Raw genomic sequence first — 54,364 nt, forward strand, 5'->3', positions numbered from 1 at the left:
CTCGTTGCGGACGCTGAAAAGCGTGCCCAGCTGGTCGCAGAAGAAATCAAAGCAAACGCACAAGCCGAAGCTGCCCGTATCGTGGCACAAGCTAAAGCTGAAGCCGAGCAGCAAGTAACCCAGGCCCGCGAAGCTCTGCGTGGCCAAGTGGCAGACCTGGCTGTGAAGGGCGCCGAGCAAATCCTGAAGCGCGAAGTCAACGCGTCGGCTCACGCTGACCTGCTGTCTCGCCTGGCTACCGAGCTCTGATTATGGCAGAGCTCGCAACCGTCGCCCGTCCTTACGCGGAAGCCCTCTTCCGCGTAGCCCAGGCTGGCAACCTCGCGCAGTGGTCCGATCTGGTGTCCGAACTGGCCCAGATCGGTTCGCATGAAGAGGTGCTGGCATATGCCCGCAATCCAAAAGTTCTGGATAGCGATGTCATCGCAGCCATCAAGGCCTTGCTGAAATCGCCGCTCAACGCGGAAGCGAACAACTTCCTCTCGATGCTGATCGAAAACGGTCGTATCGCACTGCTGCCGGAAATCGGTGCCCAATTCGCGCTGCTGAAGAATGCAGCCGAAGGTGCGGCAGACGCCGAAATCACGAGCGCATTCGACATGAGCGAAGCCCAAGTGGCCGAGCTGATCAAGACGCTGGAAAAGAAATTCAGCCGCAAGCTCAAACCAGTCGTGACCGTCGATCCTTCGCTGATCGGTGGCGTTCGCGTCGTGGTTGGCGACGAAGTGCTGGACACTTCGGTCAACGCCAAGCTGCAGCAGCTGCGTTCCGCGCTGGTCGCCTAATCAGGCCGCCTTTCGCGACAGCTAGAGAGAAAACATTTAGGAGTTAGTATGCAACTCAACCCATCCGAAATCAGCGAGCTGATCAAGAGCCGGATCCAAGGCATTGACGGCGGCGCTGAAGTGCGCAATCAAGGCACCGTAATTTCCGTAGCAGACGGTATCTGCCGCATCCACGGCCTGTCGGACGTGATGCAAGGTGAGATGCTGGAATTCCCAGGCAACACCTTCGGCCTGGCAATGAACCTGGAGCGTGACTCCGTTGGTGCCGTTATTCTGGGCGCCTACGAGCACATCTCCGAAGGCGACACCGTGAAGTGCACCGGCCGCATCCTGGAAGTTCCAGTCGGTCCTGAACTGCGCGGCCGCGTTGTCAACGCGCTGGGCCAGCCGATCGACGGCAAAGGTCCTGTCAACGCCAAGATGACCTCCCCAATCGAGAAGATCGCTCCAGGCGTTATCGCCCGTGAGTCCGTCGGCCAGCCTATGCAGACCGGCCTGAAGTCGATCGACGCGATGGTACCAATCGGCCGTGGCCAGCGTGAGCTGATCATTGGCGACCGTCAAACCGGTAAGTCCGCCGTTGCGGTTGATGCGATCATCAACCAAAAAGGCCAGGGCATGACCTGTATCTACGTTGCTATCGGCCAGAAAGCATCGACCATCAAGAACATCGTGCGTTCCCTGGAACAGCACGGCGCGATGGAGTACACCATTGTTGTGGCAGCTTCCGCTTCGGAATCGGCAGCAATGCAGTACATCTCGGCTTACTCCGGTTGCACCATGGGCGAATACTTCCGCGACCGCGGTGAAGACGCCCTGATCGTGTACGACGACCTGTCCAAGCAAGCAGTTGCTTACCGTCAGATCTCCCTGCTGCTGCGCCGCCCACCTGGCCGCGAAGCATACCCAGGCGACGTGTTCTACCTGCACTCCCGTCTGCTGGAACGCGCTGCTCGCGTGAACGCCGACTACGTCGAAGCCTTCACCAAGGGTGAAGTCAAGGGCAAGACCGGTTCCCTGACCGCGCTGCCGATCATCGAAACCCAGGCTGGCGACGTTTCCGCGTTCGTTCCAACCAACGTGATTTCGATTACCGACGGCCAGATCTTCCTGGAAACCTCGCTGTTCAACTCCGGTATCCGTCCTGCGATTAACGCAGGTATCTCGGTGTCCCGCGTTGGTGGCGCTGCGCAGACCAAGGTCATCAAGAACCTGTCCGGCGGTATCCGTACCGACCTGGCACAGTACCGTGAACTGGCTGCGTTCGCGCAGTTCGCTTCCGACCTGGACGAATCGACCCGTAAGCAGCTGGACCGCGGCGCACGCGTGACCGAACTGCTGAAGCAGCAACAGTACTCGCCGCTGTCGATTTCCCTGATGGGCGCTTCGCTGTTCGCAGTGAACAAGGGCTTCCTGGACGACGTCGCTGTCAAGCGCGTGCTGGCTTTCGAAGCCGAACTGCACTCGTTCCTGAAGACCAAGCACTCCGCACTGCTGGCCAAGATCGAAGAAACCAAGCAACTGGACAAAGACGGCGAAGCTGCGCTGTCGGCCGCCATTGCTGATTTCAAGAAATCCTTCGCAAACTAATACCTGGTGGCCCGGTAACGGGCCACCCCGCAAAGGAGAAGGATCATGGCAGTAGGAAAAGAGATACGTGGCAAGATCAAGAGCGTAGAGAATACGAAGAAGATCACCAAGGCGATGGAAATGGTCGCCGCATCGAAAATGCGTAAAGCGCAGGATCGTATGCGCGCCGCCCGTCCCTACAGTGACAAGATTCGTAATATCGCTGCGAACCTGGCGAATGCCAACCCCGAGTACACGCACCCGTTCCTGGCTGAAGCCGGTACGGAAGCCAAGGCTGTGGGCTTTATCATCGTGACGACCGACAAGGGTCTGTGCGGTGGTATGAACACCAACGTTCTGCGTATGGTGACCAACAAGACCAAAGAGCTGGAAGCTGCGGGCAACAAGATTGAAGCAGTCGCAATTGGTAACAAAGGTTTGGGCTTCCTGAACCGCATCGGTGTACCGGTGGTCGCACAAGCTACCCAGATCGGCGATACGCCGCACCTGGAAAAGCTGATCGGCCCAGTGCAAGTGATGCTGGAGAAATTCCAGGAAGGCAAACTGGACGCCGTTTACCTGTGCTACACCAAGTTCATCAACACGATGAAGCAAGAGCCGATGGTCGAGCAGCTGCTGCCGCTGACCGCGGACAAGATGAAGGCCGATGAGCATTCCCACAACTGGGACTACATCTACGAGCCGGACGCTGCTTCCGTCATCGACGAACTGCTGGAGCGCTACATTGAAGCGCTGGTGTACCAGGCCGTTGCAGAAAACCTGGCGTCCGAGCAATCGGCCCGTATGGTGGCGATGAAAGCCGCATCGGATAACGCCGGTAATGTGATCGGCGAGCTGAAGCTGGTCTACAACAAGACCCGCCAGGCTGCAATTACCAAAGAACTGTCTGAAATCGTCGCCGGTGCGGCAGCGGTTTAAACGAATTTAACTATATTTGAAGGAACGAACATGGCTGATGGCAAAATCGTTCAGTGTATCGGCGCTGTGGTGGACGTTGAGTTCCCACGCAACGCGATGCCTAAGGTTTTTGACGCGCTGAAAATGGAAGGCTCCGAGCTGACCCTGGAAGTGCAACAGCAGTTGGGTGACGGCGTGGTCCGTACCATTGCACTGGGCTCTTCCGACGGTCTGCGTCGCGGCATGACCATCCAGAACACCGGCAAACCAATCATGGTACCAGTGGGTAAAGCTACCCTGGGCCGTATTATGGACGTGCTGGGCAACCCGATCGACGAATGCGGCCCTGTCTCCCACGAGCAAACCGCTTCGATCCACCGCGTGGCTCCTGCTTACGACGAACTGTCCCCATCCCAAGACCTGCTGGAAACCGGCATCAAGGTGATTGACCTGGTCTGCCCATTCGCTAAGGGTGGTAAGGTTGGTCTGTTCGGCGGTGCAGGTGTGGGCAAGACCGTGAACATGATGGAACTGATCAACAACATCGCTAAAGCGCACTCGGGTCTGTCCGTGTTCGCCGGTGTTGGTGAGCGTACCCGTGAAGGTAACGACTTCTACCACGAAATGGCTGACGCCAAAGTGGTTGACCTGGAAAACCCAGCCAATTCCAAAGTGGCGATGGTTTACGGCCAGATGAACGAACCTCCTGGCAACCGTCTGCGCGTGGCGCTGACCGGCCTGACCATCGCTGAGTCCTTCCGTGACGAAGGCCGTGACGTTCTGTTCTTCGTGGACAACATCTACCGCTTCACCCTGGCCGGTACCGAAGTTTCCGCACTGCTGGGCCGTATGCCTTCCGCAGTGGGTTACCAGCCTACCCTGGCTGAAGAGATGGGCCGTCTGCAGGAGCGTATTACCTCCACCAAGACCGGTTCGATCACCTCGATCCAGGCCGTCTACGTTCCAGCGGACGACTTGACCGACCCATCCCCAGCAACCACCTTCGGCCACCTGGACTCGACCGTCGTTCTGTCCCGTGACATCGCTGCCCTGGGTATCTACCCTGCAGTTGACCCACTGGATTCGACCTCCCGCCAGCTGGACCCGCTGGTTGTGGGCGAAGAGCACTACAACACCGCACGTGCCGTACAGGGCACCCTGCAGCGCTACAAAGAACTGCGTGACATCATCGCGATTCTGGGTATGGACGAACTGGCTCCGGAAGACAAGCTGGTCGTTGCTCGCGCACGTAAGATGCAGCGTTTCCTGTCCCAGCCGTTCCACGTTGCTGAAGTGTTTACCGGTTCCCCAGGTAAGTACGTTTCGCTGAAAGACACGATCAAGGGCTTCAAGATGATCGCTTCCGGCGAACTGGACCACCTGCCAGAACAGGCCTTCTACATGGTTGGTACCATCGAAGAAGCCATCGAAAAAGCCAAGAAACTGGGCTAATTCGATTGTCGTAGCGGCCTCGTAACGGGGCCGCTATAGCTACAGAGGATAAACATGGCAAACACTATTCACGTTGATGTGGTTTCGGCCGAAGAGCAGATCTTCTCGGGCGAAGCGACTTTCGTGGCGTTGCCGGGCGAGCAGGGCGAGCTGGGTATCTACCCTAAGCACACCCCGCTGATCACCCGTATCCGTCCGGGCGCGGTGCGCATCCAGGTTCCAGGCCAGGCAGAAGAAGAGTTCGTCTTCGTCGCCGGCGGCCTGCTGGAAGTGCAGCCAAACGCTGTGACGGTCCTGGCTGACACCGCGATCCGTGGTCATGACCTGGATGAAGCCAAGGCAGAAGCCGCCAAGAAACTGGCGGAAGAATCCATGGCCAACAACAAGACCGGCATCGACTACGCGAAAGCACAAGCGGAACTGGCAGCGGCTATCGGCCAGCTGGCAGCAATCGCAAAACTGCGCAAGGTTAAGGGCTAATCCCTTTTTCCCGCAGCAATGGAAAGGCAGCTTCGGCTGCCTTTTTTTATTGCATGTGCGGCAGCCACATTCCCATCGCCGCACCAAAGATTCCGACGCCCATCGCTACTGTCGCCACCAACAGCGTCGCCGCCATGGCGGGTCTGGCCAGGCTGATGCGGCTGGCTTGTGTGCGGAAGTAGAGCTCGAGCACCGCCAGCGGCAGCAGGTATTGCGCAAACGCCAGCACGTCGAGGAAAGAGCCGCGGAAAGCAACCGGATCAAATCCAACCGGCCCGCCGTTGATGACCAGCCATCCCATCAGGCCGATACGAAAGAACCACACCGCGCTGACGGCCATGAACAGCCGCAGTGCCCAGCGGCGATGGCTGTCGAAGCGCCTCGCACGCGCCTCGCGCACCGTCATGAACGCAAACGCCAGCACCAGCAGCGCGTCGATAGTCATTCCGGCATGCATGGCGGCGCCGCCGACCGTTCCGCGCGTGACCATCATCAGCATCCCAGCAAGGCTCGAAACAACAGCAAGCGTCACGTAAACGCGCCCGTTCCAGCGGTGCAGACGAGGCGCTGCGCTGCGCAGTTGCGGCACCAGTTGCAGCAATCCGCCGCCGATAATCACTACCGCAAACGCAAGGTGCATGAACAGCGCAGCGTTCCCCAGCGAATCGCCCGGCACGAAGCCCTTTGGCAGTACCTTGTTCACGGCTTCCGGGTGGCCTTGCACTATCGCGCGGCCATGAAAGCCCAGGATGTACAGCACGAACAGCAATTGGCCAATCGTGGTCACGGCGAACCAGAAGGCAGTCGCAAGCTTCAATGCCTGTTCGGGACTGGCTCGGCGCAGGGACGGGACGGTTGTGGATGCAGCAGTTGTCATGGTGGGTCCTTTTCGGGTTAAGTTGACTGCTCCACCTTAGACGCGCGCGTGCGGCTGTGAAACCGCGAAGGGGGAATCCTGCGACGAATGACGGTTTGCAGGGGTTGAATCACGAACGCGAAGCGATTATCTTGCTTGCATGCCCAATAGCCCCGCCATCTCGGCAAGTATCCTGCCGCGCCGACTCCCGACACTTCGGCAGGCAGCCGTTGCCCTGTTTATCGCGCTGCAATTGTCCTGGGGATTAAAGGCACTGTTTTCCACAGCCTTCCTGCCGGTGTTCGCACGCATCGGCTTTATTGGCGCTGTATTCCTGTTCGTGTTTTATGGCACTGTGCGGCGCCACGCGGCAGTGCGCCTGCTGGCCATTGCGCTGCTGGCGCCAGTAGCTTCGATGATCACTTTCATCGTCGCGGAATGGCCGAACGTCGGGAGATACCTGGAAAAGGTGGAGGGCGCGGGTGCCTTCGTCGTCCTGACGCTCGTCTCCTGGATCTGTGGCCTCACTTCTGCGTCGATTGCACTGCGCTTCGAGCGCGTGGCTCGCGAACGGGCCGAACGCGCGCGGGCTGCGAGCGAGAAAGACGCCTTGGAACGCAGCCTGCTCGATGCGCGCCTGCGCCTCTTGCAGGCGCAGATCGAGCCGCACTTCCTGTTCAATACGCTGGCAAATATCCAGGCCCTGGTCGAAACAGGTTCACCCAATGCAGCACCAGTGCTGCGCCACTTGATCAATTACTTGCGCGCGGCAGGCCAGCATCTGGCCGACGCAGACGCTACCCTGGGCCGAGAGCTGCAGCTGGTCGAGGCCTACCTGGCGCTGATGCGAATGCGCATGCCCGACAGGCTCGAATACGCGCTATCGGTCGCACCAGGACTGGCCGAACTGCGCTTCCCCGCGATGGCCTTGCTGACGCTGGTTGAGAACGCCGTGCGCCACGGAATCGACCCCACCACCGACGGCGGACGGATCGACATCGGCGCCGCGCGCGACAGCGCCACTGGCACCGTTAAAGTCTGGGTGGCAGACACCGGCGCCGGCATGCCGGAATCGGCCGCGCCGGGGGCTGGCCTCGCCAATGTACGCACGCGCCTGAGGGCCACCTTTGGCGACACGGCGCGGCTTGACCTGCATGAGGTCGCGCCGCACGGCCTGCGCGCCGAATGCCATTTCACCGCAAGGGAAACCGAATGCATGCCATCACCGCCCTGATCGCCGACGATGAACCATTGCTGCGCCAACACCTGCGCGCGCAACTGCAGCGCATCTGGCCCGAGTTGAACATCCTCGACGAGGCACGCAACGGACACGAGGTGCTCGAGCTGTTCGAAGTCCACCAACCGGATGTGGTGTTCCTCGACATCCAGATGCCTGGCTTGAACGGAATCGAGGCAGCGCGGGGTCTGGCGCGCCGCGCCCACCTGGTTTTTGTCACGGCATTCGAGCAGTACGCAGTCCAGGCGTTCGAACAGGGCGCCATTGACTACCTGGTCAAGCCGCTCGACCCGGAACGCCTGGCCGACACTGTCGGACGTTTGAAGCAGAGGGTGGCGCATAGCCAGATCGACCACGCCGCATTGGAATTGGCGCTCGGCCGCGTTGCGCAAGCAATGGGCAAACAGCCAGCACGTGCGTGGCTGCAATGGATCAAGGCTTCCGTCGGCTCCAGCGTTCGCCTTATCCCTGTCGACCAGGTAGCCTACATTCGCGCAGAAGAAAAATATACCCTCGTCGCCTGGGACGAAGGTGAAGCGCTGATAAGGAAAAGCATCCGGGAACTGACCGAGGAATTGGACCCTGCGCGGTTTGTGCAAACCCACCGCTCGGTGATCGTCAACCTGAAGTACGTTCGTGAGATGGTGCGCGGCATGAACGAAACGGCCGAACTCCACCTGCATGGCCGTAGCGAATCGCTACCAGTAAGCCGCAGCTACCTGCACCATTTCAGGCAAATGTAGAATCAAGAAACTGTCGAAAGAGGGAAACGCAATGACCACCATCTTCATCACCGGCGCTGCGGGCGCCCTTGGCAGCGCTGTTGCGCGAGCCTTCGACGCCGCAGGCGCCAACACCGTCCTGATAGGCCGGGATACAGCGCGGCTGGAAGCGGCTTGCGGGCCGGCCAGCGAGCGCCGTATGCTGGCCGTTGCCGACCTGCGCGATGCATCATCAGTCGCCGCAGCCGCACGCGCTGGCGCCGAGCGCTTCGGCCGCATCGATGCCCTCTGCAATATCGCCGGCGGCTTCGCAATGGGAACACCGGTGCATGCGACCACCGATGCCCAATGGGATGAACTGTTTGACCTGAATGTGCGCAGCCTGCGCAATGCGATCGCCGCTGTGGTGCCTGGCATGCTGGACGGGCAGGGCGGCAAGATCGTCAACATCGCCTCCGGCTCCGCGCGGCAGGGCCTCGCGAATATGGGTGCCTACTGCGCCAGCAAGGACGTGGTGATACGCCTGACCGAATCGATGTCTGCCGAGCTTCGCGGACAGGGCGTCAACGTGAACTGCGTCCTTCCCGGCACCATCGATACCCCGGATAACCGTGCCTCAATGCCCAATGCCGACCGCAGCAAATGGGTCACGCCAGAAGCATTGGCCGATGTGATCCTGTACCTGTGCAGCCCATCAGCCCGAGCCATTCACGGTGCGGCGATTCCCTGCACTTGAATCACTCGTCCTGTACCCGCGCCTCAGTTCTGCTGAGGCGCGCAAAGTCGACCAGGTCTGCCGGGTAGAACTCTGAGGTTCGATAACTGCTGTCGTCGATGTCCAATAGGAAGGTGATAGCGGCAGCTTCCCACGACCAGTACCCTCTGAATGATGTGTATCGATTATGTGAGTCGTAGTACGGTTCACGACGACTGGCAACGTACCAGTCTTTGAGATACTCGGCCATTAAATCAGGTCGGGCATCTGGCTGCGCGTTGAAGATCTTGAGCGCCTTCGAGTAGGGTTGATTTCGAGTGCACTTGGCAAGTGAAGTGTCGCGATTGGGAACGTAGTAAGAGAGCAAGTGCTCGATCAAGGCATCCATGCGTGGGTTTTTGTACTCGATTATGCGAGCCACGTGAAACAGGTGTTCGCCCCAACCCAGCAAGAGGCCAAAACAGACCATCCGATTCACGGAGTGAAAGGCGTCTCCGAGTAGTGCGTAGGTGGCGGCCGTTGAACTGGCGCCTTGATCGCTAAGCCCATAGTCCAGGTGATACTTTTCGTGTATGAGCCATGCGTCTACAACAGCGGGATAGCACACTTGAAGTTCGGCCAAGCTTGACCCGGCGGAATAACTCAACGTCAAAAGATCAAGTGAAAATCTTGCGAGCCCAGAGCCCGCAAGCAACTTCATCCCATCGTCTTTACTCGCAAGCCACTTCGGGTCTGAAAGATTGCGCCGGCTGTCCGGAATTAGCGAAGCAAGATCTGACGCTTCTTCCTCATAAATCTCATACTCCAACAACTTCTCGCGTTTGCGGAGTTGGAAATCCTCCGCTGTCAATACTCGAATCATCAATCTCAGCCTGTGTAGCGCCAAACGGTTAGGCCATAGCGGGAGCCCAGGTCTGGAGCGATCTCGCCTTCACTAAACACTTTGGTCGTAGAAGGAACATCGATCGACTGCCACGTGCCGGCTTTTGGACAGGCGACGCCTGCCTTCATACGGAGCTCGTTTGCTTGAGCACTTAGCTTGTCGCCGGATGCGTTGTCGAGTTTCGCGCGACGTGCAAAATCGACCAAATCGGCAGGATAGAACTCGGCAGTTCGATAACTGCTGTCATCGATGTCCAGTAGGAAAGTGATAGCTGCAGCTTCCCATGACCAATAGCCCTTGAAGGATGTGTCACGGGTATGCGAGTCGAAATAGGGTTCGCGTCGGCTGGCGACGTACCAATCTTCGAGGTACTCAGCCATTAATTGGGAACGTTCCGCTTCGGATCCATTGAATATCTTTAGAGTTTTAAAGTAAGGCAGATGGCGCGTACATTCAGAAATAGATGTATCTCGGTCAGAAACGTAATAAGACAGCAACCGTTCAAGCATGCCGTCCATTCTCGGATTGTTGAAATCAATGATGCGTGCCAAATCTGGCAAAAGATGTCCCCATCCAAGCAAGATTGTGAAGCAAACCATGCGGTTTACAATCTCAAAGTCGTCGCCAATAAGTGCATATGTCGCGGTTGTCGACGACGCACCCGCTGCGCTTTCGCGATAGGCCAAATGAAACTTTTCATTCACCAGCCAAGTATCGAAGACGAATGGATAAAATGCGCGAAGGTCCGCAAGATTTGCTCCCGCTGAATAGCTTAGCGTAAGCAAATCTACGGAAAGGTCAGCGCATCCGGATGCCGCTAGCATGACTCGCCCTTCAGTCTTCGCCGCAATCCATTCGGGATCAGCAAGGTTCTGTTGGGCGCGGGGGATCATCGAGGCAAGATCGCTAGCTCGTTCGCAATAGAAGTCATATCCTATAAGCTTCTCTCGCCGCTGGTCTTGAAATTCATTTGGTGTCAGTACTCTTATCATTTTATGCATCAAGGATATTGTCAGGTAAGTGCAGTACTAACTGCACCTCATGGTTGGCACCTTTAGACTGCTGGTGTTTGTGCAGCTGTCTGCCCGTGACTAGTGAGATCCAGCGTTGATATGGACAGTCCTCAAAGCCAAGCTGAAATTGCTCAACAAGTGGCTTAATTCGTCGCCCGGATCCTGTTAATTGTTCACTTTGAAGCGACCGTGCTATCCACTTGTGACTCATTTGGGTGGCTAATCCAGTTGGCTTACCGTCTTTATCGACGCCGGGTTTATTTACGCCTCTCTTAACTGCATCTTCATCTTCCTTTGTTTCGCCAATTGCGACGCTTTGATTCGCGTGCGCATCTCGACCTTCGTTGTGGAAGATGTTGGGCTTGTCGTTGTCGGTACGGACCTTCGCCTCGGAAGCACGTAGTGTATTGAACTTTTCTTTAAGGTCGGCAGGGAGCGCTGCAATCAGCGTCAACGAATCAAAAATGCTTGATTTAGTCTCGCCGACAACGAATGGCTTAAGTAAATTGGGCCGGTTCGACCACAGATGGTCCAGGCCATTGTGCGGCAAGGTGTATTCTTCGGTTAGCTTGCCGTTATTGTTCACCTTTTCGAACGTGACGTGCTTGTGTTTCACGAAGTAATCGGTGATGTGCTCAGCAGGTACACCAGTGCTCCATTTCTGCTTCTTAGGTTTAGCAGCCTTTTTCTTGTCCACTTTGGTGGTGTTCGGCGGCGTGGAGTTGTTTTTGACGTCCTGGCTTTTCTTCGCGACGACCTTCGCCTCTTTCTTCTGTCCCTGGGCGGCGGTTTTTTTGGCTGCCGTTGACGCTGCTGCAGCCGGAACTTCATGCTTGACGGCGCGGCTGGTGGTTGCGCTCACGGCTGCGGTACTGCCCGCCAGCTGATGCCCCATCATTTTGGAATGCATTTCCCGCAGTTCCTTGAAGGCGGCGTCGATCATCTTGTCGCCGTTCTTCTTCAGAGCGTTCAGCTCGTCGATCACCATTTGTACTTCTTTGCGGCCGCCGATGGTTTTGACTACCCAGCTATCCAGACCGTCGATAAATGCCGCAATGGTTTTGCCGAACAGGCCTTTGCTATCCTTCGCGAGGTCGGCCCAGTCGATCTTGCGCATGTATTTTTCGACGTTGCCGCGCAGCGTAGGGGATACCCTCTCCAGCACGCGGCCGAAGTTGTGCCCTTTGGTCATCAGCTTGAAGCCGACCTTGAGCGAGTCGCCCACTGCCGGTACACAGCCAACCAGCGTGATCACCAGCTCGACCCAGCCGCCAACGGCAGCCGGCGTCTTGGCGATCTGGATAATGGCGAGGATCATGTCGCGCGCGTCCATCGCCTGTCCAACGCCAGGCACCACGCCCAGTATGCCGGTGACGATGATGTGCGATGGCGATGAGCCGGTGCCGGTAACCAGGTCCTTCAGCCATGTACCCATGTCGTCGTCGACCTTGCGGACGACGCGGGCGACATTCGCATGGGAGACTTGGGTTGCCGCGCTCATGCTTCTTCTCCTTCTTCGTTGCCTTGTTCGTTATCGTGCAGATCCCGATAACTCAGTTCGAGAGGCGCATCTTCCGCATCCTCGTTCTCGTAGCGGTAATCGTCGTAGTGGAATTCAGCGTCCATCTCGCCGTCACCTTCGGCCGCGGCGATCATCGCTTCGATCTCGTCGGGGAAGTAGTTATCCTTTAGATAGGCTTCTTCTTGCTCGATGTACTTGGCGAGGATGGCTTCGGCTTCCTCTTGCGTGGTTGCCTTCATACCGTACACTGCGTTCGGCTTGCGTTGCTTACGCGGCTTCGCATCGCGTTCGTCTTCACCATAGACCACGGTGGCCATGCTGTTCGGGATGCCCTCGAGGCGCGCAAAACCTTTCGAATCGAGTTTGCCTTCGCGGCTGGTGCCGTCGGCGAATGTCACCTTGTACGGGGCGCCAACCATCGGTTGCATATCGTCCCAGCGGTAATTCAGCTCCAGGAAATTGTTGGCCTGGTCTGCCTTGGGCAGCGCTGGCAGTGAAGCCTCGCTGTTGCCAGGGCCGCTCAGCTCCTTCGTGCTGGCCTTGAATTCCACCTTGCCGGGAGCATTCAGCGTGATATTTCCGCCTTCAATGCGGATCGCTGCGCCTTGCGTGGTGAGCAGGACGTGCTGCTTGGCGGCGATGTTTACTTCGGCGCTGGTGCTGGCAACGGTTACCGCTTTATCGGCGGTCAGCAAGGTTGTGCCGTCCTGGCTTTGGCTGCTGTACTTGCCGCTGGCTGCATGCAGGTGCAGTCCGGTTTCCTGGTTTGGCTTTTCCTTGGCGTTTGCTTTGCCATAGGTGAACAGGCTGATGCCGGCACCCGCTGCGTGCATCAAGTTGGCTTGCGCGGCTTGGTTGATATCCTGGCCGGCGGAGATGCTGCTGGTCGCGCTGGCGGCCAGTATGCTGTTGGCAGGCGTCGCCGTGACGATGCCGGATGGGCTGTCCACCTGCAGCAGCGGCCTGGCGAAGGCGGTCACGCCATCACCGCTGCGCGCTTGAAGCACTTCCGATGTCTGGTTCATGCCGGCGATTGCAGGCATTTGCTCGGCCGCGAGTTCTTTCGGTAAGTCGGCCTTGTGGGTCTTTGCCTGTTCGGCGAGTGCCTGCTGCTGTTGGTGTGCGGCGTCGACCTGGGAATTCGCCTGGCGGGAGTCCAGCGTCTGGCCACTTGCGCCCCGGGCAGCATGGCTGGTTAGCAGCAGGCCGCGGCCGGCGCGTAGCGCCAACGCATGCTCGGTCTTCAGCTCCGCGCCAAAGCCGGCGGTATGCAGGCGCTGGTTGTCGCTCTGGTGGCGCAGGTGGCCCAGGTTCAGCTCGGCTGTGCCCTGGTGCGGTTTGGCGTGGCGCTGCAGGCCAATGCGGGATTGGCCTGGCGAGTCGTCGAATACCAGTTGGCTGTAGGCGCCGGTACCGGACTGGCTGCTTTGCATGGCCTGGCTTTTCAGGCCGGACAGGGCGGCGGGATGGGCGTGGCCGCCCGCTTCGCCGGGGAACCAGGCGGGTGCGTTGCCGGTGGCGGCGCCTGTTCCGCTAGCCACTTTGTTGTGCTGGGCGTCGGCCTGGCCGTCGCCGTTATACAAGGCGCCGATGATGACTGGGCGGTCGATGTCGCCTTCCAGGAAATCCACCAGCACTTCCTGGCCTACGCGCGGCAGGGTGTTGCTGCCCCAGTTGGCGCCAGCAATCGGGGCCAGCGGGGTGGCGACGCGCACCCAGGTACCGGCGCTGTCGTCGGCCGGGGCGCCGGTGTCGCCGGCTTGCAGGGCGGGGGACAGGCGGCTATGGCTGTTTTGGCCGCGCTGCCAGTGGAACTGCACTTTTACCCGGTGGTCGCGGTCCGTATGGACTGGTGTGCCGGCCGCGCCGACCACGATGGCGGTCTGCTGGCCTTGCACGAGGGGGCGCTTCCATTCGGCGTTGCTGCGGTAGGGCAGCGCGGCGTCGATGGCGTCGATGCGGTTGCGGTAGAGCGGGCGCTCGGCGATGGCTTTGCCGACGGCATGCAGGCTGTCGGCCATTTCGGTGTCGTTCAGCAGCTGCAGTGGTGCGATGCCAATCCTCTGCTGGATCGACGAGCGGGTCTCCGCCGCCAGGTTGTTGTGCATCAGGTGCAGCACACGGGTGACGATGTATTCGCCGCTGCCGCCGCTGGCCGGTTCGCCTTGCAGCGTGAAGGTGGTGGCTGGCGACATCGTGCGCACGGTGCCGGCGCCAGTCATGGATCTGCGTGCGACATCGAGTGCTTCCAGCCGGCGGTCGGCCAGGCGCTGTCCATGTTCACGGTTGGCGTAGCTGTAGGCGCCAGGTATGTCATGGGCCGTTAACGAGATATCGCCAGTTGCCTTGCCGCTGGCGCTGACCTTGCGCTGGTCCAGCGTGCGATAGTCCCAGCTTTGCAGGGATACCTCGCTGGTCAGCAGGCTGGCCTGCATGCGCCAGCGGTCCATGCTGTCTTCTCGCATGACGGCGCCGGCCTGGGTAAACCGCACGCTCGCTTGTTCGTTAGGGCGGAAAGCGGAATTGTGGTCGGCAATCACCAGCACGTGGCCATCGCTACGATGTTCGTAATAATAAAACAGGCCTTCTTCGGCCATCAGGCGTTCGGCGAAGGCCCAGTCGCTTTCCTGGTATTGGGTGCACAGGCTGCGCTTGGGGTAGATGCTGCGGTCGGCCAGCTCGAAGCGCCACTCCGGCACCAGCTTGCCCTGGCCCTGCCAGCTGCCCAGTACGGCGTCGAGGATGTCGCAGACGGAGAGGTCCTGGAACACGCGGCTGTCGCGGTTTTGTGCGAGGAAGGCGGTCCATGGCTCCAGGCGGAGCTTGTAGCGTGCGAGTCCACCGTTTGACCCGCAGAGTTCGGCGGCGGTCACGTGGCCGTGGAAGGGGCGCAAGGCCTGGGTGCCGGCCGCGGTGAGCAGTTCCAGCAAAATTGGCTGCCCAATCAAGGACTTGAGTGGAATTGATGCGTCGGTAGAGAGGGCCGAAATCTCGAAAGAGTAGGGCTTGCCGATGGCCTCTTCACCGCGTACGCATTCAGGCAATAAGTCGGACGGCGCGGTCAGCCGCAGCAGCCGCGTGTCTTGTGAAAGGCGATCCAGCATGGCGTTGCATTTTCAATAAGCATACGGATCGCCATTACATCTCAGAAATAAGTTGCACGCAAGAGAGATTTCAATCGTGCGCGGGGTGCTGTCAGCGGCACATGCCGAAGGCTTGCTTGTCCTCGAACCAGCGGTAGGTGAAGGTACGGGAAACGTAGCGCTTCTGGCCGATGATGACATCGGGCGGGGTCAGGTCGAAGCGCTTTGGCATCTTGCCCTTGATGATCAGGCGGTAGCGGAACTGGGTGTGGTCGCTGGTGCCAACTGCAAACAGGGCCAGTGGCACGCCGTTGACGATTTCCACTAACTCGGGTTTGCCATTGGTCGGGCGCTGGTACACGCTCAGCACAGTCGCGTTTTCAATCAGTGGGCCCTTTGGCTGGCTGACCTGGAAGTGGGCCGTGGCAAAGTGCACCTGGGTCGTGCGGGGAAGCATGTAGTTGACGCCGATTTCCATTCCGCCTTCAGCTGCTTGCGGCAGGACCGTCGTGGCGGCGACGGTAATCCCGCGCGGAAGTTCAAAGGTATCGGCGTCAACCGGGGTGCTGCAGTCGGGGGAGGTGGCCTGGTACAGCGGCCCGGGCGTATAGGTATCGCCGCAGCCGGAAAGGGCGAGCAGCAGGGCGAGTGGCGCGGCTTTGCGCATGGTGTAAAACCTCTTGTTTTTCGTCCCGACAGTTTACCCGACCGGCTGGCTGAGTGGTGCGCCACCCGGCCTGATGCAGTGTTAGTCTTGATCTACAAGTAGCGATGGGAGGCAGATATGATCCACCATCTGGGCATCGTTGTATCGGATTTCGTGCGAAGCGCGGCGCTGTATGATGCGTGCCTGGCGCCGCTGGGGATCCGACGCACGGCGACCGACCTGGACTGGGCCATTTATGCCGCGGCTTCCGGCCATCCCTTCCTGTGGGTAGGGGCCGAGATTCCCAGCTATTGGGAAAACGGGCACGAGCCTGCGCGCAGTCCCATCCATTTGGCCTTTACCGCGCCGGACCGGGCGGCGGTGAATGCTTTCTATTATGCGGCGATCGACCTGGGGGCCGAAGACAACGGCCCGCCAGGTCCACGCGTCAGCGATGCGAACTTCTACAGCGCCTTCATTATTGACCTCGATGGCAATAACATCGAGGCCACCGTTCGGGAAACCTAGCTCCGCTTCTGCCGGCTGCGTGCCGCGGCCGACTTCATCAGGGATTTCCATTTCTGCCGTTCGGCAATGCGTTCCAGCGCGGTTTGCTGGTTGCGCCGTACTTCGCGCTGCAGCTTGTGAAAGTTGTGCAGGCGGTCGGGGTCGACATGGCCAAGCACCGCGCAGCCGGGTTCTCCTTCGTGCCGGCAATCCCGAAACTGGCAGCCTGCCGCCAGCGATTCGATATCGTCGAAGGCCGAAGACAAGGATTCCGGACTCAGGCAGCGCAAACCCGGCGTGTCGATGATGCAGGCGCCGGACGGGCATAAGTGCATCGAGCGCGCGGTGGTCGTATGCCTGCCGCGATGATCAGAGCGCCGCACGCCGCCGGTTTCCTGTGCCGCGCCGGCCAGGGCGTTGGTCAAGGTGGATTTGCCCGTACCCGAAGAACCCAGCAGGCAGATGGTTTGTCCGGCACCCAGCCAGGGTTCCAGTTGCGCCACGGATTCCGGGTCGGTACCGTTCACCAGCAGGAACTGGGTGCGCGAAGGGAGGCGTTCCATCAGGGCGGCCACCAGCTTGTCCTTGTCGGTGCAGAGATCCGGCTTGCTGAGGACGACCAGGGGCGTGACTTCGGCGGCCGCGGCCAGCGCCAGGTAGCGTTCGAGACGGCGCAGGTTGAAGTCGCCGTCCAGGCCCATGACCAGCAGTGCCGTATCGATGTTGCTGGCGATTGGCGGCGCATCGGCGCGGGCAAACTGGTTCATTGGGGATAAGCGGCGGTTTATCCACACCTCGTTTAGCGGGTTGGTTTCGGCGATGACCCAGTCGCCAACGCAAAGCGCCGTTTCGGCCAGCAGGCGCGGCAGGGCGCGTGCGTGGAATTCTGCACTGCCGTCATGCAGGGTGATGCGGTCGCGCTGGTACTCGGTAATGCGGCACAGGCGGCCGCCGGGCGTTGCGGCGCCTGCTTCGGCCAGGCGCGAGATGATGGTGTTGTTAAGTCCGATGCTGCGTAAAGCTTCGTAGTCGAAGTCGATCATGATGAGCGTTTTCCATGGGTGAACACGGCCAGCCACGCATGGCGTGGCAAGCAGGAATGGTCTGGAAAAGTCGGCGCCCGGCCGGGCGCTCTAGCTCAAACGCTGAAGGTCAGGCAGCCGACAGGAGGGCAAGATCAAACGAACGCATGGCAAATCTCCTGTCAGGTTGGTGGGAAAGCCGCCAGTGTCGCACCGGCGGCGTGGCAAGTCAATGCGGTGGCTGGCGGTCGACGGTGCGGACTTCGGAATACTCGGGCTGCAGCGCTTCCTCGATCACGTCCAGCGCCAGATGCGGCTGGGCCGCGCCGCACATGAAGATGTCGGCGGCCGCAAAGCCGTTTTCCGGCCAGGTGTGGACCGAGATATGGGATTCCGCCAGCAGTACCACGCCGGTCACGCCCAGCCCGGTGCCGAAGCTGTGGAAGTGGCTGTGCAGCACCTGGGCGCCGGCTGCCGCCGCCGCGCCGCGCAGCAGTTGCTCGATTCTTGTGCAATCGGCCAGCAGCCCCGGTTCGATGCCGGACATATCGGCCAGCAGGTGCGTGCCGCTAGGTTGGTGAATGCTCACTTATGGCCTCCGCCGCCACCGCCGCTGCCCCAGCTGCCGGAGCTGGAAGACCAGCTGCTGCCGCGGTAGCCGCTGCTCGATGAAGGCCCGCTGACAAAGTTAGCCCAGCTTGTGATGACGCTGAATATGGCCACCATCAGGGCGTAGCCGAAGAATTTGTTCATTTTTTATTTTGGTCGTCGAGTGCGTCCAGTACCAGCGCCGGCAGGTAGAGCGCAAGGGCGGCGATGAAAGTGATGCTGAAGGTACTGCCGAAGTTGAACAGCATCGGAATTGCATTCAGCGCCAGGATGCCGATGATCCAGTTCTTGGCCGAGCGCGTATAGCGGTTCTTGCTGAAATCCTGGCCAACGGCGGCGCTGGCTTTTACTTCTCCCTTGACCGCATCGCCGAACCAGGCCTTGAGCTGGTCCCAGGCGACCGGGGTGGAGCGCGACCAGCCAAGCTCGGTGCTCGTAAGTTCGGCAGAAAGCGTTACCTGCTGGCGCTTGTATTCGTAGACGTGGGTATGGTCGCCCACTGATACGCGCCAGTTGAAGGCGCCTGCCGCATAGGTAACGACGGAGTTATAGTCATACAGCTTGCTGTATTGGGCCTTGTCGAAAGTGACCGTCTGCGAATCGAGCACCTGGGCTTCCGGCCATTGGTCCATGACGTTGGCGCGCGACCAGCCATCCTCGGTTTCGACCAGCCAGGTAAAGCCGTTTCGGCTGCCGTACAGCAGGTATTCGGTCCAGCCGTTGCCTTCGTCGTCGGCCCGCCGCATCACGCCGATGACGGTGAAGTCCTGGTTACCCAGCTTGCCGCTGGCGCCCAGCGGCAAGGTGAAATACTCCTTCTCGTGCCGTTGGCCGATGGCGACGACCTGGGCCTTCGGGCTGGCGGCGTCGATTTCGGTGCGGCAGGACTGGCAGACCAGGCTTGCCGTCAGGCCGGGCAGGTATTTGATCTGGGTGCCGCAATTCGGGCAGTCCAGCGCATCGAGCTTGCCGCGGTAACGCCCGGTGGTACGCTGGATTTCGTCCACATCGCGCAGCAACTGGCATTGCATGCCTTGCAGCGTGACCGAGACGCCGGTGTACATCTGCGGCGTCCCTCCCTCGGAATAATCGAGGGTGATGAAATGGTCGCCGCGCCGGAAGTCGGCAACTTTCGCCTCCCAGCCGTCGCCTACCTTGAACGGCAGTTCGCCCTGGCCGCCGATGCATTGCGCGGTCCTGACGTCGGCCGACATATAGCGCGCGCCAACAAGCTGGTAAGGTTTGCCGGGGACGATGTCCTCGAAGGCAGGTAGCTGCGTGTCGGGTTTGCGCAGGGTGGTTACCGTGTACTGGCCAGAGGCATCGCCCAGCCAGCCGCTGGCGGCGTCTTCGAAGACGATATACCACTCGTTCCAGATGCCGGCGTCGTACTTGAGCTGGATGCGGCCGACCACATTGAAATTGCGGCCGCCCAGCATGCCGCTGGTGCCGATCTGGATCGGGGAATAATCCTCCAGTACAGAGGAAATCTTGCCCAGGTCTTTGACCGCGCCGGCTTCCTTCAGTACGCGCGTGTTGCAGTACTCGCACACCGCCATGACGGAGGCATGCGAGCGGAAGTGTACCTCTGCGCCGCAGCTAGGGCAGGAAACAGTTTGCATGCGGCCTGGCTTATCCGATCAGTTTCTTGAGCAGTTCAGCCTTGGTGGCGTCGTAATCGGCTGGCGAGATCAGGCCCTTGTCCAGCAGGGCTTTCAGCTTGCCGAGGCGGTCTTCGATCGATTCCTGCGCTGGTGCGGCGGGGGCGGCCGGCGCTGCCGCCGTAGCCGGGGCGGCGCCAGGATTCAGCGCCTGGCCCATGGCCTGGCCCATCACCTGGCCGACGGTCAGTCCGGCGCCGAGACCCGCGCCAATGCCGGCCAGGCCGCCTTCGTTGCCGGCTGCCAGCGGGATCGATTGCGCCACCTGGAACTTGGTGTAGCCGGCCATCTTGTCGGCGCCCATGCCGCCCTTCATGCCGGCGGAGATACGCTCGTCCAGCGCCGCTTGCAGTTCTTCCGGCAGGCTGACGCTGGCCACGTTGAATTCATCCAGGCCGATGCCGTAGCGCGCGAACGCGTCGGCCAGGCCGCCTTTGACTTCCTGCGCCATCAGGGCCTGGTTGGCGGCCATGTCGAGGAAGGCGATCTGCGAAGCGCCCAGCGAGCTGGCCATGGAGGCCAGCAGGATGCCGCGCAACTGGTCTTCCACGTCGTCGCGGGTGTAGATACTGCGGGTGCCGCTCAATTCGGTGAAGAACCTGCGCGGATCGGTCACGCGGTAGGAATACATGCCGAAGGCGCGCACGCGGATCATGTCGAAATCCTTGTCGCGGATGGTGATTGGCTGCGGCGTGCCCCATTTGCGGCCGGTTTGCACGCGGGTGCTGAAGAAATAGACGTCCGACTTGAACGGGGAGTCGAAAAACTTGTCCCAGTTCTTCAGGTTGGTCAGCACCGGCAGGGTCTGCGTGGTGAGCTTGTGGGTGCCTGGGCCGAAGACGTCGGCGATCTGGCCTTCGTTGACGAAAATCGCGATTTGCGACTCACGGACAACCAGCGTGCCGCCGTTCTGGATCTCGAAGTCCTGCATCGGGTAGCGCCAGGCCAGTACGCCTTCCGCGTCTTCATTCCACTGCAGTACGTCGATAAACTGCTTTTTGATAAAGCTGCCGATACCCATGATGTGACCTCTTAGGAAATGCAGGCGGCATTGATGCCGCCGATGGAAAGCGAAATAGTGCCGAGCAGGCCGCCGAAGGCGCTGTTGTCGGCTTCAATCTGGTCTTGCGCCATTTTCAGGCAGCGCGTGGTGACCGCATAGCCCAGCGCCTGCACGATCATCGCGCCGAAGGCCCAGGCCAGGAACTGCTGCCAGTTGTTGGTATGCAGGATGCTCGATGCGACAGTCATCGAAAAGCCCAGCATGGCGCCGCCCAGCGACAGGGCTGCGGCGTGGTTGCCCTGCCGGATAAGTTTTACTTCGTTATATGGCGTCATCCATGTATAGGCTTTGAAGAAGACAACCAACAATACTGCGGCCAGTGCCAAGTGGACCAAATAATTTAGGATGGCGTTCACGTCGATCCCCGGTTAAAGTTACAAGCTTGTACCAAAAGAAACATATTAGAACAAAAGCACGCAAATGACCAAAAAGATTCTCATTGTTTCAGTGTTCGTCGTCGCTTCTTGCGGACTTGCCTATGAATTAATCGCCGGGGCGCTTTCCAGCTACCTGCTCGGCGATTCCGTGCTGCAGTTCTCCACCATTATCGGCTGCTACCTGTTCGCGATGGGCGTGGGTGCGCACTTTTCCAAGTATGTGAAGGATGAAGACGTGCTGGCGCGCTTCGTCGACATCGAACTGGCGGTGGGCCTGATCGGCGGCGTGTCGGCTGCTGTGCTGTTCATGACTTTTGCGTGGGCATCCGCGCCCTTCCGCACATTGCTGTATACGACGGTTTTCCTGGTGGGATTCATGGTGGGCATGGAGATTCCGCTCGTGATGCGCGCGCTGAACTCGCGCCAGACGGAATTCAGTGAACTGGTCAGCCGGGTGCTGACCTTCGATTACCTTGGGGCGCTGGCGGTGTCGCTGCTGTTCCCGCTGGTGCTGGCGCCGCAGCTTGGGCTGGTGCGCACCGGGTTCCTGTTCGGGATGCTGAATATCGCCGTGGCCCTGTGGACAATCTACGTTTTCCGCACAGAGCTTGCGAACGTAGCCGGCCGTTTGCTGCGCGCCAGCGCGGTGATGCTGGCGCTGGTGGTTGGCTTCGCCGGCGCTGACCGGCTGACCGGCTGGGGTGAGCATGGGCTGTTTGGCGACGAGATCGTGTATTCGACCAGCACGCCCTACCAGCGCCTGGTCATCACCAAGTGGAAGGACGACCTGCGGTTGTACATCAACGGCAACCTGCAGTTCTCCTCGCGCGATGAGTACCGCTACCACGAAGCGCTGGTGCATCCGGTGATGCAGGCCCTGCCCTGGGCCAGGCGGGTCCTGATCCTGGGCGGCGGGGATGGGCTGGCGCTGCGTGAAGTCTTGCGTTATCCACAGGTGGAACATGTCACGCTGGTGGACCTTGACCCGGCCATGACGGCGGCCTTCACCCAGCGCGATGAGCTGGTGGCGCTGAACAAGGGCGCCTTGCGCGACAAGCGCGTGACCGTGGTGAACGCCGATGCGGCGATCTGGCTGCAGCAAAGCCAGGAAATGTTCGATGCGGCGATCGTCGATTTCCCCGACCCTTCCAGCTTCGCGCTGGGCAAGCTGTATTCGGTGCCGTTTTACGGCGTGCTGAAAAAGCATATTGCGGCCAATGGCCTCATGTCGGTACAGGCGACTTCACCGTTTTTTGCACCGCATGCCTATTGGACGGTAAATGCGACGCTGCGCGAAGTAGGCATGCGCACCTGGCCGTATCACCTGTACGTGCCTTCCTTCGGTGAATGGGGCTTCATCATGGCCTCGCCGCAGCTCGATTACAGGCCGCCGGAGTCGTACAGCCTGCCGATGCGATTCCTGAATGCGGATACCACGAAGGCGATGTTTTCCTTCCCGCCCGACATGAAAGCGCTGCCGATGGAGCCGAACCGCCTCAACACCCAATCGCTGGTGCATGAGTTCGAGCAGGACTGGCGCCGGGTGATTCGCTGATGCTGCGCCGTTCGTTCCTGGCCTGGGTCGCGGCCGGCGGCGCCACTGCCGCTGCCAGCGTGGCAGGCTATTTGCGCTGGCAGGAGATCACACCGGCCGTGCACGCACCGGGGCGGGAGGAGGGGCATTTCCTGCGCGACCGCAAACCCTTGCCGGCTCCTTCGCAGTCCTTGTCGACGGACGTGCTGATCCTTGGCTCCGGCGTCGCTGCCCTGACAGCGGCCTGGAAGTTGCGAAAGCAGGGGCACGGCGATTTCCTGATGCTCGACGGGCCCGAACCGTACGGCAATGCGGCCGGTGGGCGATTCGGCACGCTGGGCTACCCGACGGGGGCGCACTACCTGCCGCTGCCGACCGAGGAATGCGCCCACGTGCGGGAATTGCTGGCGGACCTGGGCGTGATCCAGCGCGGTGCGGCTTCGCGCAAACCTTATTACGACGAGCGCTTTGTGCTGCATGCGCCGGAGGACCGCTTGCTGTTCAACGGCGCCTGGCAGGAAGGCGTTGTGCCGCATGAGGGCGTGCCGGATGCCGAGCTGGCGGAGCATAAGCGCTTCTTTGCGCAGGTCGAGGCCTTACGCGGTGCCGTGGGGGCGGACGGGCGGCGCAGGTTCACCTTCCCCAGCGAGCATTCGTCGATGGATGCGCAGGCCGCGCAACTCGATGGCATGAGCTTTGGTGCCTGGCTTGCGCAGCATGGCTATCGGGCGCCTTCCCTGCTTTGGTATATGGATTACTGCTGCCGGGACGATTATGGTGCGGGTGTCGATGCGGTGTCTGCCTGGGCCGGTCTGCATTACTTCTGTGGGCGCGGCGGCGAGGCGGAAAACGCGGACCAGGGCTCCTGGCTGACCTGGCCGGAGGGGCTGCAGGCGCTGGCAAGCGGAATGGAGCGGCTGGCGCAGCCGAAGCGGCTGGCGGGAAGCGCGGTGCGGGTACGCGTGGATGGCGCCGGCGGAACAGGCCGGGGTGTGGAGACCCTTTGCTTTGCGCTGGAGGGCGGCGTTGCGCGCACGTTCACCATCCGCGCGCGGCGTGTCATTTGCGCCATGCCGCTGCACGTTGCGGCGCGGGTTGTGGAAAACATGCCGGATGTCCACAGGCAAATCCACGCGCCGTGGATGGTGGCGAACTTCCTGATGAAGCGTTTTCCACAGGAGCTGCCGGCGGTGCCGCTGTCCTGGGATAACGTGGTGCATGGCACCAAAGGCCTGGGCTATGTGGTTTCGACACACCAGGACATCCGCGTGGCGCCGCCGGAGAAAACAGTCTTCACCACCTACGTTGCGCTGGCGGACCGCGATCCGCGCGAAGCCCGTAAATGGATGACTGCGGCGAATGGCGAGGAGCTGCTGGCGCTGGCGAGCGTCGACCTGAAAGCAGCCTATGGTGCGCAGTTCGAGCGCTGCGTGGAGCGTGTGGATATCACGCTGCGCGGACATGCGATGGCGGTGCCCGTGCCGGGCTTCCGCAGCGATGCGGGCTTGAAGGCCCTGCGGGAGACGGACGGCCCGGTGCTGTTTGCGCACTCGGATCTGAGCGGCTTTTCGGTGTTCGAGGAAGCCTCCTGGTGGGGATACCGCGCAGCGCAGCGCGTACTGCGCGGTTAGCTGCTGCCTCAGGCAGCGGCAGGCAAGGTGTTGGAGTAGACCGACACGCCTTCGAGGTCCCTGAGGTCGATGGTGAACGCTTTCGTTTGCGGGTCAATATTGACTTCACCGAAGAACTGGAAACCGGCGAATGGCGAAAGATTGACCTGCCCGGCGGGCGGGGCTTTCTGGAATTTGACCTGCGGGCCAAATGTGGCGTCCAGGGCGTTCGGGCCGAAAGTGCCCGCATTCAGGGGCCCCGCCACGAATTCCCAGAATGGCGCGAAGTCGGTGAACCGGGCCAGCGCCGGATCGTAATAGTGCGCGGCGCAGTAGTGAACGTCGGCCGTTATCCACACCACATTCTTGATCGGCTTGATATCGCGCAGCAGGCCGGCCATTTCAAGTTCTCGGCCCAAGGGTACGCCATCGTTGCCGTTGGCAATTGCTTCCCAGCGCGGCGTGCCGCTGGCATCCTTGCCGTCAGGTACGTGCAGGCCGATCGGCATGTCGGCGGCGATCACCTTCCACGTTGCGGTCGATTGCGAGAGCGAATCCTTGAGCCACTTGACCTGCGCCGCGCCCAGGAAGGCGTTGGCGTCGCTTTCCACAGCTTGCAGGTTGTGGCTGTTCGGGCCGCGGTAGGAACGCATGTCGAGGACAAATACGTCGAGCAAAGGGCCGTAGGGAATGCGGCGGTAGACGCGCTGCGATTCGGGCTGGTCGCCCCAGCGCATCGGGGCATACTCCAGGAAAGCCTGCCTGCCGCGCGCGATCAGGGTCTGGATATTCTTTTCGTTGTAGCGGGTATCGCCGCCCAGGTCCTTGGAGGCAGACCAGTTGTTGGTGACCTCGTGATCGTCCCACTGCCAGATCTGCGGTACTTCGGCGTTGAAGCGGCGGACATTCTCGTCCATCAGGTTGTAACGATAGCGGCCGCGGAACTCGTCGAGCGTTTCGGCTACCTTCGCGACTTCCGGGATAACAATGTTCTTCCAGATGCGGCCATTCTCCGCCTTCACCTCAGCGCTGATCGGGCCGTCGGCGTAGATATTGTCTCCGCTGTGGACAAAGAAGTCCGGCTGGCGCTTGCGCATTGCTTCGTAGATCCTCATGCCGCCAAACTCAGGGTTGATGCCCCAGCCCTGGCCGGCGGTGTCGCCGCTCCAGACAAACCGCACAGGACGCTTGCTGTCCGGTGCCGGCAGTGTGCGGAAGCTGCCCGTCACGAGTTCGCTACCGATTTTGCGGTCGGTCGCACTGTCATAGGCCACGCGCAGGAAGATCCGTTCGCCGGAGGGCAGGCCGGCCAACTCGATACGGCTCGTGAAATCGCTCGCTTCCGTCGCTGTCGGGCCAATCACCTGCCGCGGATTGAGGAAGCTTTCAGTCGTATCGAACTCCACACGCATGCGTGCCGGGCGGTCGGATCGGGCCCACACCATGGCACGGCCATCGGCGATGTCGCCGATCTGAAAGCCGTACGGCAGCTTGGGACGTTCCGATTCAGACGCAATGATGGCGGGAGCCGCGGCAGATGAGCCAGAACCGCATCCGGTCAAGCCGAATGCTGCAGTGCCGACCGTGAATGCTCCCGTGTGGGTAAGAAAGCGCCTGCGGGTATAGCCGGGATTCGTCATATTGGAACCTCATTGATGTTGGACGGTTCATCAATGTATTTTCGGGATATGACGGGCGAATGAAAAAAGCCTCTTCGTGCTCGAAGAGGCCTTCCGGGGACGAGGGAATTACTTGGCAGCTGCGGGAGCTGCTGCCGGTGCAGGCGCCGCGGCCGTGGCTGGGGCCGGGCTCGCCTTCACTTCGGACTTGGTTTCAGCAGGCTTTTCAGCCTTCTTGGTGCTCTTTTGTGTGGTCTTTTTTTCGACTTTCGCTTCGGATTTGACTTCCGCTTTCGCTTCTGCCTTGGCTTCAGCCGCAGGGGCTGCTGCAGGCACCGGAGTGGCCGGGGCAACCGGGGTGGTGGCGAAAGCAGCGGTAGCGAACAGGCCGGCGATCAGGGTAGCGATGGTCTTCTTCATGATATGTGTCCTTTAAGTCGAATGAGGGGCTGCGTGATTGGTAAAGATTACTTGGCTGCTGGAGCTGCGGCAGGGGCCGGGGATGCAGCCGGTGCAGGCGCCGCGGCCGTGGTCGCAGCCGTGCTCGCCTTCACTTCAGACTTGGTTTCAACAGGCTTTTCCGCCTTCTTGTGTGCTGCCTTGTGCACGGGTTTCTTTTCGACTTTTGCCTCGGTCTTGGCTTCGGCTTTGGCTTCAGCCTTGGCGCCGGTCGCTGCGACGGCTGCCGCAGGCGCCGCTGCTGGCGCTGGGGTGGCTGGGGCAACCGGGGTGGTAGCGAAAGCAGCGGTAGCGAACAGGCCGGCGATCAGGGTGGCGATGGTATTTTTCATGGTGCGTGTCCTTTGGAGTAAATTGTATAAATCGTTTATCTAATTAATGATTACTTCTTTTCAGCGGCAGGTTTCTGGACTTCCTGCTTCACTTCCTGTTTGACTTCGGCTTTGACCTCAGCCTTCAATTCAGCCTTTACTTCCGGGACCGCCGGGGTGGCGGGGGCAGGAGTTTGTTGTGCGAATGCGGCGCTTGCGAACAGGCCGGCGATCATGGTTGCGATGACTTTTTTCATTTTTAAATCCTCACTATTAGTTGATCTTGTGTAGCGCACTGTTTCCTGTGTCACTGAGCTGAAAACGGGCTCACTCAGCAGTGTGTTGACGGACATTACAAACCCTTACATTTGTCGCAGATTTACAAAACTTTACGCAGGACGCATCGAAGCGAAACCCGGGCTCCTTAAAGTGGCCATGCCCACCAACCCTTGAGGAGATGAGAGATGAAAGACCTGCCCAAAATGCGTCGCGGCTGGAGCGCCCTGGCCTTTGCCGCCGTCGCGGCCGTTGGCGCCACCGCCGCCATCGCCGGCGGCGCCGGCATTGGCCACGACCTAGGCCACGGCCACAGCAAATGGCAGTTCGATCCGGCAAAGGCGGATAAACAGATAGCCAGGTTGGTATCGCACGTACTGGAAGACGGAACTCCGGAGCAGAAAGCGCGCCTCACGGAAATCGCACAGTCCTGCTTCAATGATATCCAGCCGATCCAACAGCAGATGACCGATGGTCACGCGCAAATCAGCAGGATGCTGCTCGTGCCGACCATCGATCGCGCCTCGCTCGATGTACTGCGCAGCAGGAATATGCAGTCGATGGACCAGATGTCGCGCCGCGTGCTGCAGGCAGCGATGGATGCAGCCGATCTCCTCACAGTCGAACAGCGCGGGATGTTCAACCATGGCCTGCACCTGATGGCGATGAGCCATATGCGGCAGCACTAGGCGGAAGCGGTCCGGCCCGAAGTCGCGGGCCGGACCATGTTGTCTTACAATTTGCCGATGACCCGTCCCCTGATCCTGTTGATCGATGACGACCAGCGCCTTGCCGCCATGGTCGAGACCTATCTGGTGCAAAACGGCTTTGCTGTGGAGCACGCCTGCACTGCCGGCGAGGGCCTGGACCGGCTGGCGGCGGCGGCGCACGGCCAGTTTGCCGCCGTGCTGCTGGACCTGATGCTGCCTGACCTCGACGGCCTGGAGGTCTGCCGCCGGCTGCGCGCGCTGCCCACGCCACTGCGCGGACTGCCGATCCTGATGTTGACGGCCAAGGGCGATCCGCTGGACCGGGTCGTCTGACTCGAGCTGGGGGCGGACGATTACCTGCCCAAGCCTTTTGAGCCACGCGAGTTGCTGGCCCGCCTGCGCGCATTGCTGCGAAGGCCCTGCCTTGCCGGCGCGTCGGCGCCGGCGGCCGAACCGCTGCTGCGCTTCGGCCGCCTCGAAATCGATCCCGGCGCGCGCATGGTGCGCGTTGAGGGCGCCGAGCGATTGCTGACCGCCTACCAGTTCGATCTGCTCCTGGCGATGGCCCTGCGCGCAGGCCGCGTGCTGTCGCGCGATCAGTTGACCGATGCGCTGAAGGGAAGGCAGTTGGAACCGTTTGACCGTTCGATCGATGTCCATATCGGGCGCTTGCGCGCCGCCATCGAAGACGACCCGAGGCAGCCGCGCCGTATCATTACCGTCCGTGGCGCAGGCTATGTTTTCGCGAAAGTGCAGGATGCCTGAGTTTGCATCGCGCATGTACGTGCGGATCTACGCCACGCTGCTGGCCTGCCTGGTCGCCGCCGCCGGCTTGTTCGCATTCATGCACTTGTGGATCGAACCGGCACGGCATGTGCACGGTTTCGTCGCAGTCAAACCGGAAGTCCTTGGCGCCATGCTGCCGGTCGACGCCAAGCCGGAGACCCTGCAGCTTCTCCTGGTGCGCTGGCGCAAGGAATTGGGCGCCGACCTGGCCCTGTACAGCGACGCAGGACGCCAGTTGGCAACGATCGGCAGGCCCTTGCCCGGTCCCGACCTGGAAATGCGCAGGAGCGGCGTCATGACCGCCTATCCGTCGGTGTTCGCATTCAGGCTGCCGGATGGACGCTGGCTGATGGCGCAGAAGATGTACCGTAACAGCGCCACCATGGCCATGATGGTATTGCTGTTCATGATCGCAGTGACGGTGGCGGTCGGGGCTTACCCTGTCGTACGCCGTATAACGCGCGGCCTGGAACAATTGCAGCGCAGTGTGCTGGCCTGGGGACAGGGCGACCTGGGTGCGCGCGTGGCTGTGCAGGGCAAGGGGGAGGTGGCGCAGCTTGCTGCCAGCTTCAATGAATCGGCGGCGCGCATCGAAGCCCTGGTTGCGGCGCAGAAGTCGTTGCTGGCCAATGCCTCGCATGAGCTGCGCTCCCCGCTGGCGCGCATCCGCATGGCCGTGGAGTTGATTGAGGACGCAGCCGAACCCGTCATGCGCCGGGAGCTGGCGCGCAATATCGCGGAGCTGGATCAACTGATCGACGAGTTGCTGCTGGCCAGCCGGCTCGACGCCGTGCCGCCGGGCGATGCTGCCAGGGATGAGATGGATTTCACCGGCATCGTAGCCGAGGAATGTGCGCGCGTCGGCGCCGTGCTGAAGGGCGTGGCCGCGATGCTGCACGGCGACGCGACGCTGCTGCGGCGCATGGTGCGCAACCTGCTCGAGAATGCGGCGCGCCATGGCGGCGGCGGACAGGTAGTGGTGGTGCTGGAGGGCGGGGGCTCCGCCCCCGGCACCTGGCAGGTAGTGCGTCTTGATGTATGCGACGGCGGCCCCGGCGTGCCGGAGCCGGAACGGGAGCGGATCTTTGAGCCGTTCTATCGCTTGCCCGGCGCGTCGGAAAAGGCCGGTGGCGTTGGCCTGGGCCTGTCGCTGGTGCGCCAGATCGCCCGCCGCCACGGCGGCGAGGTCGAATGCCTGCCGAACGGCGGGCATGGCGCCTGCTTCCGCGTCACGCTCCCGTCAGGCGGTCGGCCATCCGTTTGATGGCGCGCAGCTGGCGGCCGCCCTGCACCGAGTAGTCCGGGTCGTCGTAGCCCCACCAGTCCCAGCATGCTTTCGGATTCGGCATGGGGGTAATCGCCGCCGCTTGAGGGTAGAGCACCACGATGCGGTTGGTGTCGGCCCAGGCGTTGTAGCCGGCATTGCGGGCATAGGTGTCCTTGAGCGTGCCGATGTCCTGCATGCAACCGTGCAGCGCAATATGCAGTTTGCAGCCCGTAGCGCCGGCTTCGCAGCCCGGCGGAATGTAGACATAGCCGGTATTGGCCATGCCGTGCGTAGCCGGCGCGGAAAGGAATTCGGACTGGTCGAATTCCTGCAGCTTGCCTTCTGGCGCGGCCTGGCCGCCGCGTGCTTTCAGCGGGCCGTAAATCCATTGCAGCAGGCTGCCGGCTGCATCGAAGCCGCAATTACTGATAAAAGGCGCGGCAAGGGCATCGCATTTATTGCCGTAGCTGTCGGTCGGCATGGCATGGCCGGCGGCCAGGTCGTTCTTGTACTGGACTTGGGCAGCCGGGATGAAGGCTGCGTAGTATTTCGCCAGGTCGTCCATGGAGGCCGAAGGCACCAGCTTGTCGAGCGTGCCGGAGAACATCCATACGCGATGGGCAGCCAGCTTCGCTACCGGGTCGACCTGGCCTGCGCCGGCGCGCTTGCGGGTCACTGCCGCCAGTTCAGCCACGTCGGCGCCTTTACAGCTTCCGATGGCGTTCATCATGCTGCCTTGCGCGCAGTAGTAGCTGCCGCCGGCGATGATGCCCGCGCCAACCACGCTGCCGGAATAGGCGACCTGGTATTGCACCGCCATGAAAGCGCCCGACGACAGGCCGGAAATCGATACCTGCTGCGCTTTCATTGCTGGCAGGGGCGCCGGCGCGGCCGTGGCGGCCAGGGCCAACGTGCAGCCGGCAATTGTCATACAATCGGAAATCCGAATGAACCGGAAGAGACTACCCATGCCATCTATCCTCATCAAGTTTGCAGCGCTGTCCGCGCTGAGCCTGAGCGCCGCTGCTGCCCTCGCACAGGCACCTGCCGCGCAACCTGCAGCCGCCGCCGCCAATGCGCCAGCCGCGAGCTGCCCCGCCATCCTGAAACAGTCCTTCAACCGCCTGCAGGACGATGCGCCGCAGGACCTGTGCCAATACGCCGGCAAGGTGATCCTGGTCGTCAACACGGCCAGCTATTGCGGCTATACCCCGCAGTACAAAGGACTGGAGGAAGTGTATGCGAAATACTCGGGAAAAGGTCTGGTCGTGCTGGGCTTCCCATCGAATGATTTCGGCAAGCAGGAGCCGGGCAGCAGCAAGGAGATCGCCGACCTCTGCTACAACACCTACGGCGTGAAATTCCCGATGTTCGCCAAGTCCGTGGTGTCGGGCGCTGCGCCCAACCCGTTCTACGCGAAGCTGATCAAGGCGACCGGCAAGGCGCCGGCCTGGAACTTCCACAAATACCTGATTGATCGCCACGGCAATGTGGTGGAGAGCTTCCCGAGCAAGGTCAAGCCGGACGACAAGGCCCTGGTCAACGCGCTCGAGAAAGCGCTCGCAGGCTGATTACGCGGCGGCGGCCACCGGCGAAGTGGCGAGGGCGAAGCCTTCGTCCAGCCAGCCGGTGATCCCGCCGGTCATGATTTTCACCGGCCGCCCCAGCTTCGCCAGCCGGATCGCCGCACGCGCGGCGCCGTTGCAATGCGGGCCGGCGCAATAGGTCACAAACACGGTCTCGGGCGGGTACCCGGCCAGTTTGGAACCGATGATCTTGCGGTGTGCCAGGTCCACCGCGCCCGGCACGTGGCCGGCAGCATACTTTTCCGTTCCCCGCACGTCGAGCAGCACGAAATCCTGCTGCGCGGTGCCCATCACGCTGTGGACATCCCAGCAATCCGTTTCGAAACGCAGCGCATCTTCAAAGTGGGCCAGTGCTTCGGCGCTCGGGGCGGCGGCGACTTCGGTGACGATGGATGGCATCTGAATTCTCCTGTAGCGGTTGCAAGTGGCTCCATTGTCGGCCGCCGCTGTCAGGTGCGGCAGTGGCGCGAATGCCATATTGCGTTAAGATTGCGCCATGAGCGCAAAAAAACACCTGGTCGTTGCGCTGGCCTACGACGGCCTGTGCACTTTCGAATTCGGCTGCACAGTCGAACTGTTCGCCCTGGAGCGCCCGGAGCTGGGCGTGGACTGGTACGGCTTTGCCGTCTGCGCAGTCGAGCCGGGGCCGATCCGCGCGGCGGGCGGCATCCTGGTGCAGGCGCCTTACGACCCCGCCTTGCTCGAGCGGGCCGACACCATCGTGATCCCCGGTTGGCGCGATGCCGACGAGCCGCCGCCGGAAGCCCTGCTGGCGCAGGTCCGCGCCGCGCACGCGCGCGGCGTCCGGCTGTGCAGCATCTGTTCCGGCGTGTTCATCCTGGCCGCAGCCGGCGTGCTCGATGGCCGGCGCGCGACGACCCATTGGCGCTATGCCGAACGGCTGGAGCGCCGCTATCCGCGGGTCCGGGTGCTGGCAGACGACCTGTACGTGGACGAGGGACAAATCATCACCTCGGCCGGGTCGGCGGCGGGACTGGACATGCTGTTGCACCTGGTGCGCCGCGATTACGGCGCGCGGGTCGGCAATATGGTGGCGCAGCGGCTGGTGGTGGCGCCGCACCGTGAAGGAGGACAGGCCCAATTCCTGCCGCGGCCCATGGCGCATGATCAACCAGGCCGCCTGTCGCGGCTGATGGACTGGCTGCGCAGCCATCCGGCCGAACCGCATACGGTTGCCAGCATGGCCGAGCGTGCGGCCATGAGCCCGCGCACCTTGCAGCGCCAATTCCAGGATGCGACCGGCATGGGCCCCGTCGAATGGCTGGCGCGCGAGCGGGTAGCAATCGCGAAGGATTTACTGGAGTCGCCGGATATCGCACTGGCACAGGTAGCCGAGCGCGCGGGTTTCGGCTCGGAAGAGTCCTTGCGCCACCACTTCCGCCGCATTGCAGCGACCACGCCGGGCGCTTATCGTCGTGCTTTCCTTGTCACCGGCAGGCAAGCGGCATAAGCTAGGGGCTCTTTTCCAACAGGAGGTTGCAATGGCTTACGTAGATGGCTTTGTAGTACCTGTCCCCAAGGACAAGCTGGATGCTTACCTGGAAATGTCGCGCACTGCAGGCGCCGTCTGGCGCGAGCATGGCGCGCTGGAGTTCCGCGAAACGATCTCGGATGACGTGAAGATGGGCGTTCATACTTCCTTCCCGCAAGCGATCAAGCAGGAAGATGGCGAGCTGGTGGCGTTTTCGTGGATCGTCTACGAATCGCGCGCGGAGCGCGACCGCATCAACGAGGCGGTGATGGCCGACCCGCGACTGAAGGACATGATGGACCCGGCCAAGATGCCCTTCGACGGCAAGCGCATGATCTTCGGCGGTTTCGAAATGCGCGTGGACCTGTAGTCAGAGACGTGCCCGCATCGCGCCGCGCAGGGAATTGCACACCACGATCTCTTCCGCGGCCAGCAGCATTTGGCGCGTGATGACGCGTTCCTGGGCGCCCCAGGCTTCCAGGATCACGGCGCGCATCACGCCCGGCAGCATGCCGCTGGATAAGGGCGGCGTTATCCACAGGCCGCCCGTGCGGATGAAGACATTGCTGCGTCCCCCTTCCGTCAATTCCCCGCGTTCATTGAAGAACAGCTTGTCGAACGCGCCCTGGGCGTCGGCGGCTTTCCAGGCCGCGTCGTAGCGCTCGCGGATAGTCGATTTGTGGCGCAGGAACAGGTCGCCGCTGTCGCTTGCTTCGCCGGCCAGCAGGACGCGCACCGGCTCCTGCAATGGCGCCAGCGCGCCGGTCTGCACGGCAAAGGCGCCGGCACTGTTCATGGCGAGCCGCAGGCGATGCGCTTGGCCGGCGGGCAAGGCCTGGCAAGCCAGCGTAAGATAGGCGCGCGCGGCTGCCCCGTCCCAGGCGAAGCCGAAATAGCGCGCTGACGATTCAAGGCGCCGCAGGTGGCGCTCCACATGGCGCGCGCCGGCTTCGCGCGTGGCGTACATGGTTTCGAACAGCTCGAAATCGTTCTGCAGGCCGGTCAGGAAACGGGCCTTCAACCGGCATTCCGCGAATTCGTCGTGCGGCTCGCTGTCGTAGACGATGCCTGCGCCGACGCCCATCACGCCTTTGCGAACGCCGTTCGCAGGTGCTTGCAGCGTGAGCGTGCGGATGGGGACATTCAGGCAGAAATCGCCCTCAGGGGAGAACCAGCCAATGGCGCCGGTGTAGATGCCGCGCGCTTCAGGTTCCAGTTCTGCGATGATCTCCATGGTGCGCTTCTTGGGTGCACCGGTGATGGAGCCGCAGGGATAGAGCGCGGTGAAGATTTCCTGCAGCGTGACGCCTTCGCGCAAGCGGGCCTGCACGGTGGACGTCATCTGCAGCACGCTGCTGAAACGGCTGACTTCGAACAGCCTGGGAACTTCGACGCTGCCCGTCGCGGCGACCCGGCCGATGTCGTTGCGCAGCAGGTCGACGATCATCAGGTTTTCGGCGCGGTTCTTCGGGTCCGCGGCCAGGGCGTCGGCGCGGCGCGCATTCTCCGTTTCGTCGGCTGCGGCGGGGGCCGTGCCTTTCATCGGGCGCGCGGTGAGCATGCCGCCTTCCTTGCGCACGAACAGTTCCGGCGACAGCGACAGTACGGCGCTGCCGTCGTCGAAGCCGATGAGGGCGCCGTAAGGCACGGGCTGGCGGGCGCGCAGGCGCTGGTAGAGCGCGAACAGGGAGCCGAAGGCGTCGAAGTGCAGGCGGTAGGTGTAGTTGACCTGGTAGGTGTCGCCGGCCGCGATGTAGTCGCGGATACGCTCGATGGCTTCGACGAACTGCGCTTCGCTCACGTTGGCGCGAATATCGGCCACGCCGGCAGGGACGGCGTCGGATGCGGCCTGCGCAGCCAGCCATTCCGCTACCTCGGATTGCGAAAGCTCGTCGCAGCGCTCGAACAACAGCACCTGCGCCAGCGGCGGCGCATCGGGCGTGGCGGCGCGCGGCTCCACGCCCACGATATGCTGGCCCAGTTCGTAGCTCAGCACCGGCACCGCGTGCAAGCCGCGCGCGAGTGCCTGCTCCATCGCTGCCAGCACGCCCGGCCAGGCGGCGAAGTCGCTGCAGGCGAGGGTGGCGCTATGGCCCGTGTAGAGACGGGAAGGGCGGCCAACGCCGGTGGCTGGATCGACGCTAGCGTCGTCCAGCAGGGCAAAGGACAAGCAGTTCAATTCAGCAGCAATGCAATCTGTACGGCGGCGTCCTGCGAAGGATTTGACTTGAAGCCGCTCTTGGCGTATCGGTGCCAGCGGCCCAGCACAAAGCTGACCAGCAGCCCGGCGCGGGCAGCCACGTCAGCCTCATGGGCCTGGCCTTCGGCCGCTGCGGCACGCAGCGCCTGTTTCAGTGCCAGCTCCACGCGGTCGTAGAACTGGTTCATGCGCTGCTGCAGGCGCTCGTCCTCATTGACCAGCGCATCGCCGATCAGCACCCGCGTCATGCCCGGGTTGCTGCTGGCGAAATGCAGCAGCATGCCCAGGATGTCGCGCGCCTGGGCCAGGCCGTCCGCCTGCTTGTCGGCGATCTGGTTGATCAGGCCGAACACGGTGGACTCGATGAACTCGATCAGGCCTTCAAACATCTGGGCCTTGCTGGCGAAATGGCGGTACAACGCCGCCTCGGATACATCCAGCTTGCGCGCCAGCGCAGCCGTGGTGATCTTTTCTCCTTTTGGATGCTCCAGCATTTCAGCCAGTGCCTGGAGGATTTGCAGCTTGCGCTGTCCGGGCTGTGTACTTGCCATAGGTTTTGGACCTGTTTATTTAAATTTCTGCAGCTTTTTAACTGATTTTACTTTGACATCGAGCCATGCCGGTTTTTTCCCCGGCTTGAGCAGGTATTGCGTCACCCACACCGTGCGCATGCCCAGCGCATGTGCCGAGCGCAGGTTTTCCAGCGTGTCTTCGACAAGGATACACCGGCGCGGGTCAAGCCTCTCCCGGCGCATCAGCCGCCGCAACATGATACGCGATGGCTTGGGACGCAACTGGCGATGCACACGCATCGATTCGATGGTCACCTGGCCGCTGAAATGGCGCCCGATGCCCATGTGCCCGACCACTTTGCGCGCGTAGTCGCGCGGCGCATTGGTCAGCAGGATCTTGCGGCCGGGCAGGCGCCGCAGCAGCTGGCCCAGGCCGCGCTCATAGCGGATCATCTCCTCGATGTCCGGCAGGTCGTGCGTCTCGCGCAGGAAGTGGGCCGCATCGACGCCATGGTGGCGCACCAGTCCGAGCAGGGTGGCGCCGTAGCGCTGCCAATACAGGGCGCGGGTGGCGCTGATTTCCTCGGCACTGGCCGGCGTTTCGCCATCGCCCAGCACGCGCGCCATATACGCGTTCATCTTCTCCACCATGGCGGGGAAGATGGCATGCGAGGCATTGTGCAGCGTGTTGTCCAGGTCGAACAGCCAGACCGGTGCCAAAGGTTTAATATTCACGTTCTACATGGAGAGACTATGCGACGCACGATTATAGTGATGTTTTGCCTGCTGCTTGGATTGAGCTTTTCGGCCACGGCCGCCCCGCCTGCGCGCGGAGCGCTCTACAAGCTGGAATTCGCGGGCAATACGTCCTGGCTGTTCGGCACGATCCACGTCGGCACCCCCGATTTTTATCCGCTGGAGCCGCGCGTCATGCAGGCGATGGAACGCGCCACGGCGGTAGCGCTGGAAGTCGATCCTGCCGCCGACCCCGCCAAGACGATGGCCGTGATGCGCGAACACGGCCTGTATGCCCCCGGCACCGGCAGCGCCATGACCGATATCCGCCCCGAATACCGCCCGCGGCTGCAAAGCATGTTGAAGAAACACGGCATCGCGCCGGAAATTGCGGCGTCGATGAAACCATGGCTGATCGTCATGATGATCACCATTGGCGAATACCGCGCCCTGGGCTACCGTCCGGAGCTTGGCGTCGACCTGCAACTGGCGCGCACGGCCCACGGCCGCAAACAACGCGTGGTGGAACTGGAATCGGTGGGCGGCCAGGCCGCACTCTTTGGGCGCCTGTCGCCACATGAGCAGGCGCGCTTCCTGGAAGACAGCCTGGACACCTTTGAGGACAGCAAACAGGGCGTGCAGCCGCGCGACCTGGTCGAAGCCTGGGCTTCCGCCGACGCCGCCAAATTCGAAGCCCTGGCGCGCGAAGTGGAGGAGGACAAGACCTTCTCCGGCAAATTCATGAAGCAGGTGTTGCTGGACGAGCGCAATCCCGTGCTGGCCGACGGCATCGTGGAAATGATGAAAAAAGAACAGCACAGTTTTGCCGCCATCGGCACTCTGCATCTGGTCGGATCGGGGAATGTTGCGGAACTGCTGCGCCAGCGCGGCGTGAAAGTAGAGCGGATCTACTAAGGAGAATGGTGCCCTTGACGTGGATTGAACACGTGGCCTCTCCCTTACCAAGGGAGTGCTCTACCACTGAGCTACAAGGGCATTCACGTTTTCGGCGGCTGTTGAAAACCGCCAAAAATTTTAGTGAGACCGGATCATAGTGCCAAAAGCCTGTTCGGTCAAGACTTCCAGCAACAGGCTGTGTTCAATTCGCCCGTCGATGATGTGCACGGTGTTCACGCCCGACTTGGCCGCGTCCAGTGCGGAAGAGATTTTCGGCAGCATGCCGCCCGAAATGGTGCCGTCTGCGAACATTTCGTCGATTTCGCGCGCCGACAGGTCGGTCACCAGCTTGCCGTTCTTGTCCTGCACGCCGGCGATATTGGTCATCATGATCAGCTTTTCGGCTTTCAGGATCTCGGCGATCTTGCCGGCTACGACGTCGGCGTTGATGTTGTAAGCCTGGCCATCTTTACCGAAGCCGATCGGGGAAATAATTGGAATAAAGGCATCGTCCTGCAGGGCTTTCACCACCGCCGGGTTGATTGCCTCGATCTCGCCGACGAAGCCGATGTCCAGGAATTCGCCTGGTTTTTCCTTGTCCGGCATGGCCATCTTGCGGGCGCGGATCAGGCCACCGTCCTTGCCGGTCAGGCCAACCGCCTGGCCGCCGTAGTGGTTGATCAGCATGACGATGTCCTGCTGCACTTCGCCGCCCAGCACCCATTCCACCACTTCCATGGTTTCTTCGTCGGTGATGCGCATACCCTGCACGAAGGTGCCTTGCTTGCCGATCTTCTTCAGCGCATTGTCGATCTGCGGGCCGCCGCCGTGCACCACGACCGGGTTCATGCCCACCAGTTTCAGCAAGATCAGGTCGCGCGCAAAGCCGTGCTTCAGGCGCTCTTCGGTCATGGCGTTGCCACCGTACTTGATGACGATGGTTTTGCCGTGGTAATTACGGATGTACGGCAGCGCCTCGGCCAGGATCTGAGCCTTGACTTGGGGCGTAACGCCGCTCAGGTCAGTGGACATATCCGGGTCGCGGGCAGGCAGGTTGGTCATGGCGGGGGTTCCAGAAAATTAGATTTAAGGTCAATGGTGCGCATTATAGGGCCAATCGAGTTGTAATTTACGGTTTGATCCGCTAGTCTGGCCTTCTTCCTTACGCATGATTGCACTGATGATATGAGCACCTGTGAGCGTTGCGGCGCCGAATTCCACTGCGCGATGGCCGATGCGCCGCCCGGCGGGAAGCCGACCGGGGCGCCGGGCGAGACGCCGTGCTGGTGCACATTCCTGCCGCCGGCCATTCCGGTGCCAGGGGCCGAAGCGGTCGGATGCTGGTGCCCGGCATGCCTGCGTACCCATATCGCCTCCCTTGAAACGCCTCCCGATGTTGCTTGAACCCGACCTGCTGGGCTTTATCGCCGCCTTCTGCACCACTTTCGCCTTTGTACCCCAAGTCCTGCTGGTCTGGCGCCAGCGTCACGCCGACGGCATATCCACCGGCATGTACCTGATCTTCAGCTTCGGCGTGCTCCTGTGGCTCGTGTACGGCCTGATGACCAAGGCCTGGCCGGTGATCATCGCCAACGGCATCACCCTGGTGCTGGCCCTGTGTGTGCTGGCGATGAAACTGCACTTTTCGCGGCGCTGAAAAAGCGCATCATCTCCCGGCTGGCATTGGGACCGCGCGGGTCGGTATAGCTGCCTTCCGTGCTGCCGCCGGACCAAGCATGGCCGGCGCCGTGGATCACCCAGTGCTCGCCCAGCGGTGAGCCATCTTCCAGCCAGTGCGCCTTCAGCGTGAAGGCGTGGCCGTCCGGCACTTGGCCCGCCAGCGTGGCCGGATTGGCCTGGTCGCCCAGCGGGTGGCTGCGCAGGCCCTGCGCCAGCACTTGCTCGCCATTGGCCGGGTGGACGGTGCGATCCTGGTCGCCATGGAACACGATCACTGGCTGGCCCGCAGTCAATGCGGCCTGCGCACGGGCCGCGCCGCGCCGCATCGCCAGCAAGGCCGAAGGCAAGTTGCGCGCAGCGGCGAAAGGCAGCCCGGAATGCACGCCGACGGCGGCAAACAGGTCCGGATACAGTGTGCCAACGATCACCGCCATCGCCCCTCCCGCTGACAGGCCGGCGATATAGACCTGGCTTTGCAGCACGGGGTAGCGCGCCATCACGTCACGCGCCATGGCGGCGATGATGGCGGGTTCGCCCTGGCCGCGCTCCTGGTCGAGGGCACTGAACCAGTTCCAACATCGTGTGTGGTTGGCATCCGGCGTCTGCGCCGGGTACAGCACCAGGCAGCCGCGCTCCTCGGCCACCGTATTCATTTGCGTGCCGGCGGCGAAATCGTCGGGGTCCTGCTGGCAGCCGTGCAGCATCACCAGCAGCGGCATCGGCTGCCCTTCGAAACGGGAAGGAACATACAGCTTGTAACTGCGGACGCCGGCGCGGCAATGGAAGTCGCCGGCGATGAATTGCGGCTGGCCGGGATCGGGGCGGCCCGGGCGGCGGCGCGCGAGCTGTCCCAGCGCGCGGGAAAACCAATGGCGATCGAGCTTCATAAGCACCTCGGAGGCTGGTTGGTCGGGTTGTCTCCTCGCCACTACCTATTGTTCTGGTGCCCCATCAGTATATGGCCATTCCGGGCATTTTTGCCGCACTGCGGTAAAATGTCGGCCATGAGTACTGAACTGCCGCCAGGCGCGCCGGAACTGGCCACGCCCGTGCCATCCCCCTGCATCAGCCTGTGCAAGATGAACCAGGACACCGGCTTCTGCGAAGGCTGCTTGCGCACGATTGACGAAATCGTCGCCTGGTCGCGTGCCGACGATGCTTACAAGCGCGCCGTGTGGGCTGAGCTGCGCCGCCGCGAGCAACTGATCGACTTTGACTGACGCAATGAAGCTACACCCATCCATCCACGTTTTCGAACGCGGCTGGCTCTCTTCCAATAATGTGCTGCTGTTGGGCCGCCACGACGCGGCCATGATCGACAGCGGCTACGTCGCGCACAAGCAGCAGACGCTCGAGCTGGTGCGGCACGCCCTGCACGGCCGGCGCCTGGACCGCCTGTACACCACGCACCTGCATTCCGACCACTGCGGCGGCAATGCTGCGCTGCAGGCGCATTTCGGCTGCGACACCTATATCCCCGAACCGGAAGCCGGCAAAGTGCGGCGCTGGGACGAAGACGCGCTCAGCTTCAAGGCCACCGGCCAGCAATGTGAACGGTTTTCCATCGACGGCGTGATCACCGCCGGCGAAACGCTCACGCTGGGCGACCTGGAATGGCAGGTGCTGGGCGCACCGGGCCACCATGCCCACTCCGTGATCTTCTATTGCCCATCGGAGAAAGTGCTGGTGTCGGCCGACGCGCTGTGGCAAAACGGATTCGGCGTGATCTTCCCCGAACTGGAAGGCGACGAAGGCTTCGCCGAAGCGGCCGCCACCCTCGACGTCATTGCCAGCCTGGATGTGAAAGTGGTGATCCCCGGCCACGGCGCCGTGTTCGACGACGTGGCAGCCGCCCTGTCGCGCGCCCGCCGCCGCCTGGACTTCCTGTCGGCGGACCCGAAGCGCAATGCCGAATATGCCGTCAAAGTCCTGCTCAAATTCCTGCTGCTCGAGCGCCAGAGCATGCCGGTAGCCGAGGTGGCGCCGCTGTTCGCCTCGATCCCCCTGATGCAAGCGATCGCCAGCCGCCACCTCGGCATGAGCACCGAGCAGCTGGCCGCCTGGGCCGTCAAACAGCTGGTCCGCGCCTGCAGCGCCCGGGTCGAAAACGACGTCCTCCTCAACGACGGCTGACTTCGTGTCACACTTGGGGTGTGACCCCAAGGTGTGACACGGGCTCGGCTATACTGGGGGCATGAGCGCCCACACCCCGCATGTCCAGCATGTAAGGCAAGTTCTTTTATGGCCATTGCGGTTGATGCCGCCCGATGGGGCTGAGCGCGCGCATGCGCGGCCCTGGGAGTTGCTGGGCGTTGATTCGCCTTGGCGCGAGGTCACTTCCGCGCAGGATGCCAGCACTGCTTTCCAGGAGCGCTATTACACCGAATTCGTCAGCTTCCTGCCCTATGTGCAGCGTTTCCTGTTCGGCGCCGGCCAGCGCCGCATCTTCCGCCGCAAGGATATCGCCCGGGTGCGTGTGACAACCCAGCCAGGCGCCCAGGCTCGTGTTCTCGATGTGCACAACCTCTGCCTGCATTTCTTCTTCGATGTCGACATCGTGCTGCTGGTGATGGAAGTCGGCGCCAGCGACTTGCCGTTCGATGCGGCGCAGGACCTGCTCTACCGCTTCGGCCGCGCCTACCCCGCAGGCTGGGATGACGCGGGCAATGCGCTGCATTGCATGCACGGTGTCGAGTGGCTCGATGCCGATGGCCGCCTGCTGGTGCAATCCGATGCCCAGGAGCGGCAAGCCTTCATCGACCACGTGGTGCGCCACCAGGCGCCGCGCATCGCTTCGCACTGGCGCTACCTGCTCGAGCCGATGGAGCCCGACGGTCCCGGCGCCACGGGGGCATTGCGCTATCGCCAGGTCGAGTACTACCGTATGCCGATGATGGCCTACCTTGCGGTCGAGCGTCCAAGCGAGCTGTCGCCGGCCGATTTCGCCGCCCTGGGTACGATGGCCGGCACTTCCTCCGCGCCGGCGGATGCCCAGCGTACGCAGGCGGACGGGGTCGACCGCCGCTATTTCTACGATCGCTTCTGGTGCAATGGCGGCGCGGCACCTTACACGCGCTATATCTGCAGCGGCTACGCGCTGGTCGTGATCGGCGATGCGGCTTCGCAGTTCTTCTGCTGCAAGGAGCGCGGCGTGCTGTCGCAGTTTCGCCACCAGCACTTCCTTTTGTTCATGATCGCGCACTTGCAGAAAGCGTCGCTGCTGATGTTCTCCGATCGCTTGGCGGAGGCGCTGACGCAACTGCAGGTGACCGATGCCGATAGCGTGCGTTCTTTCAAGCGCCGCATCCGCTACGCTTTCGAGAGCTTCCTGCGCTTTACCCACCGCTACTGGTTCACGGAAATCTCGGACCAGCAGCAAATCCGCGCCCTGTTCCGCATGTGCGGCCAGCACCTCGACATCGAACGCGCTTACGCTGAAGTGAAAACCCGGGTGGCCGATATGAACGGCTACCTGGAAGCGGATAGCCTGCGGCGCCAGGCCAACACCGTGGTGCGCCTGACAGTAGTCACCATCTTCGGCATGATCGGCACCATCACCACAGGTTTCCTTGGCATGAACCTGCTGGCCGAAGCGGATGCGCCTATCTCGCGCCGTGCATGGATTTTCGGCTCGGTGTTCGTGATTACTTCCGCACTGACCGTGTACACGATGGCCAAGTCCAAGCGCCTGTCCGATTTCCTCGATGCCCTATCGGACGAGCGCTTGTCCATCTGGACCAAAGTGAAGGCCCTGGTTGCAGTGTGGCGTTCCTAAATTGACAATACTTCGGGCGCGCTGCAAGATCAGGCTTTCCATCGCCTGTGAAGCCGTCATGAAACCAAGCCGCATCGCCACCGCAGTAGCACTTTGTTTATCCCTGCAGGGATTCGCCTGCGCCGGCAACGCGCCGATCGCGCGCGTGACACTGTATTCCGGAACGGCCACCGTGGAGCGCAGCGCCCAGGTTGCACCCGGCATGAGGGAGCTGGAAATTACCGGCCTGCCGGCCAATTTCGATACGCAGACGCTGCGCATCCAGGCTTCGCCAGGTGTGCAGGTCGGCCAGGTCGTGACGCGCGACGTGGGCCAGGCGGAAGCGGTCAGCCCGCGCGAAGCGGAGTTGGAAGCGAAGTTGCAGGCATTGGAAGACAGCCGCGACCTGCTGAATGTGGAGATCGAGTCGTCGGTCCTGGTGAAGAATTACCTCTCGAAGCTGAATGGCGGCGAGAGCGCACCGGTGCCGGTTGACGGTAAGTCGCTTGCTGCCGCCGTCGACACCATCAAGCGCGGCGGCCGCGAAGCATTGGCGCAGATCCAGCGCACCCAGGTTCAGTTGCGCGAGGTCGACAAAAAGATCAAGACAGTGCAGCGCGAACTGGAGAAGGTCCGCAGCGGTGCGCGCGACCAGCGCAGCATTACCATTGCCGTCGCGGCACAGCAGCTTGGCAGCATCCAGTTGTCCTATCAGGTGAACCGCGCGGGCTGGAAGCCGGCCTACCGGGCCTCGCTCAACTCGGCCACCTCCACCATTGAGCTGGAGCGCATGGCAGTGGTGGCGCAGAAGTCCGGCGAAGACTGGAGCGGCGTCGAGATGCGCCTGTCCACTGGCCAGCCGCGCTTGTCGCCGCAGGCGCCGGAGCCGGTGCCGCAGCGTTTGATCTATTACCCGCCACGCCCGCCTCAGGCGCCGCGCATGGCGGAGGCACCGGAGTATGCGCCGCCACCGGCTGCCGCCCCGGTGGCCGTTACCGGGGCACGCATTGCCACGGACAATTTCATCCCCCCGGTGCTGGAGACGCAAGGCACCTTCGATACCGAATTCGCTGTACCCAACCGCGTCACCCTGGCGTCCGACGGCCGCGAAATCACCTTGCCGCTGTCAACCTTGAAGGTCGCCGCCAAGCAGCGCGTGCGCGTCGTTCCGCGCCAGGCGAAGTTCGCCGTGATCACGGCGGAAGCCGAGCGCCCGGCCGGCGTCTGGTTGAGCGGGAATGTCCAGTTGTTCCGCGATGGCGGCTACGTTGGCGCCAGCCACTGGAATACCCAGTCCTCGGACAAGCTGGCGCTTTCCTTCGGCCGCGATGACCTGGTGCGCGTCACGGTGGACCGCGCCGACCAGCAGTCGGGCAGCCGCGGTTTCCTGTCGCAGCGCGGCGAGCAGCAGGTGGCCGATGTGTTCACGATCAGCAGCTTCCACAAGACGCCGGTCGAATTGCTGGTGCTGGAATCCACGCCGGTCAGCACCTCGGAAGAAATCAAAGTGAAGCAGACGTTCTCGCCGCAGCCCGGTATTGCGGCGTGGGAGCAGCGCCAGGGCGTCGTCGGTTGGGAAAAGACCCTGGCGCCGAATGAGACCGTGAAGATCAACGTCGGCTACACCATCAGCTATCCCAAAGAAGGTACAGTAGGCGGCATGCACAATTTCTGAGGACAGATCCATGACACTACCCGCCGTATTGCAAAACCTGACGCTCCCTGTCATTGCTTCGCCGATGTTCATCGCCAGCGGTCCCGCGTTGGTGGCAGCCCAGTGCAAGGCGGGCATTGTCGGCTCCTTCCCGGCGCTCAATGCGCGGCCGAAAGAGCTGCTTGATACCTGGCTGACCGACCTGCAGAAGGAACTTGCCGACTACCAGGCCGAGAATCCCGGTGTGCGCGTGGGCCCGATTGCGGTCAACCAGATCGTCCACCATTCCAATGAACGGCTGGAGCACGATGTGGAAGTATGCGTGCGCCACAAGGTGCCGATCATTATTTCCTCGCTGCGTGCACCGCCTGTGGAAATGTTGGATGCTATCCACAGCTATGGCGGCATCGTGCTGCATGACGTAATCAATATCCGCCATGCGCAGAAGGCGCTCGAATCGGGCGTCGATGGCCTGATCCTGGTCGCCAGCGGCGCGGGCGGCCATGCCGGCACGCTGTCGCCATTCGCGCTGGTGGGCGAAGTGCGGCGCTTCTTTGACGGTCCGCTTGCGCTGTCCGGTTCTATCGCCACCGGCGATGCCGTGCTGGCCGCACAGGCGATGGGCGCCGATTTTGCCTATATCGGCTCACGCTTCCTGGCGACACGGGAGTCCAACGTTACCGAGGACTATCGCGAAGCGATCATCGAATCTTCGGCGGCCGATGTTGTCTACACCAACCTGTTCACGGGTGTGCACGGCAACTACCTGAAGAAGTCGATCGTGGCGGCCGGCCTCGATCCTGAGAACCTGCCGGAATCGGACAAGACCAAAATGAGCTTCAACAGCGGTACGGCCAAGGCCTGGCGCGATATCTGGGGCGCGGGACAGGGCGTCGGCTTGATGCACGATGTGCCAACTACCGCCGAACTGGTGGAGCGCTTGAAGTCGGAATACAACGCTGCGCGCGCCCGCCTGCAGCTCCGCACGTAATAAATGCGCGCGTTTCGTAATGTTTTGTAAGCGCTCCTTGCGAGGCGCGAACGCAATCGCCGGGCTGCCGCCGCAGCTCTGTAAAGTTTTGTAAGCGGCAGCGCAGCCCTTCTGGAAAATCCTCATAGGAATCAAGGATTTGCGCCGCCGCATCGCCCGAGTTGGCGGCGCTGGTGTCACATTTTTCACGGTGTTAGCATGAATTTACTGATCGACAACACCCCGTGGAGAAGCCGCCGTGCCAACCAGCCGTATCCTGCGAGCCGCATTATTCCTGGCGCTGATTTGCACCGGCGCCGCACGCGCCGGGACCCTGGTGCTGGAGAGCTGGCGGGTTGACGACAAGGCTTTGTGGGAAACCGTGCTGCTGCCTGCGTTCGAGCGCAAGCATCCGGGCATCACGGTAAAGTTCTCGCCTACCGCTCCGACCGAATACGATACCAGCCTGGCCGCGCGCCTTGGCAATGGCACCGCCGGCGACATGCTGGCGTGCCGCCCGTTCGATACTTCGCTGCTGCTGTACCGCCGCGGCTACCTGCAGAAGCTGAACGGCAAAGCCGGCATGGAGAACTTTGCGCCTGGCTCCCTGGTGGCCTGGCAAACCGACGATGGCAAGGAGATCTTCTGCATGCCTGTCGCTTCGGTAATCCACGGCTTCCTGTACAACAAGAAGATCTTCAGGAAGCTGGGATTGGTGCCGCCCGCGACAGAGACCGAATTCTTCGGCGTACTGGATGCGGTCCGCAAGAGCCAGTACGCGCCACTGGCGCTGGGAACGGCCGACGAATGGCTGTCGAGCCAGACTGTCTTCACCAATATCGGCCCTAACTACTGGGGCGGCGAGCAGGGACGGCGTGCGCTCATCGCCGGCAAGGCCAAGTTCACCGATGCGCCTTTCGTTGCGGCCTTCGAATTCGAGGCGCGCCTGGCTGCCTACCTGGCCAAGTCCGCCCCGGTCCAGACTTACCGTGACGCCCAGCTGCTGTTCGCCCAGGGTGGCGCGGCGATCTACCCTGCCGGCTCCTGGGATATCTCCTACTTCAACCAGTTTCCGGACCTCGAACTGGGCGTGTTCGCACCCCCGGTGCAGCAGGCGGGCGACCGCTGCCAGATTTCCGACCACATGGATATCGGCATCGGCATCAACCGCAAATCGCGCAACAAGGCCGACGCCTACAAGTTCCTGGCCTGGCTGGGCTCCCAGGAGTTCGCCGACCTGTACACCAATCGCGTGATCGGTTTCTTCACGCTTTCGAACCACCTGATCGCGGTGCGCGATCCGCTGGCCAAGCAGATGGCTGCCTGGCGAACGACGTGCGATTCGAACTTCCGTCTCAACGCGCTGATCATGAACCGCGGCTTGCCGAATATGGAGAGCGAACTGTGGTCGGTAAATGCGCAGGTCCTGAACGGGAAGCTGGGAGCGCGCGAAGCGGCGGCGCGGATACAGAACGGTTTTGCGAAGTGGTATTTGCCACAGCAGCAATGATCACACTCCCCCAAGCAGTGTGTTGGCCCCGGCATGGGGAGTATGCCGGGGAATTTTTTGCAGCGCTTTAGAGACGATAAGGAAAAAGAAATGAACGGAGCACCGCTAGGAAGGAAGAAACTACCGCAGTTGATCGCGCTGATGTTCGGCACGCTGGCACTGCATAACGTGCAGGCACAAACTGCGGACGGCAATGGCGCGCTGCAGTCAGTAGAGGTTCGCGGCATCCGCGAAACGCTGAAACGCAACCTGGCCGAAAAGCGCGACGCGCTGAATGTGGTGGATTCCGTCACGGCGGAGGACCTGGGCAAGTTCCCGGACAAGAACGTGGCCGATTCCCTGCAGCGCATCCCGGGTATTTCGGTCGACCGTACCTGGGGTGAAGGCCGCGATATCTTCGTGCGCGGCACCGACAAGAACCTGAACATGACGCAGTTGAACGGCCAATCGGTGGCTTCCGCCTATTGGTGGAAGAACGATGCGCAAAGCCGCGGTTTCAACTACGATATCCTGCCGTCCGAGCTGGTCGGCAGCCTGGATGTATTCAAGAGCCCTTCCGCCGATCTCGATGAAGGCAGCATCGGCGGCCTGGTGATCGTACGCACCCGCAAGCCGCTGCAGTTCAAGAAGCCCTTCACCGCGCAGGTTTCGGCGGAAGCGACCTACAGTGACCTGCCGAAAAAAACCGACCCGCAGTTCTCCGGCCTGGTGAACTGGGTGAACGAAGCCAAGACCTTCGGCGTTCTGGTTGCCCTGAGCCGCCAGGAGCGCACGATGCGCCGCGACGGCCTGGAAAACTTCACGGACGCGACCAGGTACAACATCATCGACCAGAATGGCGCGGTCACCCCGAATGCCTACGCTTCCTGGGGCGGCGGTACGCCGATCTTCCGCCAGGACAGGGAGCGCACCACCGGCAACATCACCCTGCAACTGCGTCCGACGCCGCAATCCGACATATCGCTGAATTACCTCAATTCCGATATGAGCATGGATAACAGCAACCAGAACTACCTGTGGCAGATTGGTGGACTGGCCGATGCGAACAATAATATTCGTGTGGACAACCCGCGCTTTATCAACAACTCGGACGGCGGAAAGTCCGTGGTGGGCGGTACCGTGGGGCCGGTGAACGGCGTGTCGTTCGAACCGATCTACCGCGAAGCCTATGTGAAATCGAAGGTGCTGGACCTGGAAGGCAGCTACGACGGCGATACCTGGAGGCTGCATGCGCAGGCGGGCACGACTTCCGGTTCAGGTGGCAGCAAGCATGACCGCAATTTCTGGTTCACAGGGAATACCCGCGCCACGATCAATATCGCACCGGATACCTACGAGGTGAAATACCTCGACATGAGCCCCCTCGATCCAAGCAAACTGACGCTGCAAAGTGCGCGCGACTGGATCCGCCGCATGGAGAGCAAGGAAAACTATGGTCAGGCCGACCTGACCTTCGAGCTGGAAAACTCCTACATCAAGTCTGTCAAAGCCGGCCTGAAATACCGTGACAACAAGGTGCAGAACCGCCGCACCATCGGTACCGCCGGCCCGGGCAGCGTTGGCTGGATTCCGTACACGCTGGCCGACCTCTCGACCGGTGCATCGCCGATGATCAGCCAGGAAGCTGCAACCGCGGGCTCGTTGACACAGTTTGCCTGGGTGGATGACGCGCTGGCCGCAAGCAAGGGATTCGCCATGTACGACAAAGCCATGGTCTACAAGGAGGCCAAAGGCGAGTACTACCGCATCCAGGAAAAGATTTCAGCGGCCTATGTGCGTGCCGACTATGCATTCGACAAATGGCGAGGCGATTTCGGCGTGCGCCTGGTGCGCACCAGGCAGACTTCGGATGCTTACCAGGACCTGGATGGGACCGGCAATTATATGCTGGGCAGCGTTGGCCGCAGCTATACCGACGCGCTGCCGAACATCAACGTAGTGTACGACTTGCGCAAGGATTTGCTGCTGCGCGCCGCTGCCTCGCGCGTAATGGCCCGCAATACCTTCAGCGACCTCAGTGCCAGCACGGAGGTCAGCGGCACCACCAATGCCGCCACCGCAGGCAATCCGCTGCTCAAGCCATACCACGCCAACCAGTTCGAAATCGGCGCGGAATGGTACTTCGCGGATGCATCACTGCTGTCCGCGACCGCTTTTGCCAAGCGGCTCGACACCTTCATCTACACCTCGACGGCAATGGAGAACGTAGCCGGTGTACAGCGCCCGGTAACCCGTCCGCACAATGCCGACAACGGCGCCAAAGTGAATGGCCTGGAAATCCAGTGGCAGCAAGCGTTCGGCAGCAGCGGATTCGGCACGGTGGTCAACTACACCTACACCGACGCCAAGACCGGTGCGCTGGCAGGGGGCCGCAAGCTGAATGTGATCGGCAACTCGAAAAACCAGATGAATGCCAGCGTGTTCTACGAGAAGAACAGCTACAGCGTACGCCTCTCGTACAACTACCGCTCGAAATCCTACGGTGGCCTGAACCAGGGCGGCCAGGACGTGACCAGCGCCTACGGCCAGTGGGATGCCACCGCCAACTGGGATATCACTCCTCAGTTGAGCGTCTTCGCCAGCGCCGTCAACATCGGCAATGAGCTGATCCGCACCAACACTACCGACGGCCTGCCGGTTGGCGTGTACGAAAACGGCGCGCGTTACAGCGTCGGCCTGCGCGGCAAGTTCTGATCTGCCGCACCGCCTCTTCCCGCCGGGAGGGGGCTTCCCCTTCTTCGCCCTTTGGATTCACATGCACAAAGAACAGACCTTCGAGATGAGCGGCGCGCATGCCGCCCCTGGCGCCGGCAACGTGGCGGTCGCCATGACTTTCATTGGCCTGATGTTCTTCATCCTTGGCTGCGCCACCTGGCTGAATGGATCGCTGATCCCCTTTCTGAAGATCGCCTGCGACCTTAACAACTTCCAGTCCCTTTGGGTTACATTTGCTTTCTATATCGCCTACACCTTGATGGCACTGCCTTCCGCCGCCGTGCTGCGCCGTACCGGCTACCGGGCCGGCATGTCCATCGGATTGGCCGTGATGGCGTTCGGTGCAGTCCTGTTCATTCCAGCTGCACGGGCGGCGTCGTACCCGCTATTCCTGCTCGCGCTTTTCACGCTGGCCAGCGGCATGACGTTGATGCAGACGGCAATCAACCCCTACATCGTCTGCATCGGGGCGCGCGAGAGTGCCGCTACCCGGATCAGCATCATGGGTTTGTTCAACAAGACAGCGGGCGTACTGGTGCCGCTGGCGTTCAGCGGCATGATGCTGTCCGATTTTGGCAGCTATTCGGACGCGACGCTGGCCGCCATGAGTCCGGCCGACAGTACGCTGCTGCGCAGCCAGCTCGCGCAACGCCTGGTGCTGCCCTATGGCCTGATGGCCGCCGGCTTGCTGGCGATGGCGGCCATCGTGCGCTTTGCTCCGCTGCGTGAGATTCCGGGGCAGCAGGCCGGCAGCGGCGCAAGTGCCTCGCGCTGGGGCGTGCTTCAATTCCCGCAGTTGGTGCTGGGGGCGCTGGCGCTGTTCGTCTATGTCGGCGTAGAAGTGATCGCTGGCGATACCATCGGTTTGTACGGGCATAGCCTGCATGTCGACAATTTCGGCATTCTCACCTCCTACACCATGGGCTTCATGGTGGCTGGCTATATCGTCGGCATCGTCGCAATTCCGCGCTGGCTGTCGCAAAAGCACGCGCTGCTGCTGTCTGCGGTGTTCGGTATCGCGTTCTCGCTGGGCGTGATCCAGGGTTCCGCCACCAGTAGCAGCCTGTCGCAGGCGATGCTGGGCGCATTTGGCGTTCCCGCGGTACCGGACACCGTGATGTTCCTTGCCATGCTGGGCTTCGCCAATGCGCTCGTGTGGCCGGCAATCTGGCCGCTGGCGCTGGAAGGCCTGGGACGCTATACCGCCAGTGGCTCGGCCCTGCTGATCATGGGCATCGCAGGCGGTGCACTTTTGCCCATGTTGTATGGGCACTTGTCCGACGTTTCAGGTTCTCAGGCAGCATACTGGCTGCTGCTGCCTTGCTACGCCCTGATCCTGTTCTATGCCATAAAAGGACACAAAATGACTTCATGGAGATAGAATTGCCGGATCGTTATCTGCTGGAGTAGTAGGTGCACAAGTCCCACCGGCGTTTGCAGATCGCGCGCCTGGCGCGCGTGTTCTCACTTCCCCTGATGCTGATGTCATTGCCAGTCCACGCGGCGGCGCCTTCCTTACAGGTGCTGCACTGGTGGACTTCGGCCGGGGAGCGCCACGCCGCCAATGTACTGGCGGCGCGTCTGGGGGATGACGGGATCACCTGGCAGGATGCGGCGATTCCCGGGGGCGCCGGCCTCGGCGCCGGCAAAGTGTTGCGCAGCCGGGTGCTGGCCGGCAACGCGCCGGATGCCACGCAGATCATCGGTGTTTCCATCGGTGAGTGGGCGGAACTTGGCCTGCTGCTTGAACTCGATAGCGTCGCCAATGCCGGCAACTGGAACAAGGCGTTATTCCCCACTGTGCGTGAACTGGTTCGCCATCGCGGCCACGTGGTCGCTGCGCCGCTCGGCATCCATCGCATCAATACCCTGTTCTACAACCGCAAGCTGTTCGAGCGGCTCAATTTGGCGCCGCCCGCAACCTGGCCTGAATTCGAGAAGGCGGCGCGCCAGCTGCGCGCTGCAGGCGTGGCCCCGCTGGTCCAGAGCAGCGAACCGTGGCAGGTTGCCACCTTGTTCGAAAACCTGCTGTTGGCGAGCGGCGGACCGGAGTACTATCGCGAGCTGTTCGTGCGCCAAAGCCCGCACGCGGCCGCTGACCAGCGCCTGGCGCAGGCCTTGCAGCGCCTGCGCGCCATGAAGGCCTGGATGCTCAACCCGTCGGATGAGCAGCCATGGACCGAGGCCGTCAAACGTTTCTCGCGCGGCGAAGCCGCAATGTTCGTGATGGGCGATTGGGCGAAGGCGGAATTGAATGAGCTTGGCCAGTCGATCGACACGGACTTTTCCTGCGTGCCGCTGCCCGGAACGGACAACCATCACCTCTACAGCGTGGATACGCTGGCCATGTTCGTCAACGATTACAGCCGCCAGGCTGCCCAGGAAAAGCTGGCGAAGGCCGTGATGTCGCCGCTCGCACAACAGCAGTACAGCGCCGCCAAGGGCTCCGTGCCGGTGCGCCGCGATGCCAATCCTGCCGTGATGGACAGCTGCGCCCGTTCCTCCTGGCGCAGCTTCGCCAAAGGCGCGGCAGCGCAGGCGCCCAGCCTGGTGCATCGCATGGCGGCCGACGAGGAAAGCCGCGACGCCATCATCGCCGAACTGCACCGCTTCTATATGGATGATGGCGTAACGGCTGCGGAAACGCAGCGCCGGCTGGCCAGTCTCCTTCGCACCCTGAACCTGCGCTCGCACAAACAGCAAGGAAGCCAACATGCCACGCAAGATACTGATCGTCGATGACGACCAAAAGACCCGGCTGCTGCTCAAGACCTACCTGGAGAAGAACCAGTACGAGGTGATCCTTGCCCATAATGGCGAGAGCTTCCTGGCCGAACTGCACGCGCAAGCCGATCAACTGTCGCTGGTGATCCTCGACGTGATGCTGCCGGATACCGACGGGTTCGCCCTGTGCCGCATTGTGCGCCAGCGCTCCAACCTGCCGATCATCATGCTGACCGCCAGTTCGGACGAAACCGACCGCGTCGTGGGCCTTGAGCTAGGCGCCGACGACTATATCGCCAAGCCGTACAGCCCACGCGAACTGCTGGCGCGCATCAAGGCGATCCTGCGCCGCGCTGGCGCCGATCCGGCCCCGACGGTGCGCGCCTACCACTTCAACGGCTTCACGCTGGACCTGGCGGAACGCACCGTCGTCGATAGCGATGGCGTGCCCCTGGCTTTGACCGGACTCGATTTCCAGCTACTCAAGTATTTTGTCGAGCATCCCGGCGCGGTCCTGGACCGCAGCCTGTTGTGCGAGGAAACGCGCGGCCGCGACTCGGGCCCGCTCGACCGTTCACTGGACGTGCAAATCAGCCGCCTGCGGCTGCGTCTCAACGATGATGGCAAGCAGCCCATGCTGATCAAGACTGTGCGCGGCGCCGGTTATGTGTTCTCCGCCACGGTGGCGGTGACGCATGCGTAAGCTTTGGCCGCAATCGCTGCTGGCGCGCCTGTCGCTGGTGATGGTGGCGGGACTGCTCCTGACGCAGGTGGCGGTCAGCTCACTGTGGGCCTTGCAGCTACGCGATAAGACACAGGCGGACGTGAAATCGGCCGCGCAATACCTGGGGCAGGGCGCTGCCAGCTCTATCCGCTTCTTTCGCAGCCTGCCGCCAAGCTACCGCAGCCTGTTGATCCAGCAGTTCCGGGAGATGGGGGGAACGCGATTCTACGTAGCCCTGAATCGCGGCGAGGTCGAGGTACAGCAGATCGAATCGAATGCACTGGCGCAAACGGCGCTCGGCTCGCTGGAGGCCACGCTGCGCAAGGACCTGGCGGGGGACAACCGCTTGCGGCTGGACTTTGCCTGGCCCGACCAGCTGACCGTATCGCCCGGCGGGGTGCGCCTAGGCGACCTGCCGGAAGCGTGGGTGCGCCACATCCTCTTGCCTAAGCCCGACCCGGCCCCGATCCTCGTCATCCAGACCGAACTCGAACCGGGCAATTGGTTATACCTCGCCACCTTGATGCCCAATCCTTATTTCCTGAACAGCAATGATCCCCTGTCGCCGGACAAGCTGGTGGTGCAGGGCGTATCGCTGGCCGTGCTGTTGCTGTTGTCGTTCCTGGTAGTGCGCTCGATCACACGGCCGCTGGCCGCGCTGTCCGACGCGGCCGAAGCATTCGGCAAGGACGAACACGCGCCTGCCTTGCCGGAATCGGGCAGCCGCGAGTTCGTCAACACAGCGCGTGCGTTCAGCGCCATGCGCGAGCGCATCGCCAAATACATCAAGGACCGCGAGCGCTTGTTCATCTCCATTTCGCACGACCTGCGCACGCCGATTACGCGCCTGAAGCTGCGCGCCGAACTGCTCGACGACGATGCGCTGCGTGGCGAGTTCGAAGAAGACCTGGATGAACTGGACATGATGGTCAAGGGCGCGCTGCAATGTGTGAAGGACAGCGACATCCATGAAAACCCAACCGAAGTAAAGCTGGATCCACTGATCCGCCGCCTGGTGCGCAGCGCAGAACTGGCGGGACATAGCGTTGAATACCATGAAAGCGGCGCCGCGGTGCGCGGCAAGCCCCTGGCGCTCAAACGCGCGATCGGGAATCTGCTGGACAACGCCTTGTTCTACGGCGAACGTGCGCAGGTCAGCGTGTATGCGCTGCAAGGATGGACCGAAATCGCGGTGCGCGACCACGGTCCCGGCGTGCCGGAGGAAGCGATACCAAGCTTGCTCGAGCCTTATGTGCGCCTGTCCCATGGCCGCGAGCGCAACGATGCGGGCATGGGACTTGGACTTGGTATCGCCCGGGGAATTGTGGAAAGCCATGGTGGCCAGCTGAAGCTGGCCAATCACCCTGAGGGGGGCCTGAATGCCGTGATCCGGCTCCCGGCCTGAATTCAGCCTTTGCTCAGGTCCGCCGGATTGATCGCCCACAAGCCTGGCAGGTTGCGCCAGTAACCATAAGCATCCATGCCAAAGCCGACCACGAAGCGGTTCGGAATGGTCAGG

The 54,364-nt window shown here is 61.9% G+C and carries 55 protein-coding genes, 1 tRNA gene and 1 pseudogene (2 of these 57 cut by a window edge); 32 read left to right on the forward strand and 25 right to left on the reverse strand.

Features of this window, described 5'->3' with window-relative positions:
- The 6 genes in view from ACWBU6_RS01840 to ACWBU6_RS01865 are tightly spaced (at most 54 nt apart) and all read left to right on the forward strand, a layout consistent with a single transcriptional unit that may run on beyond the window.
- Positions 1–249 carry the 3' portion of a F0F1 ATP synthase subunit B gene (locus tag ACWBU6_RS01840; RefSeq protein WP_452647188.1) on the forward strand. Its footprint begins 222 nt before the window's first position, so the window shows 249 of its 471 coding nt (coding positions 223–471); the start codon falls outside the window, past its left edge; it ends in the stop codon at positions 247–249.
- Positions 250–251: 2 nt separating this feature from the next.
- Positions 252–785, forward strand: a complete 534-nt coding sequence (locus ACWBU6_RS01845; RefSeq protein WP_130316274.1) for a F0F1 ATP synthase subunit delta — start codon at positions 252–254, stop codon at positions 783–785.
- A 48-nt stretch (positions 786–833) separates the two neighbouring features.
- Complete coding sequence (gene atpA / locus ACWBU6_RS01850; RefSeq protein WP_452647189.1) at positions 834–2,375, forward strand: F0F1 ATP synthase subunit alpha; 1,542 nt, start codon at positions 834–836, stop codon at positions 2,373–2,375.
- A gap of 45 nt (positions 2,376–2,420) precedes the next feature.
- Complete coding sequence (gene atpG, locus ACWBU6_RS01855; protein WP_452647190.1) at positions 2,421–3,293, forward strand: F0F1 ATP synthase subunit gamma; 873 nt, start codon at positions 2,421–2,423, stop codon at positions 3,291–3,293.
- A gap of 30 nt (positions 3,294–3,323) precedes the next feature.
- Complete coding sequence (gene atpD, locus ACWBU6_RS01860; protein WP_374583112.1) at positions 3,324–4,724, forward strand: F0F1 ATP synthase subunit beta; 1,401 nt, start codon at positions 3,324–3,326, stop codon at positions 4,722–4,724.
- A 54-nt stretch (positions 4,725–4,778) separates the two neighbouring features.
- On the forward strand, positions 4,779–5,204 hold the full coding sequence (locus ACWBU6_RS01865) for a F0F1 ATP synthase subunit epsilon (RefSeq protein WP_452647191.1): 426 nt from the start codon (positions 4,779–4,781) through the stop codon (positions 5,202–5,204).
- 46 nt (positions 5,205–5,250) lie between these two features.
- Here the strand turns inward: ACWBU6_RS01865 and ACWBU6_RS01870 are convergent, their stop codons facing one another.
- The gene (locus tag ACWBU6_RS01870; RefSeq protein ID WP_452647192.1) at positions 5,251–6,081 is read right to left on the reverse strand and encodes a DUF2306 domain-containing protein; all 831 of its coding nucleotides are present in this window, start codon (positions 6,079–6,081) and stop codon (positions 5,251–5,253) included.
- A gap of 139 nt (positions 6,082–6,220) precedes the next feature.
- On the opposite strand from ACWBU6_RS01870, the gene ACWBU6_RS01875 reads away from it, so the two are divergent.
- The 3 genes from ACWBU6_RS01875 to ACWBU6_RS01885 are packed head-to-tail and all read left to right on the forward strand — an operon-like array spanning position 6,221 to position 8,755.
- Entirely contained in the window at positions 6,221–7,294 is a 1,074-nt protein-coding gene (locus tag ACWBU6_RS01875; protein ID WP_452647193.1) for a sensor histidine kinase, read from the forward strand.
- Positions 7,273–8,040, forward strand: coding sequence for a LytR/AlgR family response regulator transcription factor (locus tag ACWBU6_RS01880; protein WP_452647194.1), 768 nt, complete (start codon positions 7,273–7,275; stop codon positions 8,038–8,040). The genes ACWBU6_RS01875 and ACWBU6_RS01880 overlap by 22 nt, the downstream gene beginning before the upstream one ends.
- A 31-nt stretch (positions 8,041–8,071) precedes the next feature.
- A complete protein-coding gene (locus tag ACWBU6_RS01885; protein ID WP_452647195.1) occupies positions 8,072–8,755 on the forward strand; it encodes an SDR family NAD(P)-dependent oxidoreductase in 684 nt (227 codons plus the stop codon).
- A gap of 1 nt (position 8,756) precedes the next feature.
- On the opposite strand, the gene ACWBU6_RS01890 is transcribed toward ACWBU6_RS01885, so the two are convergent.
- The 5 genes from ACWBU6_RS01890 to ACWBU6_RS01910 form a co-directional block, all read right to left on the reverse strand.
- Entirely contained in the window at positions 8,757–9,596 is an 840-nt protein-coding gene (locus ACWBU6_RS01890) for a PoNe immunity protein domain-containing protein (protein ID WP_452647196.1), read from the reverse strand.
- A gap of 5 nt (positions 9,597–9,601) precedes the next feature.
- Positions 9,602–10,609: a PoNe immunity protein domain-containing protein gene (locus ACWBU6_RS01895; RefSeq protein ID WP_452647197.1), complete on the reverse strand. Its 1,008-nt coding sequence runs from the start codon at positions 10,607–10,609 to the stop codon at positions 9,602–9,604.
- A gap of 1 nt (position 10,610) precedes the next feature.
- Positions 10,611–12,131 (reverse strand): hypothetical protein, encoded by a 1,521-nt coding sequence (locus tag ACWBU6_RS01900; RefSeq protein WP_452647198.1) that lies wholly within the window; start codon positions 12,129–12,131, stop codon positions 10,611–10,613.
- A complete protein-coding gene (locus ACWBU6_RS01905) occupies positions 12,128–15,256 on the reverse strand; it encodes a type VI secretion system Vgr family protein (protein WP_452647199.1) in 3,129 nt (1,042 codons plus the stop codon). Before ACWBU6_RS01905 ends, ACWBU6_RS01900 begins: the two co-directional genes overlap by 4 nt.
- Before the next feature lie 91 nt (positions 15,257–15,347).
- Entirely contained in the window at positions 15,348–15,902 is a 555-nt protein-coding gene (locus ACWBU6_RS01910; protein ID WP_452647200.1) for a hypothetical protein, read from the reverse strand.
- Positions 15,903–16,019: 117 nt separating this feature from the next.
- Here ACWBU6_RS01910 and ACWBU6_RS01915 point away from each other — a divergent pair, with 117 nt between their 5' ends.
- Positions 16,020–16,409 (forward strand): VOC family protein, encoded by a 390-nt coding sequence (locus tag ACWBU6_RS01915; RefSeq protein ID WP_452647201.1) that lies wholly within the window; start codon positions 16,020–16,022, stop codon positions 16,407–16,409.
- On the opposite strand, the gene rsgA is transcribed toward ACWBU6_RS01915, so the two are convergent.
- The 6 genes from rsgA to ACWBU6_RS01945 all read right to left on the reverse strand — a co-directional run bounded on the left by rsgA (position 16,406) and on the right by ACWBU6_RS01945 (position 21,099).
- Entirely contained in the window at positions 16,406–17,431 is a 1,026-nt protein-coding gene (gene rsgA, locus ACWBU6_RS01920) for a ribosome small subunit-dependent GTPase A (protein ID WP_452647202.1), read from the reverse strand. The two genes, ACWBU6_RS01915 and rsgA, sit on opposite strands and share 4 nt — an antisense overlap.
- Before the next feature lie 208 nt (positions 17,432–17,639).
- Positions 17,640–17,999 (reverse strand): adenosylmethionine decarboxylase, encoded by a 360-nt coding sequence (speD, locus tag ACWBU6_RS01925; RefSeq protein WP_452647203.1) that lies wholly within the window; start codon positions 17,997–17,999, stop codon positions 17,640–17,642.
- Positions 17,996–18,163, reverse strand: coding sequence for a hypothetical protein (locus ACWBU6_RS01930; protein WP_452647204.1), 168 nt, complete (start codon positions 18,161–18,163; stop codon positions 17,996–17,998). The genes speD and ACWBU6_RS01930 overlap by 4 nt, the downstream gene beginning before the upstream one ends.
- Positions 18,160–19,641 (reverse strand): DUF4178 domain-containing protein, encoded by a 1,482-nt coding sequence (locus ACWBU6_RS01935; protein WP_452647205.1) that lies wholly within the window; start codon positions 19,639–19,641, stop codon positions 18,160–18,162. The genes ACWBU6_RS01930 and ACWBU6_RS01935 overlap by 4 nt, the downstream gene beginning before the upstream one ends.
- 10 nt (positions 19,642–19,651) lie before the next feature.
- Positions 19,652–20,701 (reverse strand): SPFH domain-containing protein, encoded by a 1,050-nt coding sequence (locus ACWBU6_RS01940; RefSeq protein WP_452647206.1) that lies wholly within the window; start codon positions 20,699–20,701, stop codon positions 19,652–19,654.
- A gap of 11 nt (positions 20,702–20,712) precedes the next feature.
- A complete protein-coding gene (locus ACWBU6_RS01945; RefSeq protein WP_452647207.1) occupies positions 20,713–21,099 on the reverse strand; it encodes a DUF350 domain-containing protein in 387 nt (128 codons plus the stop codon).
- Between the two features lie 64 nt (positions 21,100–21,163).
- Here ACWBU6_RS01945 and ACWBU6_RS01950 point away from each other — a divergent pair, with 64 nt between their 5' ends.
- Entirely contained in the window at positions 21,164–22,675 is a 1,512-nt protein-coding gene (locus tag ACWBU6_RS01950; RefSeq protein WP_452647208.1) for a polyamine aminopropyltransferase, read from the forward strand.
- A complete protein-coding gene (locus ACWBU6_RS01955) occupies positions 22,675–24,285 on the forward strand; it encodes an NAD(P)-binding protein (RefSeq protein ID WP_452647209.1) in 1,611 nt (536 codons plus the stop codon). Before ACWBU6_RS01950 ends, ACWBU6_RS01955 begins: the two co-directional genes overlap by 1 nt.
- A gap of 8 nt (positions 24,286–24,293) precedes the next feature.
- Here ACWBU6_RS01955 and ACWBU6_RS01960 read toward each other — a convergent pair whose 3' ends face one another.
- The 4 genes from ACWBU6_RS01960 to ACWBU6_RS01975 all read right to left on the reverse strand — a co-directional run bounded on the left by ACWBU6_RS01960 (position 24,294) and on the right by ACWBU6_RS01975 (position 27,006).
- On the reverse strand, positions 24,294–25,904 hold the full coding sequence (locus tag ACWBU6_RS01960) for an alkaline phosphatase D family protein (protein ID WP_452647210.1): 1,611 nt from the start codon (positions 25,902–25,904) through the stop codon (positions 24,294–24,296).
- Positions 25,905–26,012: 108 nt separating this feature from the next.
- Positions 26,013–26,303, reverse strand: coding sequence for a hypothetical protein (locus ACWBU6_RS01965; RefSeq protein ID WP_452647211.1), 291 nt, complete (start codon positions 26,301–26,303; stop codon positions 26,013–26,015).
- A gap of 47 nt (positions 26,304–26,350) precedes the next feature.
- The gene (locus ACWBU6_RS01970; RefSeq protein ID WP_452647212.1) at positions 26,351–26,674 is read right to left on the reverse strand and encodes a hypothetical protein; all 324 of its coding nucleotides are present in this window, start codon (positions 26,672–26,674) and stop codon (positions 26,351–26,353) included.
- A gap of 50 nt (positions 26,675–26,724) precedes the next feature.
- On the reverse strand, positions 26,725–27,006 hold the full coding sequence (locus tag ACWBU6_RS01975) for a hypothetical protein (protein WP_452647213.1): 282 nt from the start codon (positions 27,004–27,006) through the stop codon (positions 26,725–26,727).
- Positions 27,007–27,117: 111 nt separating this feature from the next.
- On the opposite strand from ACWBU6_RS01975, the gene ACWBU6_RS01980 reads away from it, so the two are divergent.
- The 3 genes and pseudogenes from ACWBU6_RS01980 to ACWBU6_RS01990 all read left to right on the forward strand — a co-directional run bounded on the left by ACWBU6_RS01980 (position 27,118) and on the right by ACWBU6_RS01990 (position 29,689).
- Complete coding sequence (locus ACWBU6_RS01980) at positions 27,118–27,618, forward strand: Spy/CpxP family protein refolding chaperone (RefSeq protein WP_452647214.1); 501 nt, start codon at positions 27,118–27,120, stop codon at positions 27,616–27,618.
- A gap of 57 nt (positions 27,619–27,675) precedes the next feature.
- Positions 27,676–28,404 (forward strand): annotated as a pseudogene (locus tag ACWBU6_RS01985) (response regulator).
- Positions 28,397–29,689, forward strand: coding sequence for a HAMP domain-containing sensor histidine kinase (locus ACWBU6_RS01990; RefSeq protein WP_452647215.1), 1,293 nt, complete (start codon positions 28,397–28,399; stop codon positions 29,687–29,689). The pseudogene ACWBU6_RS01985 and the gene ACWBU6_RS01990 overlap by 8 nt, the downstream one beginning before the upstream one ends.
- Here ACWBU6_RS01990 and ACWBU6_RS01995 read toward each other — a convergent pair.
- On the reverse strand, positions 29,655–30,623 hold the full coding sequence (locus ACWBU6_RS01995) for an extracellular catalytic domain type 2 short-chain-length polyhydroxyalkanoate depolymerase (RefSeq protein ID WP_452647216.1): 969 nt from the start codon (positions 30,621–30,623) through the stop codon (positions 29,655–29,657). The genes ACWBU6_RS01990 and ACWBU6_RS01995 overlap by 35 nt on opposite strands.
- A 37-nt stretch (positions 30,624–30,660) precedes the next feature.
- Between ACWBU6_RS01995 and ACWBU6_RS02000 the strand changes: the two genes are divergently transcribed.
- Positions 30,661–31,263: a glutathione peroxidase gene (locus ACWBU6_RS02000; RefSeq protein WP_452647217.1), complete on the forward strand. Its 603-nt coding sequence runs from the start codon at positions 30,661–30,663 to the stop codon at positions 31,261–31,263.
- On the opposite strand, the gene ACWBU6_RS02005 is transcribed toward ACWBU6_RS02000, so the two are convergent.
- On the reverse strand, positions 31,264–31,677 hold the full coding sequence (locus ACWBU6_RS02005; protein WP_452647218.1) for a rhodanese-like domain-containing protein: 414 nt from the start codon (positions 31,675–31,677) through the stop codon (positions 31,264–31,266).
- Positions 31,678–31,774: 97 nt separating this feature from the next.
- Between ACWBU6_RS02005 and ftrA the strand changes: the two genes are divergently transcribed.
- Entirely contained in the window at positions 31,775–32,749 is a 975-nt protein-coding gene (gene ftrA, locus ACWBU6_RS02010) for a transcriptional regulator FtrA (RefSeq protein WP_452647219.1), read from the forward strand.
- A 31-nt stretch (positions 32,750–32,780) separates the two neighbouring features.
- Entirely contained in the window at positions 32,781–33,140 is a 360-nt protein-coding gene (locus ACWBU6_RS02015; protein ID WP_452647220.1) for a DUF1428 domain-containing protein, read from the forward strand.
- On the opposite strand, the gene pabB is transcribed toward ACWBU6_RS02015, so the two are convergent.
- Genes pabB through ACWBU6_RS02030 form a run of 3 tightly spaced genes read right to left on the reverse strand, consistent with a single transcriptional unit; the run spans position 33,141 to position 36,217 of the window.
- Positions 33,141–34,949 carry an aminodeoxychorismate synthase component I gene (gene pabB, locus ACWBU6_RS02020; protein WP_452647221.1) on the reverse strand — a complete coding sequence of 603 codons (1,809 nt, stop codon included), beginning with the start codon at positions 34,947–34,949 and terminating at the stop codon, positions 33,141–33,143.
- On the reverse strand, positions 34,946–35,521 hold the full coding sequence (gene slmA / locus ACWBU6_RS02025) for a nucleoid occlusion factor SlmA (protein WP_426340661.1): 576 nt from the start codon (positions 35,519–35,521) through the stop codon (positions 34,946–34,948). Before slmA ends, pabB begins: the two co-directional genes overlap by 4 nt.
- Positions 35,522–35,536: 15 nt before the next feature.
- The gene (locus tag ACWBU6_RS02030; protein ID WP_452647222.1) at positions 35,537–36,217 is read right to left on the reverse strand and encodes a pyrimidine 5'-nucleotidase; all 681 of its coding nucleotides are present in this window, start codon (positions 36,215–36,217) and stop codon (positions 35,537–35,539) included.
- Positions 36,218–36,235: 18 nt separating this feature from the next.
- Between ACWBU6_RS02030 and ACWBU6_RS02035 the strand changes: the two genes are divergently transcribed.
- Entirely contained in the window at positions 36,236–37,132 is an 897-nt protein-coding gene (locus ACWBU6_RS02035; RefSeq protein ID WP_452647223.1) for a TraB/GumN family protein, read from the forward strand.
- Between the two features lie 6 nt (positions 37,133–37,138).
- On the opposite strand, the gene ACWBU6_RS02040 is transcribed toward ACWBU6_RS02035, so the two are convergent.
- Together ACWBU6_RS02040 and argB are read right to left on the reverse strand one after the other, a co-directional pair.
- Positions 37,139–37,213: transfer RNA gene (locus ACWBU6_RS02040), tRNA-Thr, on the reverse strand.
- A 39-nt stretch (positions 37,214–37,252) separates the two neighbouring features.
- Positions 37,253–38,146 carry an acetylglutamate kinase gene (gene argB / locus ACWBU6_RS02045; protein ID WP_161024360.1) on the reverse strand — a complete coding sequence of 298 codons (894 nt, stop codon included), beginning with the start codon at positions 38,144–38,146 and terminating at the stop codon, positions 37,253–37,255.
- A 153-nt stretch (positions 38,147–38,299) separates the two neighbouring features.
- Here argB and ACWBU6_RS02050 point away from each other — a divergent pair, with 153 nt between their 5' ends.
- Both ACWBU6_RS02050 and ACWBU6_RS02055 read left to right on the forward strand, forming a co-directional pair.
- Positions 38,300–38,518 carry a cysteine-rich CWC family protein gene (locus ACWBU6_RS02050; protein ID WP_452647224.1) on the forward strand — a complete coding sequence of 73 codons (219 nt, stop codon included), beginning with the start codon at positions 38,300–38,302 and terminating at the stop codon, positions 38,516–38,518.
- Complete coding sequence (locus tag ACWBU6_RS02055; RefSeq protein WP_452647225.1) at positions 38,508–38,771, forward strand: SemiSWEET transporter; 264 nt, start codon at positions 38,508–38,510, stop codon at positions 38,769–38,771. The genes ACWBU6_RS02050 and ACWBU6_RS02055 overlap by 11 nt, the downstream gene beginning before the upstream one ends.
- Here ACWBU6_RS02055 and ACWBU6_RS02060 read toward each other — a convergent pair.
- Positions 38,713–39,681 (reverse strand): extracellular catalytic domain type 1 short-chain-length polyhydroxyalkanoate depolymerase, encoded by a 969-nt coding sequence (locus ACWBU6_RS02060; protein ID WP_452647226.1) that lies wholly within the window; start codon positions 39,679–39,681, stop codon positions 38,713–38,715. The genes ACWBU6_RS02055 and ACWBU6_RS02060 overlap by 59 nt on opposite strands.
- Before the next feature lie 108 nt (positions 39,682–39,789).
- Between ACWBU6_RS02060 and ACWBU6_RS02065 the strand changes: the two genes are divergently transcribed.
- The 11 genes from ACWBU6_RS02065 (at position 39,790) to ACWBU6_RS02115 (ending at position 54,250) form a co-directional block, all read left to right on the forward strand.
- Complete coding sequence (locus ACWBU6_RS02065; RefSeq protein ID WP_055927230.1) at positions 39,790–40,014, forward strand: DUF1289 domain-containing protein; 225 nt, start codon at positions 39,790–39,792, stop codon at positions 40,012–40,014.
- Positions 40,015–40,018: 4 nt separating this feature from the next.
- A complete protein-coding gene (locus ACWBU6_RS02070) occupies positions 40,019–40,927 on the forward strand; it encodes an MBL fold metallo-hydrolase (protein ID WP_452647227.1) in 909 nt (302 codons plus the stop codon).
- A 61-nt stretch (positions 40,928–40,988) separates the two neighbouring features.
- A complete protein-coding gene (locus ACWBU6_RS02075; RefSeq protein WP_452647228.1) occupies positions 40,989–42,569 on the forward strand; it encodes a hypothetical protein in 1,581 nt (526 codons plus the stop codon).
- 58 nt (positions 42,570–42,627) lie between these two features.
- A complete protein-coding gene (locus ACWBU6_RS02080; RefSeq protein ID WP_452647229.1) occupies positions 42,628–44,223 on the forward strand; it encodes a DUF4139 domain-containing protein in 1,596 nt (531 codons plus the stop codon).
- A 10-nt stretch (positions 44,224–44,233) separates the two neighbouring features.
- Positions 44,234–45,193 carry an NAD(P)H-dependent flavin oxidoreductase gene (locus ACWBU6_RS02085; RefSeq protein WP_452647230.1) on the forward strand — a complete coding sequence of 320 codons (960 nt, stop codon included), beginning with the start codon at positions 44,234–44,236 and terminating at the stop codon, positions 45,191–45,193.
- Between the two features lie 238 nt (positions 45,194–45,431).
- Positions 45,432–46,682, forward strand: coding sequence for an ABC transporter substrate-binding protein (locus tag ACWBU6_RS02090; protein ID WP_452647231.1), 1,251 nt, complete (start codon positions 45,432–45,434; stop codon positions 46,680–46,682).
- 90 nt (positions 46,683–46,772) lie between these two features.
- On the forward strand, positions 46,773–49,376 hold the full coding sequence (locus ACWBU6_RS02095; protein ID WP_452647232.1) for a TonB-dependent receptor: 2,604 nt from the start codon (positions 46,773–46,775) through the stop codon (positions 49,374–49,376).
- 61 nt (positions 49,377–49,437) lie between these two features.
- Positions 49,438–50,778, forward strand: coding sequence for a glucose/galactose MFS transporter (gene gluP / locus ACWBU6_RS02100; RefSeq protein ID WP_452647233.1), 1,341 nt, complete (start codon positions 49,438–49,440; stop codon positions 50,776–50,778).
- Between the two features lie 32 nt (positions 50,779–50,810).
- Positions 50,811–52,139, forward strand: a complete 1,329-nt coding sequence (locus tag ACWBU6_RS02105) for an ABC transporter substrate-binding protein (protein ID WP_452647234.1) — start codon at positions 50,811–50,813, stop codon at positions 52,137–52,139.
- The gene (locus ACWBU6_RS02110) at positions 52,111–52,824 is read left to right on the forward strand and encodes a response regulator (RefSeq protein ID WP_452647235.1); all 714 of its coding nucleotides are present in this window, start codon (positions 52,111–52,113) and stop codon (positions 52,822–52,824) included. The genes ACWBU6_RS02105 and ACWBU6_RS02110 overlap by 29 nt, the downstream gene beginning before the upstream one ends.
- Positions 52,817–54,250 (forward strand): ATP-binding protein, encoded by a 1,434-nt coding sequence (locus ACWBU6_RS02115; RefSeq protein ID WP_452647236.1) that lies wholly within the window; start codon positions 52,817–52,819, stop codon positions 54,248–54,250. The genes ACWBU6_RS02110 and ACWBU6_RS02115 overlap by 8 nt, the downstream gene beginning before the upstream one ends.
- Positions 54,251–54,252: 2 nt before the next feature.
- On the opposite strand, the gene ACWBU6_RS02120 is transcribed toward ACWBU6_RS02115, so the two are convergent.
- Positions 54,253–54,364, reverse strand: partial view of a hypoxanthine-guanine phosphoribosyltransferase gene (locus tag ACWBU6_RS02120; RefSeq protein ID WP_452647237.1) — the 3' portion only. It continues 470 nt past the right edge of the window; only the last 112 of its 582 coding nucleotides appear in the window; its start codon lies beyond the right edge, outside the window; it ends in the stop codon at positions 54,253–54,255.

The organism is Pseudoduganella sp. HUAS MS19 (assembly GCF_053615455.1).

Excerpts from the sequence above, each read along its gene's own strand:
- ACWBU6_RS01895 (WP_452647197.1), bottom strand. The coding sequence starts at position 10,609 with ATGATAAGAGTACTGACACCAAATGAATTTCAAGACCAGCGGCGAGAG.
- ACWBU6_RS01935 (WP_452647205.1), bottom strand. The coding sequence starts at position 19,641 with ATGCAAACTGTTTCCTGCCCTAGCTGCGGCGCAGAGGTACACTTCCGC.
- ACWBU6_RS02055 (WP_452647225.1), top strand. The coding sequence starts at position 38,508 with ATGTTGCTTGAACCCGACCTGCTGGGCTTTATCGCCGCCTTCTGCACC.
- ACWBU6_RS01890 (WP_452647196.1), bottom strand. The coding sequence starts at position 9,596 with ATGATTCGAGTATTGACAGCGGAGGATTTCCAACTCCGCAAACGCGAG.
- ACWBU6_RS01965 (WP_452647211.1), bottom strand. The coding sequence starts at position 26,303 with ATGAAGAAGACCATCGCTACCCTGATCGCCGGCCTGTTCGCTACCGCT.
- ACWBU6_RS02050 (WP_452647224.1), top strand. The coding sequence starts at position 38,300 with ATGAGCACCTGTGAGCGTTGCGGCGCCGAATTCCACTGCGCGATGGCC.
- ACWBU6_RS02080 (WP_452647229.1), top strand. The coding sequence starts at position 42,628 with ATGAAACCAAGCCGCATCGCCACCGCAGTAGCACTTTGTTTATCCCTG.
- ACWBU6_RS01970 (WP_452647212.1), bottom strand. The coding sequence starts at position 26,674 with ATGAAAAATACCATCGCCACCCTGATCGCCGGCCTGTTCGCTACCGCT.
- argB (WP_161024360.1), bottom strand. The coding sequence starts at position 38,146 with ATGTCCACTGACCTGAGCGGCGTTACGCCCCAAGTCAAGGCTCAGATC.
- ACWBU6_RS01875 (WP_452647193.1), top strand. The coding sequence starts at position 6,221 with ATGCCCAATAGCCCCGCCATCTCGGCAAGTATCCTGCCGCGCCGACTC.
- ACWBU6_RS02015 (WP_452647220.1), top strand. The coding sequence starts at position 32,781 with ATGGCTTACGTAGATGGCTTTGTAGTACCTGTCCCCAAGGACAAGCTG.
- ACWBU6_RS01900 (WP_452647198.1), bottom strand. The coding sequence starts at position 12,131 with ATGAGCGCGGCAACCCAAGTCTCCCATGCGAATGTCGCCCGCGTCGTC.
- ACWBU6_RS01915 (WP_452647201.1), top strand. The coding sequence starts at position 16,020 with ATGATCCACCATCTGGGCATCGTTGTATCGGATTTCGTGCGAAGCGCG.
- ACWBU6_RS02085 (WP_452647230.1), top strand. The coding sequence starts at position 44,234 with ATGACACTACCCGCCGTATTGCAAAACCTGACGCTCCCTGTCATTGCT.
- ACWBU6_RS01865 (WP_452647191.1), top strand. The coding sequence starts at position 4,779 with ATGGCAAACACTATTCACGTTGATGTGGTTTCGGCCGAAGAGCAGATC.
- ACWBU6_RS01910 (WP_452647200.1), bottom strand. The coding sequence starts at position 15,902 with ATGCGCAAAGCCGCGCCACTCGCCCTGCTGCTCGCCCTTTCCGGCTGC.
- ACWBU6_RS01930 (WP_452647204.1), bottom strand. The coding sequence starts at position 18,163 with ATGAACAAATTCTTCGGCTACGCCCTGATGGTGGCCATATTCAGCGTC.
- atpA (WP_452647189.1), top strand. The coding sequence starts at position 834 with ATGCAACTCAACCCATCCGAAATCAGCGAGCTGATCAAGAGCCGGATC.
- ACWBU6_RS02075 (WP_452647228.1), top strand. The coding sequence starts at position 40,989 with ATGAGCGCCCACACCCCGCATGTCCAGCATGTAAGGCAAGTTCTTTTA.
- ACWBU6_RS02035 (WP_452647223.1), top strand. The coding sequence starts at position 36,236 with ATGCGACGCACGATTATAGTGATGTTTTGCCTGCTGCTTGGATTGAGC.
- atpG (WP_452647190.1), top strand. The coding sequence starts at position 2,421 with ATGGCAGTAGGAAAAGAGATACGTGGCAAGATCAAGAGCGTAGAGAAT.
- rsgA (WP_452647202.1), bottom strand. The coding sequence starts at position 17,431 with ATGATCGACTTCGACTACGAAGCTTTACGCAGCATCGGACTTAACAAC.
- ftrA (WP_452647219.1), top strand. The coding sequence starts at position 31,775 with ATGAGCGCAAAAAAACACCTGGTCGTTGCGCTGGCCTACGACGGCCTG.
- ACWBU6_RS02000 (WP_452647217.1), top strand. The coding sequence starts at position 30,661 with ATGCCATCTATCCTCATCAAGTTTGCAGCGCTGTCCGCGCTGAGCCTG.
- slmA (WP_426340661.1), bottom strand. The coding sequence starts at position 35,521 with ATGGCAAGTACACAGCCCGGACAGCGCAAGCTGCAAATCCTCCAGGCA.
- ACWBU6_RS01845 (WP_130316274.1), top strand. The coding sequence starts at position 252 with ATGGCAGAGCTCGCAACCGTCGCCCGTCCTTACGCGGAAGCCCTCTTC.
- ACWBU6_RS02070 (WP_452647227.1), top strand. The coding sequence starts at position 40,019 with ATGAAGCTACACCCATCCATCCACGTTTTCGAACGCGGCTGGCTCTCT.
- ACWBU6_RS01885 (WP_452647195.1), top strand. The coding sequence starts at position 8,072 with ATGACCACCATCTTCATCACCGGCGCTGCGGGCGCCCTTGGCAGCGCT.
- atpD (WP_374583112.1), top strand. The coding sequence starts at position 3,324 with ATGGCTGATGGCAAAATCGTTCAGTGTATCGGCGCTGTGGTGGACGTT.
- ACWBU6_RS01995 (WP_452647216.1), bottom strand. The coding sequence starts at position 30,623 with ATGACAATTGCCGGCTGCACGTTGGCCCTGGCCGCCACGGCCGCGCCG.
- ACWBU6_RS01870 (WP_452647192.1), bottom strand. The coding sequence starts at position 6,081 with ATGACAACTGCTGCATCCACAACCGTCCCGTCCCTGCGCCGAGCCAGT.
- ACWBU6_RS02095 (WP_452647232.1), top strand. The coding sequence starts at position 46,773 with ATGAACGGAGCACCGCTAGGAAGGAAGAAACTACCGCAGTTGATCGCG.
- ACWBU6_RS02005 (WP_452647218.1), bottom strand. The coding sequence starts at position 31,677 with ATGCCATCCATCGTCACCGAAGTCGCCGCCGCCCCGAGCGCCGAAGCA.
- ACWBU6_RS01980 (WP_452647214.1), top strand. The coding sequence starts at position 27,118 with ATGAAAGACCTGCCCAAAATGCGTCGCGGCTGGAGCGCCCTGGCCTTT.
- ACWBU6_RS02115 (WP_452647236.1), top strand. The coding sequence starts at position 52,817 with ATGCGTAAGCTTTGGCCGCAATCGCTGCTGGCGCGCCTGTCGCTGGTG.
- ACWBU6_RS01940 (WP_452647206.1), bottom strand. The coding sequence starts at position 20,701 with ATGGGTATCGGCAGCTTTATCAAAAAGCAGTTTATCGACGTACTGCAG.
- gluP (WP_452647233.1), top strand. The coding sequence starts at position 49,438 with ATGCACAAAGAACAGACCTTCGAGATGAGCGGCGCGCATGCCGCCCCT.
- ACWBU6_RS02065 (WP_055927230.1), top strand. The coding sequence starts at position 39,790 with ATGTCGGCCATGAGTACTGAACTGCCGCCAGGCGCGCCGGAACTGGCC.
- ACWBU6_RS02060 (WP_452647226.1), bottom strand. The coding sequence starts at position 39,681 with ATGAAGCTCGATCGCCATTGGTTTTCCCGCGCGCTGGGACAGCTCGCG.
- ACWBU6_RS01990 (WP_452647215.1), top strand. The coding sequence starts at position 28,397 with ATGCCTGAGTTTGCATCGCGCATGTACGTGCGGATCTACGCCACGCTG.
- ACWBU6_RS01955 (WP_452647209.1), top strand. The coding sequence starts at position 22,675 with ATGCTGCGCCGTTCGTTCCTGGCCTGGGTCGCGGCCGGCGGCGCCACT.
- ACWBU6_RS01905 (WP_452647199.1), bottom strand. The coding sequence starts at position 15,256 with ATGCTGGATCGCCTTTCACAAGACACGCGGCTGCTGCGGCTGACCGCG.
- ACWBU6_RS01975 (WP_452647213.1), bottom strand. The coding sequence starts at position 27,006 with ATGTCCGTCAACACACTGCTGAGTGAGCCCGTTTTCAGCTCAGTGACA.
- ACWBU6_RS02110 (WP_452647235.1), top strand. The coding sequence starts at position 52,111 with ATGCCACGCAAGATACTGATCGTCGATGACGACCAAAAGACCCGGCTG.
- ACWBU6_RS01880 (WP_452647194.1), top strand. The coding sequence starts at position 7,273 with ATGCATGCCATCACCGCCCTGATCGCCGACGATGAACCATTGCTGCGC.
- ACWBU6_RS01960 (WP_452647210.1), bottom strand. The coding sequence starts at position 25,904 with ATGACGAATCCCGGCTATACCCGCAGGCGCTTTCTTACCCACACGGGA.
- ACWBU6_RS01950 (WP_452647208.1), top strand. The coding sequence starts at position 21,164 with ATGACCAAAAAGATTCTCATTGTTTCAGTGTTCGTCGTCGCTTCTTGC.